The organism is Thermogymnomonas acidicola JCM 13583, from assembly GCF_001316105.1.
In the GTDB taxonomy this organism is placed as follows: domain Archaea; phylum Thermoplasmatota; class Thermoplasmata; order Thermoplasmatales; family Thermoplasmataceae; genus Thermogymnomonas; species Thermogymnomonas acidicola.
The window spans coordinates 1-54657 of the sequence record NZ_BBCP01000011.1; the positions used below are offsets into that span (position 1 = coordinate 1).

Genomic DNA, 54657 nt, shown 5'->3' on the forward strand with positions numbered 1-54657 from the left:
TCTCAAGGCTCAAGGAGGGTGTCAGGGGAGACGGAAGGAAGCCCAAGGAATACAGGAAGATCAACATAATCACGAACTACGTGCCCAGGGCTGCAGGCTCCGCCCTTGTTGAGCTAGGCAACACAAAGGTGCTCGTCGGGGGTTAAGATAGAGACGGGGGGGAGCCGTTCCCCCCCGACACGCCGAACATGGGTGTCCTCACAACCAACCTGGAGCTCCTGCCCATGGCCTTCCCCTCATTCGAGGCCGGGCCCCCAAACGAGCAGTCAATAGAGATAGCAAGGGTCGTGGACAGGGGGGGGATAAGGGAGAGCAGGATGGTTGACCTGGAAAAGCTGGTCATAGAGCCAGGCAAGAAGGTCTGGATCATATTCATCGACATAAATGTCCTCGACTATGACGGCAACCTCATAGACGCCAGTTCCCTCGGTGCTGTTGCGGCGCTGAGGACCGCTGTGGTGCCAGCCTCAAAGGAGGGTGGCGAGGACTTTGCACTGCCTGTGAACAGCATACCAATATCCGTGACCATGGCGAAGATAGGGGGGGACAACCTCCTCTGCGACCCAGACCTGGAGGAAGAGCAGCTCTCCAGCACGAGGATAACTGTGACCACCACGGAGGACGGACACATCAGGGCAATGCAGAAGGGCGACGCGGGAACCCTTGACCTGGAGGAGATCAGAAAAGCTATAAAACTATCAAGCGATATAGGTCGCCAGCTCAGGGAGAAATACTTCAGGTGATGTCCAGTGTCAAGGAGGACAGTTAAGGTAGGTGCCGCGGGCAGGTTCGGGCCCAGGTACGGGGGGGTAACCGTCAGGAAGGCCTGGAACGAGATATACAAGCTTAAGAAGGCCACATATGCCTGTCCGTCCTGCGGCAAGAGGAGGGTCAGGCGCGTGGCAAACGGCATCTGGGAATGCTCCTACTGCAGCTATAAGTTTGCCGGTGGCTCCTACACGCCAGAGGTAACGGCGCAGATCACACAGGAGGCCCAGAATGTATAAGTGCATAAGGTGTGGCAGGCCCCCCCTGCGCGAGAGCTACGGTACCGCAGAGATAGAGTGTGAGTGCGGCTCAAGGGTCTTTGTCAAGTCCAGGCCACCCATAGAGAAGGAAGTAATTGCAAGATAGGTGCATGGTACGCATAGAGGCCGAGATACCTCACGACATCTGCGTGAGGTGTGCCGGCAGGATCTTTGCCCTTGTGGACAGCGGCCTCACGAATACGGGCAGGGGGGGGAGATGCTGCAGTTCGCCATCCGGTCGCTGACAGGCAACAGGGACTTCTCATTTGTTCCGGAGCGAAGTTGCAGGGTCTGCAGGGGGGGTACCTTCCTCCAGATGGAGAAGTACCTCTCCATGTTCCTAGACGCCACCTCAGGGTACGAGTTCTCGACCTTCCTCGTGGGTTCCACGTTCCCGGAGGAGACCGTCTCAGAAGAGCAGGCTATCCAGGCCCTGTTCCCGGGTCTCGGGGGGGAGAGCATAAAGAGGGAGTTCAACAGGGAGCTTGGCAAGCTCATATCTTCAAAGACAGGGAAGCAGCACGACCGGAAGGAACCGGACATCATAGCAAACTATGACCTCAGGTACGACACACTCAGCCTGACGGTGAGGGGGGGCTTTTACGTAAAGGGCAGGTACAGGAAGCTGAGCAGGGAAATACCGCAGACAAGGTGGATACACAGGGTCGGTGACGACAGGTCTGTGGAGTACTTCATCGGAAAGCCGCTCTGTGACATGCTGGGTGGCAAGGAATACCACCTCCATGCGGCGGGCAGGGAGGATGTGGACGTAAGGATGCTCGGGAGTGGCAGGGACTTCGTTATCGAGGTGGTGAACCCGAGGATAAGGCACCTTGACCTTGAGGAGTTCAGAGAGAGGGTCAACGCATCTGGATACGTAGAGGTTGATGCACTTTCACTGGCCGGCCCCGATGATGTTGTGAAGGTAAAATCCCTGCAGCACGAGAAGACATACGAGGCTGTGGTGAGGGGGGAGAGGGAAGCATAGACTGTTCCAGGCTTAGGGAAGCGCTCTCCTCCATATCTGGAAAACTTATATATCAGCGTACTCCATTAAGGGTATCCGGCAGAAGGGCGGACAAGATACGGCCAAAGAGGATAGTGGCTGCCTCTCTCTTGTGGTGCGAGGGAGACAGGGCGGCCATAAGGGTGAGGGCAGAGGCAGGCACTTACATAAAGGAGATGGTCAGCGGAGACGGTGGAAGGACAAAACCGAGTTTGTCCTCCCTTTACGGCTCACCACTGGTGGTGAGTGAGCTGGATGTGGTGGAGATACACAGAGAGGGTGGTTGAGCATGGTAAAGATGTCCCACGGCCCAAGGGCCGGTTCCAGGATGAAGATGACCAAGCGGGTGAGCGAGAGGGGGGGTATGCCACCCGTTACCAGGTTCATGCAGGAGTTCGAAGTAGGCGATTACGCCTCAATAGATATCGAGCCGTCAGTGCACTCAGGCATGCCGTATCACGGCTTTCAGGGGGGGCTCACAGGGAGAGTTGTGGCCAGGCAGGGTGACTGCTACCTGGTCGCTGTCAGGGTCGGTGGGGGGGTAACGAAGAAGGTTCTGGCAGCTCCTGTGCACCTGAAGAAAGTGGTCCAATGAGGATCAGGTACAGGACGATAGCAGAGACGTACGAGATACTGCACTCCAAGCAGAGCCACAGTGATCCGGAAAAGGACTCGCTGGCCTACTGCGAGTCGTTCCTCAAGCTGAAGCCTGAGGAGGCGAGGAAGGCCGTTAAGTATATACAGGAAGAGTTCAGGGTGCCGGAGAAGGTTGCCGTGAAGCTTGTCGACCTGAAGCCCGTTTCCAGGGACGAACTTGTTGCGGTCCTGTCAAGTTACGGCGTGATGCTTGACGAAAACAATTTAAGCAAGATGTTGGATTATTTCCTGGGGGGGCTGTAAGAGGTATCTCACTTGGAAGAGTACGCATACATTCTAGACTACCTCCCGCAGGGCAGGGCTGACGAGAAGGGCTACAGGAAGACGCCGGTAGCACTGGCACTGGGCGAGACAGAGTTCAAGCTTCTGGAGCTCGTCCCAAAGCCCGACGCGGGGGGGATAAATGTGGGTGACAGAGTCTACATAGGCAAGGACGCTGAGAAGAGGGACAAGATAGCGGCAGTCAGGCGCAGGATATCTTACAAGGAACTCACCAGCGCCGCGGCGAACGAGCTCCCGTACATAATCGAGGACATAGTGAAGCAGAGGGAGAAGTTCTTCGTGGACTTCTTCAACAGGGCGGAGCCGATCAACACGAGGATGCACACGTTGGAGCTGCTCCCTGGCCTTGGCAACAAGACCATGTGGAACATACTCGAGGAGAGGAAGAAGAGGCCGTTCGAGTCCTTTGAGGACCTTGTGCAGAGAATAAAGACCATACACAACCCCCCAGAAGATGATCGCCAGCCGTATACTGCAGGAGCTCGAGGAGAGGAACGAGAAGTACAAGCTATTTGTGGCTAGATGAGCGGTATTAACCTTCACAGGAGGTACGGGCAGGTCCTTCTCAACAACAGGGGGGGATAGCGATCAGGGAAGCCGATACCCTCGGCCTAGGCGCGGGTTCCCACGTCCTGGAGATAGGCCCGGGCACTGGCATCCTGACTCAGGTGCTCCTTGAGAGGGGGCTCAAGGTGACCGCCGTCGAGGCCGACCATAACATGTACGATGAGATACGCTGGAAGTTCCAGAAGTTTGTGGAATCGGGGGCAGCTCGTGCCGGTGAAGCAGGACTTCCTTGAGTTCCAGGCCGGGGGGGAGTACGATGGCATAATAGGCAATATACCGTACCACATAACTTCGCAGATCGTGTTCAGGCTCCCGGAGTTCAGGTTCAGGAGGGCGGTGATAATGGTGCAGAGGGAGTTTGCTGAGAGGATGGTGGCAGCTCCAGGGAGCAGGGACTACTCAAGGCTGTCTGTCAGCGTGGCACTCAGGTTCAACGCCAGGATAGAGAAGATCGTGGCCAGGAAGTACTTCAGGCCCGTGCCTAAGGTGGACTCTGCAATCGTCTCCCTTCAGCCAAGGGAAACGCCTGTGGATATGGCTGCTGTCGAAAAGGTGATACAGAGGGCCTTTTCCATGAGGAGAAAGAAGCTGGGGGGGAATATATTCGAGGGGGGGTGCCCACAGGAGTATGCGGAACTGAGGCCCGATCAGATCAGCCCGGAGGCATTCCTCGACCTGGCCTCAAGGCTCACGGGCCTTTCTCCGCGTGGTCACCCGTAGACTCTGTCATGCCCTTTATGGTGAACGGGTTCGAAACGAGCCCTGCGGCAGGCGTGTTGATGGGCACCATCATCAGGGTGCCCTTGCCCTCAAGGCCTATCTCGTAGAGTATGTTGAGCCACCTCAGCTGGAAGGCTGTTGGGTTATCCACGTACTGGTTTGCGGCCTCAACCATCTTCTGGGCAGCCTCTACCTCCGCAAGTGCCAGTGTGACCCTGGACCTCCTCTCCCTCTCCGCCGCTGCCTGCCTGGACATGGCCTCCTGCAGGTTGGAAGGGACGACAACGTCCCTTATCTCCACGGACGATACCTTGACGCCCCCCCACGTCTCTGTCTTCTCGTCTATTATCTGCCTGGCAGCCTCTCCTATCTTCTCCCTCTCGGAAAGCACCTCGTCGAACATTGTCTTGCCCAGCACCTCCCTGAGCGTGGTCTGGGCGGAATAGTTGGTGGCCTGCAGGTAGTTCTCCACGTTTAGCGCAGCCCTCTGGGGGTCCACAACCTGGAAGTACATGACCGCGTCTACGTTTATCGGGACGTTGTCCTTGGTGAACGTGCTCTCTGTCTTGAAGGAAACGGCTTGTATTCGGGTGGATATTACCTGGTTCATCTTGCTTATGATGGGCGTCACGTAAATTATGCCTGGCCCCTTGAGGCCAGTGAACCTACCGAGCGTGAGAACAACTCCCCCCCTCTCCCACTCCTTCAGGATGTGTATGCCGGAGAGCAGTATTATCAGCACTATTATCAGCACTATGATCAGGACTATCTCCAGGGGTGTCATCTTAATTTTATAAAAGGAAACTTAATATTTTAAACTTTGCCAAGCCGAGAGGGAAAGCCCTGCGTCCGTCTCCATGAATGGTTCAGGCCATACTTTGGTCGCTGCTCCGCGATCCTGTGTAAGGGTTGATCCTGCCCAGGATGAACATGGAGAGGAACTCACCGTCCCTTAGGAAGCACTCCCTCATGTACCCCCCTCAACCTGGAACCCGTTCTTCATCAGCACGCGCAGTGACCTGAGGTTATCCTCGAGCACCCTTGTGTGAAGCCTGTGCATTCCGAGGTCCCTGAAGGCGAAGTCGCATACCAGCGAGAGGGCCCTTGTCGCATAGCCCATGCCCCCCCAGAACTTCCTGCCTATCCAGTAGCCAACGTGCGCGTCCAGGTCGTAAGAGTCGAGGTCAGAGAGGCCTATTATGCCTACGAGTTCGTGTGAGACGGCATCCCTTATGGCGAAGTCTATGGCAAAGGGCCTTCCGTTGATCTCCCTGTTCCTGTCTATGAAGTAAGATGCATGGAACACGGTGTACGGGTAGGGAAAGCTGTGGCCCCCCCCTATCGTCCTCTGTATCTCGGGGGGGTCGTTCGCAAGTGCTGCAAGTTCCCTGGGATCCACCGTGCCCAGGTCACTGTCCAGTTCAACCAAACTGTCCGTGAGCAAGTACCTCTGCACTGGCCAGTCAGGAAAACGGGTTATAAAACGGTATCCGGGAAAAGGTTTTATGAATTCGGCGTATACATTTCAGAACTTCATGCGGTTCAAGGCTACTCTGGTATCCTGGCAGGACATAGAGGACTGGTGTGATGCAATCAGGGAGAAGATCGTTGGCGACTATGAGCCGAACGTGATCATCGGCCTCTCCCGTGGGGGGGCCTTGTGCCTGCGAGGATCCTCTCGGACAAGCTCTGGGTGAAGGAGCTCATATCCGTCAAGACCGAGCACTGGGGGGGCATCACGGCAACAAAGGACGGCAAGGCTGTTCTCAAGACCTACGGTAAGCCAGACCTCACAGGGAAGAGGGTTCTCGTGGTTGATGACATAACGGACACGGGGGGGGAGAGCATGAGGCTCGCGTACGACTTCGTGAAGTCCCTGAACCCCCCCTCTCCGTCAGGACAGCGACAATGCTCCATGTGTCGAGGTCCAGTTTCGTCCCGGACTACTATGCCAGGTACGTGGACGAGAAGAACTGGGCCTGGTTCATATTCCCGTGGAACGTATACGAAGACCTTGACAACCTTATAGGGAGGTCCATGTCGGAGCCCATGGAGACAACGGAGATAAGGGAGATACTCCTGAGGGACTACGGGCTCGACGTGTCTTCCCTGGACATGGAAAAGATACTGCGCGACTTCGAGAACATGGGCAGGATAAGGAGGAACGGAGAGGTCTGGGTCAGGTGAATCATGGCACGACCACAGTTCCGGAATGCCCTGAAAGGGTCTCTGTGCACCTCTCCAGGGAGGCTATATGTGCCACCTTCCCACCCCCCCTCCTGATGAAGTCCACCGCAGCCCTTACCTTTGGCCCCATGCTCCCGTCCTGGAACTCACCGCGGCGCAGCATTTCCTCCCAGCTCCCCCCCGGCACTCGCCCTCCTGATCGGCTCCTGTGAGGGCCTGCCGTAATCCCTGTAGACGAATTCCACATCTGTGAGGATCACGAGCCTCTGCGCTTCGATCAGGTTGCCAAGCAGGGCAGAGGTGGCGTCCTTGTCGATCACCCCGTTGACCGGAGTTATTCCAGTGGAATCCCTTATGACGGGGATCCCCCCCGCCCCCCCACACGCTATTGGCAGGAACCCGTCGATAATTAGGGATATTATGGCCGAAGTCTCCATTATGTCCACAGGCCTTGGCGATGCCACCACACGCCTCCACCCCCCCTGTCGTCCTGCCTCTTCACATTCCAGCCGAGGCCGATGCCATGCTGGCAGCCTCATCCTCGCTCATGAACGGGCCAATGAACTTCCTGGGTTCCCTGAGAGTAGGGTCATCTCTGTCCACCACTACACGGGTGAGGACCACCGCCGGGGGCTTGCCTATGCCAGCTTCCCTCCTTGCAAGGTCATAGGCCATCGCCAGCACCTCGCCAATCATGCCCTGTGACAGGCCACGGCGGTATGCATATCGAACGGGCGGATCTTCGATGCTGCCGCCTGGGCCTGTATCAGGAGTGACCCGACCTGCGGGCCGTTCCCGTGCGTGATCACGACCTCGTTCTCCTCGATCACAGGGAGCAGCGACCTGAAGGCCTCAGTCGCCCTTTTCAGCTGGCTCTCGTAGCTCCCATCGTCACCCTTTTCCTGGAGTGCGTTGCCACCCAGCGCTATAACGATCCTCTCCATGTGTACACCGCAGGGTGTGGCCATTTGAACGCTCTATTTAAGGCATTCATCCTTTCCTTGAACTCGCCTGAGCACTTGGGAAAGGATATGCACAATTTTCTTGCCTTTTTTCAAAAACAATATGTGCGATGCAGTTATGCGAGTTTATGGAAATTGTTGTAGCACACACCCCCCTGACCCGGACGACTCCTTCATGTTCTACGCGATGTTCGAGGGGGGGAAGATCAGCACCAGGAACACATACAGGCAGGTGGTCAAGGACATAGAGACACTGAACAGGGAAGCTCCTTCCGGCACTTACGGTGTGACCGCAATATCTGCCAACGGCTATGCATACGCGAGTGACAAGTATGCACTCACTCCTTCCGGTGCGAGCTTTGGAATAAGTTACGGGCCCATGGTGGTCGCGAGAAGGGACATCGACCTCTCCAGCGCCGTGCTTGCCACTCCTGGGCGGTACACATCATCGCACCTCCTCTACCAGATGTTCGGCCCAAAGCCGGCAAAGATGGTGGAGATGCGCTTCGACCTCATTCCAGAGGCTGTGCAGAATGGTAAGGTTGACGCTGGCATCCTCATACACGACGAGCAGCTCACGTTCCAGAGGCGCGGCCTTGTGAAGGTCCTTGACCTGTACGAGGAGTGGAAGCAGTACGCAGGGGGGGAACTACCGATACCCCTTGCTTCAACGCCATAAGGAAGGACCTCGGAAAGGAGGCCATAGATGGCTTCAAGGCGGATTTCCAGGCATCAATAGTATATGGAAAGGAGCATGAGGACGACGCCTGAAGTATTCTCTCAGGTACGCCAGGTACAGTGATATCGAGCTTGAGAGGAAGTTCGTGAGGATGTACGTGAATGAGCTCACTGTAGACTTCGGAGAGAGGGGGGCAGGAGGGCGCTCAGAATGTACTATGACCGTGCCATATCCATGGGCCTGCTACCGGACTTTGACCTCGAGATAGTGTGAGTGGGGGGGTGGTTCCGCTGGAGGTGAGGGACAGGTTCACCGGTGAGGTGATGGGCGAGATCGAAGATGGGGGGGACCTGCTCCTGGACTGGAGGGCTTGGCAGGAAGAATCCTGCAAGGGCCTGGAGGGCCTGACAGTGGAGCAGAGGATGGAGCAGTCCACTGGATCGCCAGGTGGCTCTCTGCTCAGCCGGAGGAGATCGCTACCGAGCTCGCCAGGGAGAGTGGAAAGACAGTCTCCGAATCGAAGAATGAGTTGCTCTCCTCCTCTCTGGCCATGGCCAGGACTGCCTCCTCATTCAGCTCGCTCCTCGCCCTCACAGGCTCATGGAAGGGAGGCGAGCGCTACTTCTCCCTCAGTTCCAGGGCCCGTGGTCTGCCGTTTCGATGCTTCGCTTCCGGTCCTGGGGATATCCACACCTCTGGCCGTATCTGTGCTGACCGGATCGCCACTGGCAATGCTGTGCGAAGAAGGGCCTTCAATCACTGTGGCCAGGATCCTGAAGGAGCTGCCAAGGGCGGGCCTGCCGGTGTCCGCATTCAGGCAGTGTACTGCAGCACAGGGAGTGGCTGACAGGGCCACCCACATAGACTCCACTCTCAGGAGGGACTTCGGCTCTTTCATCGGCCCCGTCAAACCGGTTGTGGTGCTCGTTGACGGTGACAACGACAGGGTGGCATCCGATTTCGTGGACTCTGCCACGTTCTCCATGGGCCAGGCCTGGGCATCCACAGGCTACCTCTTCGCACCGCAGGCGGTGTTCGAGTACGTTAAGAACAGGGTACTGGAGGAGGTGGAGCAGAGGATGGACTTGCAGTCACCGCAGGGCAGGCTGGGCGCCTTCACTTCCGAGAGGAGGAGGGAGGCCTGGCTTGGCTCCATCCAGTCACAGGTCAGTAGGGGGGGCGGTGCCCATCGGGCCGTCCATATCTTGGAAGGTACCAGTGCTGGAGGCCTCAGGCCTGAATCCGGAAAGGGGGGGTGAACCCGGCCCATACATGTTCCTCTCATGGTACCGGGACCTGGAGAGCCTGGGCCAGCACATCCGCTCCCTCGGTTCAAGCCTTGTCTACCTCTACACCGAGGACGAGGGGGGGGTGGCGAGGGCTTTTTTCAGGAAGGGTGGTATGAGTGTCATGCTCAACTCCCCACCTGCATCTGTGGTCTCCCTGGCAGAAATGGCCCTGTTCTCCAATGGCTCTCCTGGCCCTGAGGAAACGATCCTCAATTGCGTGCGCAGGAGGGAGCTCATTTTCCTAGGATGAAGCCTACTCCACCGGCTTCATCCTCTTTACGACTTCCTCTGCAAACTCCGAGCACTTCAGTGGCTTTATATTCAGCACCCTGGCCAGGTCCTGTGTTACCTTCTGGTCCTTGTATGCCTGCACAATGGCATCTTCAAGCACCTTCGCTGCCTCGTTCCAGCCTATGTACTGGAGCATCATCACGCCGGAGAGCATGAGGGATGTCGGGTTTGCCACATCCAGGCCCGCGTACTTCGGGGCGGTGCCGTGGACTGCCTCGAATATGGCATACACATCGCCAACGTTCCCACCGGGCGCTATGCCAAGCCGCCTACCTGTGCAGCTATTGCGTCTGAGAGATAGTCTCCGTTCAGGTTCGTTGTGGCGATCACGTCGTACTCCTCCGTCCTGGTGAGGACCTGCTGGAACATGTTGTCAGTTATCCTGTCCTTCACAACGATCCTGTTCCTGTAAGCCTCAGGGTTCTTACTGTACTCCTCCTCTGTGACCGTCTGGTCCCTGAACTCAGTCGCGGCCAGTTCATAGCCCCAGTCCTTGAAGGCGCCCTCAGTGTACTTCATTATGTTGCCCTTGTGGACAAGCGTCACGCTCCTCCTCTTGTTCGCTATTGCGTACTGTATGGCCTTCCTCACGAGCCTCTGAGACCTGAACTTGCTTATCGGCTTTATGCCTATCCCAGTATCCGGCGTAAGGGATATGTTGAACTGCTCGCTCAGGAACTGCCTTACGCGGTTCGCCTCCTCAGAATCGTATTTCCACTCTATTCCAGCATAGAGGTCCTCGGTGTTCTCCCTGAACACTACCATGTTGACCTTCTCCGGGTTCTTGACAGGGGGGGACGGCACACCTGGAAAGTACCTCACTGGCCGTATGTTTGCATAGAGGTCGAAGTACTGCCTCAGGGTCACGTTTAGGCTCCTGAACCCCCCCTCTCCTACCGGTGTGGTGAGGGGGGCCCTTTATGCTCACAACACACCTGCGAAGCTGTTCCAGGGACTCCTGGGGTAGTCTCTTGCCCGTCTTCTCGTAAGCCTCGTCTCCCACCATAACCTTCTGCCACTCTATGGAGCGCTCGCCTTTGTATGCGAACTCCAGGGAGGAATTGATGGCGTAGAGAGTGGCCTTTGTTATGTCCGGCCCAATGCCGTCGCCCTCAATGTAGCCGATGGTGGGGTTGTTCGGGACAGAGAGCCTGGTGCCTTCCTTAATCTCTATGTATGTCATCCTGTATCGCACAGTGATGTCTTCCAGGCCTAAAATGCTTTTATCTCAGCGCCTGTGATAGTACGCAGGCATGGCACGAGGCATTGCGCTGCGGCACAGAGCGCAAAGTTAATAGTTGAATACACCATAGTTCAGGACTGTGGTTGCATTCCGCATTCTGACTGAAAGGAGGTACAGGTTTTGATAACAGCCGTCCTGGGTCTGCAGTTCGGTGATGAGGGTAAGGGCAAGATCACCGATTTCTTAAGCGGTGAGCACAGCACCGTTGTGAGGTTCAACGGTGGCAGCAACGCTGGCCACACCGTTGTGACGGAGAGCGGTACTTTCAAGTTCCACCTCGTCCCATCTGGCGCCCTTAGGTGCAGGAACATAATACTCGGAAACGGCATGGTCATCGATCCAATATCGCTGATAGAGGAGATAGAGAAGTTGCAGCAGGTGAAAAAGGACCTCAACATAAGGATAAGCCTCATGGCACATGTTGTGACACCCATGCACAAGTACCTGGACAGGGCAGAGGAGGAGGTGAGGTCGAAGCTCAGCATAGGCACCACAGCCCAGGGGGGGATAGGCCCCACGTACGAGGACAAGTACGCCAGGACGGGAATAAGGATGGGTGACCTCTCCAGCATCGAGATCCTGCGCTCTAAGGTCGAGACAATCTACAGCATGAAGAGGGCCCTGCTCGAGGGGGGGTCTGAGTTCGAGAGTAGGGAGAGGAGGGAGGAGATGGTGAGGCAGCTCAACTCCGCATACGAGAGGATAAGGCCTTACCTGGACTACACGGAGATCACGATAAACAGGCTCTACAGGGAAGGAGAGAGCATACTCTTCGAGGGGGGGCGCAGGGTGCCATGCTTGACATAGACTTCGGCATGTACCCGTTCGTTACATCCTCGAATACGATTGCAGGCGCCCTTTCCCTGGGGGGGCTGGCCTGTCGTTCAGGAAGGTTGACCGGGTCGTGGGCGTGGCAAAGGCCTATGTCTCCAAGGTCGGGGCCGGGCCCTTCCCAACCGAGATACTGGGTGAGGAGGCGGAGAGGCTCAGGAAGCTTGGCAACGAGTACGGCACGACAACAGGCAGGCCCAGGAGGGTGGGGTGGCTGGACATACCGATGCTGAGGTACTCCACAATGATGAACGACGTGGACGTCATAGCCATGACAAGGCTCGACACACTTGGTCAGCTTGGCAGGATAAAGGTGTGTTACCAGTACGCATCAGACAGCGGCCCGGTAGACGTGATACCGAGGAACCTGGAGGATGTGCAGGGGGGGATAAGGCCTCTCTACAAGGAGTTCACAGGATGGGGGGGCCCTCTGGATGCCCAGACGCTGAATGCGGTGGTAGAAAAGGGCTACTATGCTCTCCCGCAGGGCATGAGGGAGTATGTGGAGTATGTGGAAAAGGTACTTGGCATCCCAGTGGAGATAATATCACTGGGGGGGGAGAGGAGGGAGTACACGATAAGGAAGGGGGGGAGCATGAAGGTCAGCAGGGTAACCGGCTGATCCCACCTTCACAAATATGGCTTGGGCACTCTATCGGAGGTCGCAGACCAGCAGCAGGTGCCATTTTATGCAGCAAAGGCCCGTGGCCAGGTCAACACACCTGGCACAGCCGAGCATTCGAGGGCAGATAACCTATCCATCTAGTTCCCTCAGGACTGCCCTGCAGGGCGCACCGTCCTCGTACATGCTGAGTGGAAGGCATATGAGCTCGTAGTCGCCCGGCTCCACGTCCTTGAGGTACAGGCCCTCCAGTATCACTATGTCCCTGGAGAGGAGCTCCCTGTGGGCGAGCGGTTCCGGGGGGGAGCCGAACCTCTCGATGGAGAGGTAGTCTATGCCCACAAGCCTCACTCTCCGGGACGCGAGCTTCCTGGCACCTTCAGGCGTAAGGTAGGTAAAGGAGGTATCGAACCTTCCGTACTTCTCCGAATTGGGCGTTTTGAATATTATCCTCTCTCTGTGCACATCGGGTATGTCCTCCGGGCCTATCCTGTCCTTGTCCACCTGTACAACGGTAACTGGGCCGATGAACTTATCGAGAGGTATCTCGTTCGCCCTCTTGCCATCCCTTATCATGTGGTAAGGGGCATCGAAGTGTGTGCCCGAGTGCGTCTCCATCAGCACTCTCATTATGTGCACGTGATCCTTTTCGTGTGTCTTGTACTGGTACTCCTCGTAGGCAGCATCTCCAGGATACGTTATAAGGCCATTCCTCAGTGGCAGGCTTATGTCGATCATCCAGCAACCATCTCCAGAGCAGGCTATGCAGTCCGGCCCATCTGGCAGCCTCAATATGCGACAGCCCAGCCGGATGCAGTGCAGCATCCGGAGCGAATAGAAATAGTTCATGGGGGGCAGCGCGCCCTATCTTATCCTCTTCCTGGACCTGGAGACCCTCCTTAGGGCGTGCCCGCAGACGTCACACGCCTCCACAGGCCTCCTGTAGATCCTGCCGCAGCCGGTGCACATGTATGCCCACCTGATGCTGTGGGTGATCGGGCCTATTGAAACGCCGCTGAATGGCACTCCCACCTCCCTGCAGAGGTTCTGGATTGCATAGTCGTCAGTGAGCACCTCCCCCCCACCTGTCTCGATGGCAGCAGCGACGACTGAAATGTCTGCCTCGCTCACCTCGCCTATGTCGCCAGTCCTCTCCGCAGCCTCCCTCACAATGCCGACTGTACGCTCGCTGGGCCTGTAGAGTGCACCTTCAAGGAGGAGCTGGGCCCTGAGCCTGTCCACCCTGTTCCTGACCTCAGAGGCTACCATCTCTGTGACCACGAACTCCCCCCCGTCCGCGATGTCCAGGTTGCCGGAGAGGATGGCGCTCGTATCAAGGACGAAGGGCCTCATGCTCTATCTCCTCCTGAACAGTGCCATTGCCCCCCCAACGGCTGCTATCACCACAGCGAGGGCTATTATGCCATAGGCTGTGACGTTGCTCTGCGATTCAACGGGCCTGAAGTCCACCGTGACGGATATACCGTTCCTGTCCACAGACACGCTGATGGGCTGGAGAGTGGTTCGTACCCGGCCGGCGAGAGAACGATTACGGTGTAGTTTCCGAATGTCAGGTTACCGGAGATCTCTGCTGTGTCGCCCGAAATGGTCATGTTATCCACGACCACCCCCCCCAGAACTGGCCCGCCGGGAGGCCCTGCTCTCTGAATGTAACTTTGTAGTGGTAGGGCTCGAAGGTCAGGTTCACAACCGGTGACGGGGTATCGGTCACAACCTGGCCTGACTGGTTCGTTACCTGGTATCCTGGTGGAGGCGTCACTGTGTAGTTGTAAGTGCCGTAGTACTCCCTGAAGAAGAGGTCAGTGCCGTTTCCAGACTCGACCGTGCCGTTGAGGTCAACTGACCATGTCAGGTCCCTGAGGCCTGTCTGGTGGAAGTCTATTAAGTAAACCCTCTTGCTGAATGCAACCTCCACCGTCACGTTTGACCCGCTGACTTTGAAAGTTCCTGTCACGGCGTTGAAGGTGGCGTTGTTGGAATATGCCGTGTACGTGTATGTACCGTTGGGGGGGAGGAACAGGTCAATTGAGCTGCCGGTGCCGGACTTCACTATCCCGAATGAGCTCACGTTCCACTCCTCCCCCCCTGCTGGCAGGCCGACCTCGGTGAACTGCACGACGTATGCCCTGGTCGTGAAGCTTGCGAACTGGAAGGTGTTTCCCGTGACGGAGAGTGGAATACTGCTTGAGTCAGGGGTAGAAAACGGTGGGGGGGCGATAAGGGACACGGTATAGTTGCCTGCAGGCACGGGGATCACCATGTACGGAGAAGAGGTGACGCTGGTAGCCACGTTATCGATCTCTATTCCCCCCCACTCCTGGCCTGCATAGAGTCCGCCCTGCTTCACCGTCAGGTTGTACAGTTTGCGCGGAACAGAGAAGTATGCAGAGGATGTGGATGTTGATGGTGCTGCCACAAGGTACCCGTTATCCGTTGAGAACGAGAACGGCTCCTTCTCGGCCACGGATGGCCCATACTGCTCCCCAGGAACTGCTATGGTCTCTATGCCGGGAGAGCCGGTGCTGAACGATGCTGATACCTGGATATCGGTGTTGCCTCCCTCGTTGAGCGAGATGGAGGGGGGGTCGAGCTCACCTGGCCCGGCATACCCTCCAGGGCCGGGTCCGGAGACAGCCAGTGTCCCGTTCTGCGCTGTGTAAGCCTGTTCCGGAGCATCGATTATGAAGGATGCACCCGGGGTATTGATGGTGAGGCTGTCGCCGTTAACATTCAGCACCGTCTGGGCCTCCCAGGGCCTGCTTCCGTTCACAACCTCCAGGGATATGTTGATATCCCCCCCATCCTGCTCGGCGGATACCGTCTCCTCTTTCACGAAGTGCTGCCTGTAGGTGTAGGGATATGGCGCTGAGGCCTGCACGTATCCCGAAACGGCGTTCCCTGTGGCGTTGAGCGTTATGTTGATGACGTAGAGTGGCTCCCCCCCAAGGGTGCCAGCCAGGATGGGCGAGAGGTGCAGCGAGTACCCTCCAGAGCTCACGTTTAATGGGTGCACGAATACTCCCATCTCATAGGGCCTATGTGTCCCCCGGGGGGGGCACAGAAAGTGACTGGGCAGAAATGTTGTACGCCACAGGCTGACCCCAGCCACCCACAAGGTTGTAGCCGTAGTGGGCAGAGTAGAGCGTGTTCTCTCCCGAGGTGACGTAGGAGAGTGCCGTGAGGGGGGGTAGGGATGAGTTGTACTGTGAATCACCGCTGTACCTGAGCTGGTCTGCCCCCAGGTAGAACAGCATCGGGTTGATGTAGCCCAGCCGCGGGGGGGCACCCATGTGCTGTGCCACCGCATCGATCTCCGCTACCATCCCGGCAACCAGGGGGGGCTGGCTACGCTCGTTCCCGCAACGACCAGAGTGGATGGTGGCGATTCATCTGTGCCGTTAATTATCGTGTTGTTTGCCAGTGCCGATATGTCAGGGAACATCAGGTACCTTCCAGGGTCCTGGGAGGCTGGCACTGTTTCCACCTGGTAATAGGGCTCAGGTATCTGCTCCGCGTAACCCCCCCTCTGAGCCGAGTATGCCGGAAGAGAACGTGTCCTCGAACCATGCGGAGGCAGAGGATATATGCAGGTTCGGGCCGAGCACATCTGTGACTCCGCCAACCGATGTTATGCCGGTGTAGTTGAAGGCCAGCGCTGCAGGGAAGTTCGCTATAGAGCCTGAATACTTTGAGGAGAAGGGGCTGTCCGCAGCATCCCCCCCGCTCGCGGCCAGCACGGTGATGCCCCCCCTGGCCTCTGCAAGGTCGAGCAGGTACTGCCAGGCCTGCACTGTGCTGTTGGAAACTGTGGAGAGCCCTGTCCCCCAGGAGTTGGATATCACAGAGAGGTTCTGGAACAGCGCGGACTGGTTGCTTAGGACGCTGGTGAGGACTGCGGTTATGAGTGCGAGGTTGTTGCTGGCGCTACTGCCCGTACGCGTTCACTATGGTGGCCCCCCCGGGCGCCATGCTGCCTGCCATTTCCAGGTCGAGCTCGTTCTCGATAACAGCTCCTGTGGTATCGTACTGGGCCTTCGGGCCAGGTAGCGGGGCGCCATCGACTGGGTATGGCACGATCCTTGGCCTCGGCTCCCAGCTGGGAAGAGTCAGGTTCAGGTAGCTCTCCACGCTGGCCGGGTCGTAAGGGGGGGGAACCTGGATACCTTCGTCGCTGCCGGCCCACAGTATCGTGACTATGGTCTCGTTGAAGGGATATGTTATGTTGAACAGTGGCCTCTCACCGTAGGCCACCTGCATGTCAGGACCCCCCCACAGGTACTGTACTCCACTCTGGGTCACTGGTGCAGGATAGCCGGACGGTGTGGTATCCGGGGATGACATGTTGTGTCCCGGGAGGTCTGAGAGAACCTGCAGGGGGGGGAGCCTCATAGGCGGCGAGGAGGAGAGCCCTATGACTGAGTTGACCATAACGGAGACGTTCCCCCCCGGGAGCACTGGGTTCGAAGAAGGCCCGAATGACTTTGAGTCTCCGACTATATCTGTTCCGAGGCCCTGCCTATCTGCCCGGCACTGCCCTGCAGCTGTATTGCAAGCCTGCTGCTGTAAGTCGTGGCTTGAAGGCCAAAGGAACGGAAGTAGGAAACAATATCCCTGTACTTGCCCGGAGGCGGTGCATACCTCTCTATGAACTGGGCAAGGGTGATGTAGTGCCCGTAATCCGGGCTATAAGGGTCTGATATGCTGGCCAGGAAGGATTCTAGGGATGTCAGGTTCGAGGGCTTCAACATGACCATCACGGTTAGGTTTCCGGTCATGTTAGGCCCTGAACCAGGGCTCCCCCCCACATACGGAACATCCTGCATACCAGCACGATCGCTGCCGGCGGCAGTTAAAGTGATTGCAGATAGCGTGATCATCAATACCGCGAGCATGGCGATCGCTTGCTTCATATTCATTAAATATTAATCGATGGGTAAAACCTTACCGATCTCCCACCCCCCCTGCGTGGGCGGCGAAACGGTAATATGGCCATGCCCAATACTTTGCTCCGTCGAGAAATATTATGATAAAAATAATTGACCTTGAAAAGAGGTACAGGGACGGGCCCCCCCACGCCCTGAAGGGCATAAACCTGGAACTGGAAGACGGTGTTACATCGATAATAGGGCGGAACGGTGCAGGAAAGACAACTCTCATAAGGATACTGTCCACGCAGCTCGAGCCAACCTCCGGGACAGCCCTGATAAACGGCCTGGACATACTCAAGGATACCCAGGAGGTAAGGAGGAACGTTGTGAGCATACCACAGGAATCGGGCCCCATAGGCATACTCACTCCAGTGGAGCTCGTCAAGCTCTTCCTTGTGGGCAGGGGGGGCATGTCCTTCCACGACGCGCATGTGCTTGCACTCAAGACTCTTGACCAGCTGGGGGGGCTGAGGGAGTTCAGGAACGCACCCTCGGACACCCTGTCCGGCGGCATGAAGAGGAAGATATTTGTTGCTATGGCACTGGCAGCAAACGTGGACACGGTCTTCCTGGACGAGCCGACAACAGGCCTTGATCCCCCCCTCTCCAGGATAGAGGTCTGGTCCGCCGTGAGGGAGCTTGACGGGAACGTGATCCTCACCACGCACTACATGGAGGAGGCCCAGGAACTGTCCAGAAAGGTGGTCCTCATAGACAACGGGACCGTGCTGGAGAAGGGAACAGTGCAGGACCTGCTCTCAAAGTTCAGGGGGGGGAAGATAAGGGTGGAGTGTTCCTTCGACCCTGGTGGCCCCCTCAATGAGGATAGGAAACATGTTCATAGGGTACGCCCCCCCAGGTCAGAGGCGGAGAGCTACATTGACAGGGGGTGCACTGTGAAGGCCATAACGCTTGATGACCTCTTCCTCGCTCACGGTGTTCTCGTTGAACCTTAAGTTCTCATTCCTACTCGCCTGGTACTACGGGTTCCGGACGGTCACCAGGGGCCCTTCCTACGTGGTGGCATCGCTGAGCTCTCCACTGACACTGCTCTTCCTGGTCTTCGTTATATCCAGGGGCCGCCTGCTGCCCTTTGCCATAGCGGGCGGCTTCATAACGCTGGTGGCAAGCGTTGCGCTGTCAAGCGCAGGAGACGCTGCTTTCCTGAGGCTCCAGCTGAGGATCCAAGACCTCTTTGTGGCTAGCAGCGTATCGCCCGTGGACTACATGCTTGGCCTCACCCTGAGCTACCTTGTATTCTCCCTGCCGGGCATGGCTCTCTACGTAGCCCTTGGGGGGCTGGCGTTCCACATATTCACACCCCCCCTCGGCTCGGCGGGCCTCTTCGGTGTCCTTGTCCTCCTAGTTGTAGCGACATCTGCCATAGCATTCATCATAGCGGAGAGCATCAAGCACGTCAGGAACGTATGGGGCATCGCAGGCATCCTCTCTGTGGTCATGACGGTGCTACCGCCCACATTCTACCCGTACACATACATACCGAAGTATGCACTGTGGGCACTCTCGATCTCGCCGGCAACGCCAGCCGCCGTACTCACACAGGGTTTCTTCGGCCTGGCAAGGCCGCTCCCGTACATGGCATACGTGCTCGTTGCGGAGACACTGGTGTATTTCCTGGCCGCAAGGTACCTGACCAGGTGGAGGGAGAAGTGAATCACTCTTCCTCGACCAGGAGCCTCCTCACCACCTCGCCATTCATGTTCCTTGGGATGCTCTCCACCCTCCTGAACCTCGAGGGCCTCATGTAGTAGGGGATGTTCCTCTGCGAGTAGTTGCCAAGCTGCCCCCCCTCCCACCCATCCGAGGCCGGTACTGCAAAGACCTCTATTCCCTCATCTGTGGACAGCGCTGCACACTCCTTCACTGCACCAGACCTGCAGATGAGGTCCTCAAGTTCAACGGGGTCTATGTAGAAGCCACCGTTCATCAGGACATCGCCGGGCGGTCGCCTTATGTGGAGCAGACCGGATCTGGTGAATGCCCTGATGCCCGTCTCAACATTCCCGTACTGGTGCCTGATGTTGAGGTATCCCTCCTGGCCCTCAGGAAGCACGGAACCATCATCTCCAACGATCTCTAGGGAAACGCCCTCGAGAGGCGTGCCGTATGAATCGCCTGCCTGATCCTTCGTGGCATTCTCTGCTGAGAATATCCCTGGGGCCGCGGGGTGCGATGCAGCGATCAGGGCCGTGACTGGGACGCTGTGCAGTGCTCCATGGCATGGCTGCCCGGGTGGCCAACGGAAACCGTCACAGAAACGCCGCGGAGTGAGGCATGGAGACCCTCACGTACGATGAGGTCAAGGAGCAGGCCTGGGGGGGCCAGAAGTACCGGCCGACCCGCATCTCTGCAGGCCGATATGGCCTCCACTGTGTCGTATGTATCCATGACAAGGGCACTGGACCCTCCGGTGCTCAGGGGGGGTGCAATGATGCCGTCAACAATGGCCGCCTCATGGAAGGCTGGCACGGTATTGACGAGGTTCAGGCGGCCATCGCTGTTCATGAACCTCCTGGCGAAGGCACGGGCGAGGGCCATGCACTGCCCCCCCTGTGACACCTCGAAGACCGCCTGTGAGCCGGAGGCATCAAAGCCGTACAGCCTGAGCACGGTGTCTCAACGTCCAGGCTCTCTGGGACACCACCGGAGCCATCGAATATTAGATCCGTCAGCTTGATCACAGCATCTCCGTACCTCGGCCTCCTCTCAGACCTCAGCGAAGTCCTTATGGAGTAGGACACGGACGCCTCGAAAGACATGAAGTCCTGTGGTCTGCAGACCACCGTGGTCCTCTCTGCATCCTTCACCCTGTGGAAGTCCTCCTCATTAACAAGCACAATTGAGGCCCCCCGGTCAAGTCCAGCCGTTTCCTGATTATGTCCGCGGGCAGCGTGGGGTCGATGAACTCAACCTGCGTGCCCGACCTTGAGGCGGCCAGCAGCGCCATTACGCTTGGCGGCGTATTTCCGGTCAGCACAGCGAGCCTCCTCTCCCCCCCGGTGACGGGCACACGCGTGGTGAGGTTCATGCAGAGGGAATCGGAAAAGCGCAGGAGCGTCTGGTATGTTATCCTCTTGCCCCCTGAAGATAAGCGCAGGGTAAGACCTCCTGGAGTCGGCGACGTTCCTGAAGTAGGAGTAGAACGTCTCCTGTTGCCAGGTCTCCTCATCCTGGCCGGGCCCATCCATGGTTTTCAATGCGCCCTGAAACTATTAATCTTTGCACCGTCAGAGTACCTGAGGAACACCTCCGGCACTGCCCCGATCATGTCGGATACGCTGTACCATAGGCCCTTCCTCTCCATGCACATGTCGGCTGCTGACTTGTTGATGAAGGTACCGAGGAGCGATGCCCTCAGTGCTGGCATTCCCTTTGACATGAGGGCAGAGATCAGCCCGGCGAGCATGTCGCCCGTGCCTCCCATAGTCATCCTCGGGTTGCCCCCCCCAGTGCACCTGTACAAAGAGTTGCCGTCAGTTATTATGTCCTCCTCTCCCTTTAAGACCACGACGACACCATGCGACTTCGCGAACTCCATGGCGTTCTCCGGCACGGGGGGGTCCATGCCACTCATATCCCTGAATTCCGATGCATGGGGCGTGACCACGACCTCCTTGCCGGACAGGTCGCCCAGATGGGGCAGGAGCCTCAGGGGGATCTGCATCCAGGACAATTCTCTGGGCCCTCATTATGATCTGTGAAACTATGCGCCTGTCAAAGTCCCTTCCAAGGCCTGGTCCCAGGAGTATGCACCTGGACCTGAAGGCTTCTTCTGGCACCGAATCACCTATGCTCGACACCATGTATTCGAAGGAATGCGAAGCTATGAGCGGTGCGTTCTCCCTCGTGGTGTAGACCTTGACCAGGTCGCAGCCCGCTGCAAGAGCTGCCCTGGCGGCTATCACGGCGGAGCCGTAGTATGACCAGCCTCCAAATACCGAGAGTGTGCCGTTCATGCCCTTGTGCGACCGGCTCCGGATAGGGTAGAAGAGCATGTCACCAGGGCCTGCCCTGTACACTGCGTCCCTGGGTATCCCTATGTCCCTGACGACGATCTTACCACTGTTCTCTCCTGTCATGCCCTCCTTGACATCCGTGAAGGTTACAGTTATGTGGGGGGGTCTCACTGCTATCTCGGAGCCCAGGCCCGAGGGTACATCGATTGACACAACGGCCTTTCCACTGGTATTGATCTTCCTGATTGCAGAGGCATATGGTTCCCTCGGTGTGCCGTGCGCACCTACCCCCCCAGGATCGCATCTATTACTATGGTGCAGTTCGCTATGCACTGGTCAAGCATTTCCGGGCCCTCTATCGGCCCGTTGTATGTCTCAACTGCCCTCTTCAGCATGTCCGTAGACAGAGACTCCCTGCCCCTCAGAGCTATCACGGATACCGAGTTTGACTTTATGAGCTCGGAGGCCGCAACTATGCCGTCCCCCCCACCGTTGTTCCCGGACCCGCACACGACGCATATCCTCTGCCCCCCCTTCCCGAACTCCTCCTCTACGACTTCGCTGACAGCCCGGCCTGCATTCAGCATGAGCCTGAAGAGGTCACCGTAAAAGTACCTGTAATTTGCGTCTATCCTTGCAGATTCCAGGTAGGAAAGCATGTTTGAGTATCAGGGCTTTCCTAATAAACATGGACAGCCTACTTGAGCACCCTTCCGGTGGCTATCTTCCAGAGGTAGAGGTCGAATATGCCTGGCTCCAGGCCAATCTGTGACGCCATCCCAGCCAGTTCTCTCTCTACGGCAAGGTAGCTCTTCGCGGAGCCTGCCCTGAAAGCCGAGACATCGATTTCCCTGGACACAAGGCGCAGGACATGCTTGTCGAGTATGGCGAAGTCGAACACACCAACGTTCCTCAGGAAGTGTGACGCCTCTTTGTACCCAAGGCCATCGACGTTCGCCACCATGAACTCCCTGGCGTAGAAGCGGTCCCTCTCATTGACGATTGCCGGAAGCAGTGGCAGTACCCACCTGGCCCTGTATATGTACTGTGACCTCGTCCTGTAGAACCTGCAGTGGTGGGAGTGCATCCTGGACACGAGTGCATCGTAGCTGGAAAAGGCGAAGAACTCTTTGGGTACTAGGCGCTGCATTCTGAGACCGAGTTCCGCAGAGGTGTTCGCGGTGATGATGCAGAAGCAGAGTTCGCCAAAGAGGGTGAGGGGGGGATCGGAAGACCTCAGCACCCTGAACTCCTCCGCCCTTGATTCGACTTCAGAGCGCACTGGCGTATCCATCAGGCAGAAACGGCGTCGATAACGCTGGTCGAGCCCGAAAGTACCTGTTCCCTGAGGCGTTCCACTGCACTCCCTTGCGCCAGCACGCAATGAAAACGCACATGCGGATTTAACGGTGTCGAATGCACCTGAAAAAATTGGTTTTGTTTAGGACTTGAAGGCCTCGTAGGCTTTTATGGCCTGCCTCAGCCTCTTCTCAACAACGTCCCACTTCACGTTCCTCATGAAGCGTCGAGGTACGGGGGGGCCCTCTTTGCACCGTAGTCTGTATAGTAGGCATGCTCATACACGTCGAGGGCCAGTATGACTATGGCATTCCATATGCCGTTCATGTTGTGCGCATCCGCGCCTATATTCCTGAGCTTGCCAGTGTTCAGGTCGAAGACGAGAAGCGACCATCCCCCCCTGAAGGCTATGCCAGTGGCCTTAAAATCCTCGACCCACTTCTCGTAGCTGCCGAAGTCCTTCTCAATCTGCTTCTTGACGAATTCCGGTACCTGTGCCTTCACGTTAGCAAGGCTCTCGAAGTACAGCTCGTGCAGGAGGGCACCGTCGTAGTTGAACGTCTCCTCAAGCTTGAGTTCCCTCAGCTCGCTGTAGTTCTGGTTCGCCTTGCTCCTGTCGGCGTTTGGGAGCCTCTCCCATATCTCGTTTAGCTTGTTCACGTAGCCCTTGTAGTGGGTCTCGAAGTGGTACTCTATCTGCTGGTCCGATATCCCGTCAAGTCCCTTGGGTTTCAGCTTGTCCTTTGTCTCCCATTTCTCTGCCATGTTTTCACCGCTCGTTTATAATTTCAACAGGTAAAAAAGTTTCGAGATTTGCAAGACGCAGTGGCCGGAATGAAGATACTATGGTTGTTCAAGTTTACAAATTGTCCCGGCAGGGGGGGGAGATGATGACGTACCCTTGACTCGGGAGTGTACTGCCGGGACAGGTGACCAGTGATATGATATATAAATTATTTATGCCAATGGAAGAGTCAGGCGGGCCCTTCTATTCCGATATGGTCACCTGAAATGGACTGCCCTTCACCCATTTCATAGTAAGTCCATGGCCTGCGGAAAACACGTCCAGCCACGCAGGGCCATGTGAACACGGACTTCCAGCGTCCAAGCCAACAGGCAATCAGGGCCTGGCGAATTCCACTCTTCAGGGGGGGATGGCAGTTCTCTTATGCATTAGGGCACTCAGGCGAAGTCCTCGAGAGGTATCTCCCCCCCCTCAGATCCGTGCCTGCTGACCCTTAACCTCTCGTCTCTCTTCCTGGAAATCCATTCCTCCAGGCTCTCTTCATCCAGGGTTCTGGACCTGGTGACCTCGGCGTTGCAGGTTGAACAGTAGAGGCCTGAATATATGAGTGTGCCGCATATTATGCAGTGGTGCTTGGCCGACATCATGACCGCATACGGTCACACCTAAATTAGTTTACCATCAGGCTGAGCAACTGCGCCACCGAATTTTTCAGTCGTCCCTGTATAGCGTGTCCGTGTCCGCTCCGCCCTCGAAGAAGAGGGACATCTTGCTGTATATGTCCTCGAGTCCCGTGAAGTCCCTGGAGGAGACGGGTATGATCTCGGAAAACATCCCGCTGTCCTGCAGGGCCGTTATCACACCTGAAAGGTAGTCCTTCAGCATCTCCTGCCTCTCCTCGAACAGCGCGTTGCGCAGCTCCTCTGAGTCGTTGAACCACGTCTTGATCTCGTCAAGGTCGTCCTCACCGATGAGGTCGGTCTTGTTCACTATATACAGCATTGGTTTGTAGAACCTCGAAAACACGGAACCGTAGAGCATCATCTGTGAGACAAGGCCGGAGGGCGATGTTGAGAGGACCGCATCGGTGACGAATGCTAGCATGGCCCTGCCACCGGACAGCTTGTCCACAAGCATCGGGCTGCCCTGCCTAAACGCGAAGAGCTCTATCTGGCCCGGCGTATCGAATATAACGTAGTAGTCGTTGAACTCAGAGAGGTATTCCTGCATCTTGTCCACGTTCTCCAGCATAAGGTCAGAAGCCACTATCTGGGCCCCCCCGTTTGGGCCAAGGTTGAATTCAGACATCACGTCCGGTAGCGATATGATCTCCCTCACATCCACATCCGGTTCATACGGCACGAACTCTGACCCGGGGGGGTCCAGGTTAACGACCGCAACGTCGTACTCCTGCTTTATGAACCACTCCTTCAGGGCTCCGCAGAGCGTCGATTTTCCAGTACCAGCTGGGCCTGTAACGAAGAGTGAACCTATCATCGCTACCTTCCTGGTATGCCTCCAGCCCAATAACCTCTTTCCTCTCCTCCTCTCCGAATGTCCCCCCCTCTATGGTCTTCACAAGATTGTCGATCCTCATCTTCAGGTACCAGGCAGGTTATATTTCTCCGCCATCTTTATGGTCTCGTCCATGTACTTTACTATGCTGCCCCCCCTGTGAATCGTCAGCGTGAGCTGCGGGTTACCGCAGCGCAGGCACTTTCCCGACAGTGCACTCTCCTGTACTTGGTGTTGCACTTTGTGCACCTGAACTCCTGGGAGAAGAAGCGGCGGAAGTTCCCGAATATGTCGGGGGGGAGGAAGTGGGACTCCAGGACCCTTGCCGCGACATCATCAACGTCAACCGCCCTGAGCTTCGAAGCTAGACCCAGCTGCATTGATATCTTTTCCTCCATGCTCTCTATTGTCTTGTAAGAGGAGACCTTTACCCCCTCAGATATGTCCCTGGTGTCGTGCGTGTAACCTATGCCGTAGTAGGTTCCATTTTCAGCAATGAACTTCTTGTATGGCTTCATTATGCCTCTATTTCAGAAGGCATTGCGTGCCTCTCCGCGGCAAGGTAGAACTCCTCAGGGTACTCCCACATGGTATCGAGGTTCATGGCCTCCTTGTCCACCTCATCAGGCCTCAGGTTCACTGTCAGCACTAGGGGGGGCGCATCCATGAGGCCCCCCCGGTGGTGGAAGGCAGGAACTCCCTGGAGAAGTTAAGGAGGCCATCCATGAGCAGCATGACGCTGTCCTCATCACCGTCGCAGTTCCTCCTCTTGGCCGCGTGGAAGAGGGGGGGTGTGCATAGCATGCACTTACATCCGAGAACCCTATGATCCTACCAACTATTCCACCTGACGTGTGCGGCGCCAGTCCTATGACCAGGTGCCCAATGAGGTCATCGGCGCTCTCGCACATGTAGTAAGGCTCCATTCCATAGTACTTCACAAGCAGGTCATCTACGAACCTTGCAACCCTGAGCAGGTATTCCGCGGCCTGCCTCGGTATTATTATGTCCTGCGGGTACAGTTCGAGGATTCCGTCACCCCCCCTGTAGCCCAGCTCCTGGAGCCTCTCCCTGCTGACCCCCCCTATCTCCTCTGGCCTGAAGTGTGTTATGGGTATGTCTGTCATGTCGAACCTGGCAGTCCCGTCCTTGTTGGTGGATATGCCGTGGTAGGCCCTCAGGATGCCCTTTTCAATGGGCTCGCACACCCTGTTCCTGGACATGAGCTTCTTGACACCCTTCAGCTCACCTATCTGCTCCAGGTCTATGGAGAGGCGCTCCTCGGCCCTCCTCAGTATCAGGTCTAGGTCCACATCCATCTCCGTGGTCCTCACCGGCGATGTGGTGGAACCGCACTCGGGGGCACAGTGGCTGCGGGCCCTGGTAGCCGCATGACCTGCATGACCTTGCCTGTACCTCCACCTTTATTGTCCCGGTCTTGCCTGCGTTCTTGATGGACCTCCTGGTGTCGCCGTAGTTCTCCACAGGGAACAGCACGTGCACCATGGGTTTCATCTTCCTGTCCCCCCCAGCCTTCTCCGGCCTGCCCATCCTCGCCCCCCCCACCCTGGTGGGTGCACGTGGCTTTATCGCTATTCCGGATGCCCTGTTCACGCACTCAACAGCGTCCTTTCCCTCGATCTCCCCCCCGAACTTCTCCACCGAACCTCCAGAGATCCTGAGGCCCATGGAGTAGAAGAGTGCGAACGCGTCCCTGACAAGGATGCCCCCCCTTCCACCTTCCTGAATTCAACACCGAGCTTCACCAGGGTATCTTCAGCCCTGGCATCCATCAGGGCATCCTCTCCAGATACCCTGGAGGCCATCGCCAGGTCCCTGAGTTCCCTGAGCTCATCTACGCTGATATCGTGCCAGAAGTAGTCCCATGCGGGGGTGCAGTGGGACCCCCCCATACCTTACAGAGATCTCCACAGCCTCCCTTGAGCCTGGCCTGGATGACACATACTTTGAGAGCTCGGGGAACCTTGAGGCGTATATCCTCCACCACTCAGCTGTGAAAGATGGTGTCTCGAGGACGTGGTTGTTCTCAAGGAAGTCACCGTAGGATATGAGGATCTCCCCGGCATCCGTTATTTCAGTGATCTCATTCTCAAGCATCTTTGCGTCCTCAAGCCTGTCTATGCGCACGTGGTCACCGTTGGAGAGCCTGACCATCGGGCCGTCTATCTCGTCGCAGGGAGTTATTGCCCCGGCTTTGCCAGGCATCTCTAGCTTGAGCTGGGAGCCTATGGCAATGAACTTGTCCATCACGTACATGGTGGCCGGGTTAAGGGAGACGGCTGCAAGGCCAGAGACCCTGGAGCGCCCGTACCTGAGCCTGAACCCACCTGGCCTGCCGGGGGGGTGCGTGAACACCGGCCTGCCCGCTATAAGATCCTTCAGGAACTTCTCTGACTTCTTCTCGCTTGAACCGTCTTCCTTCTTGCCCGTCAGCTGGGAGAGGAAGTTCCACTCCTCCAGCCTCAGGGCATTAGTGTACTTGAGAACTTTCTTTGCCTTCTGGATCAGGCCCTCGCAGAGCACAAGGCACATCCCTCCTCTTATCCTGTTCGTCCTGATCCTCTTCATGTCCCTGTGGCCGGAGACCTCTTCCTCCTCACTGCCCTCGCCATCGATGCATATGGGGGGAATTCTGTATGACCAGCTTGATCTCCTCAGCGGTTGGCATGTACTGGAGGTGCTTCACGCGGTTGTAGGCCTGTACCTCCTCTATGTAGCGCTCAATCTCGTCCTCGGTGGGCAAGAACCTCCCGATGCCGAGCTCCCTCCTCACCACATCACCTATCAGGACACTCAAAGCCTGCGCGGTGCCACCGGCTCCCCCCCTTATGGCCCAGCATAAACGATCCCCCCCGCGTAAGTGCTGCCGTCATCGTTCTTTGATATGTACACGCCGCCGATGCCTTCAAGAGGAGCGACAAGGATGCCCTCTGTGAGTATGGCAAGGCCTACCCTGACGGCCTTGTCCAGTGCAGCCTCTGTCCCCCCCTGTCCTGACAGCCTGGATGCCACACGCCTCGCCATCTCTATGGCTACCTCTTCCCTGCTCATCTTCTCCCCCCCGAGCTCCCTTATCTCCGCCGCTATGCCAGGGATCGAGATGAGCTCCTCCACTCTGTCCGCCATATCTGAGGCCAGGGGGGATCTCAACCCTGTCGGTAACGTCCCTACCCTGTGAACGGGCCCTCTGGGCAAGGTCATAGCACTCCCTGACCTTCCTCTCTATGTTCTCCCTGTAAGCCGAAATGGGATCCTCATGGTGGGACAGAAGCATGGTGGCAAATAGCGGTAGTGTGGATAATAATGTTGTGCATGCTGAGAATATCACACTGCTGTGGGTTGCTTGGGGAGTAAGGCCAGGCTGGCAGACAACTCTTTTTGCATGCAGGTGGCGGCCTGGAGGCTGGACTTCATGCTGTGGGAACCCACGATCCGTAGAGGCAAGGGGGCCGTCCTAGCCATGAAAGTGGGGGTCCGGGCTTGCCCTCCCTTCCTGTGCAGTGCTGGGTGCCCGAATCAGCCAGGCACCTCTGAGGCACATGTCCACGCCCTCACTGGGGGGATGTGCGTCAGGAATATCCTGTGATAGGGCTTGCCGTTAAGGATCTCGGCCCCCCCGGAGTGGGTCACGCTCTTGAAAGCCTCGCTTTCAACGAATTCCCTGAAGGCATCAACGCTCTCCCAAGTGCTCAGTATCAGGTACTGGAGGAGTCGACCTCCCTGTAGAGCTTTGCGTCCTTGATACCTTTGCCGTTTTCCTTAAGGTACCTGAGCACATCAGAGAACTGCCTTTCAAATTCACTCTCATGGCCTCTCTTCACGTCGTAGAAAAAGCCTATGTTGACGATTTCTTCGCTCATCGCCTGCCCCCCCATTTAAGTAATGGATATAATGGATAAAAGTGTAACGAATATCTGTACGGCAAGGCAGCTTCAGGCATGGTGAGCGCAGACGAATCCTGTTCATATATGTGAATGCAATGGAGGTTATATGACAACAATCAAGAGCGCTGTCATGTCTGTAATATCAAGCGACCCCCCCACTTACTCCATGATAGTGAGCAGCGGGCTCTGCAATTACACAAGCATGGCGAAGAGGATACAGAGGACTGTGGAGGTGATGCTGGGCCGCCAGGTGAACCTCAATTCCATAACTAAGGCCCTGACCCAGATACGCATTGAGCCCAGGTATGTCAACATTTTCGGAATAGTTTCTCAGGCAACGCTCTGGGCGGAGTACGGCCTGAACGAGTTGCAGTGCGGCCTGAACGACAGGCTGCCGGAGGGTTCGCTGCTCGTTGTCAGGAGGGACGGTTACTATACCTGCCTCTGCAAGACAGGTGAGCCCGGTAAGATCGCGCTCATAAGGATCAGGACGCCGAAGGAGGCCTCCAACACTCCTGGCCTCTCGCTCTTCATAACTGAATACCTCTATCTCAACGGTGTGGAGTTCAGCAACATTTACAGGCTTGGCAACGAGATCTGGATAACATCAGATTCCGAGAACGCGGGCAGAATACTTTCCATACTGAGCGACATGATATATAGGTCACAGCACTGATTTGAATTCACAAATATGATTTATTTTTCATGAATGGGAAACATTAATCTATCTGAGAAAGATTAGCGGGTATGTTTCCAATTGAATACGCCTTCGCCGTGGTTTCAGGCGTACTTGTGGGTTTCAGCCTGGGGCTAATAGGTGGTGGCGGATCAATACTCGCCATTCCTCTCTTCATATACTTCGTTGGGATAGACAACGTTCATGCGGCCATAGGAACAACCGCACTGGCTGTGAGCCTGAACAGCTTCTTCAACTTCACCCAGCACCTGCGCCTCGGCAACGCTGATCTGAGGATCGGCTCCATATTCGCCGGCATCGGCGTGGCGGGCGTCCTGGCGGGGACCACCCTGGGCCTGATCACACCGGGCAGTTCCCTTCTCTTTTACTTCAGCATTGTGATGGTCGGCATAGGCATTTACATGTTATTCGAGAGGAGGAGGGAGAGGCAGGGTGCCGGAGGCAACAGGTATGGCAGGATATCCCTGTCTTCCCTGGTTGCTGGGTTCGCCTCTGGGTACTTCGGAATAGGTGGAGGTTTCCTCATCGTGCCCTCCCTCCTGTACTCTTCCAGCATTGGCATGAACAGGACTGTGGGGACCTCCCTTCTGGCAGTGGGGGACTTTCGGCCTTGTAACAGCAATAAGGTACGGAATAGCAGGCTACCTCTACCCAGTGATCGCTATCCTATATGTGGCCGGCGGCATAATCGGGGGTCTTGCTGGAGCCAGGCTTTCGAAGAAGACGGACTCCAGGAACCTCAAGAGGGCCTTCGCGGCTGTGATAATCGCAGTTGGCATATACCTTGCAGTAAGCAACTTCCACCCCCCTAGTGGAAGTAGCCCAGGTAATTAAGAACAAGCATGCTATCGCCGAGGCAAAGATAAGGAGTCCGGCGACGGCCTCCTTTTCAGGCAGGCCTATGTTGAGTGCCCTCTTCAGGCCTCCAGCACCCCCCCCGATTTCCCTGAGACGGGCAGCATGGGTGTAAATGAACTTTAAGTAGCCCTCCGCCAGGTAGGAAAGGGTCGAGACCTTCTGTCCTATATAGAAGAAAGCCGCCAGGGCCAGCACATATGAAACCACTATGAACGTGTTACCTAGCTTCTGTCTCTGCGGGGGGCATTTTGAGATGGCATGCTAAACATGTCTAATTAATCTTTCTAGCAGTATAATTTATGAAAGAGCATTCATGCATGTGAAATTCTAATAGAGTGAAAGCATACACCGGCATGCGCATAGTCGGTGGGTGGGGGGCGGGGCTGCGGGATGGCCGCAGCCTCGAAGGCCAAGAGGGTATCCCCCCCACATGCAAGCGTAACTGTGCTGGAGGCGGGACGCTTTGTGTCCTATGCAGAGTGCGGCATGCCCTACTACCTCCAGGGCATTGTCAAGGATCTGGAGGATCTCCTCCACTACCCCCCCGTCACCGAGTTCACGCAGAGAAGGGGGATAGATGTCAGGACAGGTTGTCGCGTAACTGAAATAGACACAGGGAAACAGGTGGTGAAGTCCCAGTGCGGGGACTTCCCGTACGATAGGCTGATCATAGCCTCAGGGGGGGCCTCCCCTGTGCTGCCGCCCGAACTCTCCTCGCCGGACGTGCACACCCTTAGGAGCATGGAAGAGGCCTCATCAATAAAGGCATCGATGAGGCCCGGATCTGAGGTAGCAATAGTTGGAGGCGGCGTCCTCGGGACCGAGCTTGCGTCAGCCCTCTCGGAAGGCGGGTTCCGTGTGACGCTCGTGGTGAGGAAGCACAGGCTCATATCCGCCCTCTCTGAGGAAGTATCGGCACTGGTAGCTGCCGAAATGGAAGGCCGGGTGAAGATACTCTGGGACACAACCGTGGCCTCTGTGGAGGGCAAGGGCGGCCAGAAGCTGCTCGAGACCAGCTCAGGGCAGGTCAGGGCCGATGTGGTGATTGCAGCCACGGGAGTGAGGCCCAACTCCAGGATCGCCTCAGATGCAGGCATCCAGACAACGGGCAGCGGTGCGATCAGGGTTGACGAGAGGTGCCTGACATCCGAACCGGGTGTATATGCTGCGGGTGACGTGGCAGCCTGCAGGGACCTCGTCACCGGTGACTACGGGTGGTTCCCACTCGCACAGGTGTCCAACAAGATGGGGGGGAGAGTGGCCGGGGGGGCAAACGCTGCCGGCGGTGAAATGAGTTTCCCAGGGGGGCCTGGGGGGGACAACCCTGATCAGGATATTCGGGAAGGAGCTTGGCTTCACGGGGGGGCTTACTGGCCAGAGGGCAAGGGATGCTGGCTGCAAGTCCGTGCACATAACTGCGGGTTCCAGGGCGAACTATTATCCCGGAAGGGAGAACGTGGATTTCGTCCTCCACTACTTTCCCGATGGCAGGGTGGCAGGTGCTGAGGTGTTCGGAGGTCCTGGGTCGGCCTGGAGGCTCAATGCTGTTGCAGGTCTCATCTCGAGGGGGGGCTCCAGGCTTGAAGACCTCTTCTTCGCAGACTTCGGCTACTCCCCCCCGCCCTTCGGCCCCCCCGTGTGGGACCCGATAGTGATAGCGGCCAGCGTGGCCATGAGGGAATAGGATGAGGAGACATCTTCCTTACTACCTGATACTCATACTATCAGCGGTAGCCTTCAGGTCCACAAACAACATGGTGTTCACCACAGTGCCACTCCTGGGGCGCTACGACCTTTCCTTCACAAGCTTCCAGGTGGGCCTCATAACTGCCCTGATCTATCTCTTCACTGCCCTGTCCTCAACGTTCCTGAACGCCAGGCTCACTGGCGGTGCCAGGCGTCGGGCGCTTATCGCCTCATCGTCAATCATACCTGTCAACCTGGCTCTACTTTACTTCTCTTCCTTTGCCACAGTCTGGGCTTTCTCCGCTCTCTTCGGCTTCCTGTCAGGCATGGTCTTCCCGAACCTGAACGCCAGTGCTACCGCGCAGGGGGGATGCCAGGCAGGTGGAGAGGCAGCTGGCCATATTCAGCGTCGGCCTCAGTGTTAGCCTTGTGCTTGGACCATCCCTCGAGACGTACCTGCTCTCCCTCCTCACATACAGGGAGATATTTGTCTCCTTCATACCTCTGGCCGTCCTGACAGCCATAGTTTCGACGAGGGTGTCGTTCCCGAAGGGAGGTGTGGAGAGCACAAGGATGCAGGGAGGCTCTCGCCTGGGTTGATAGCCGCCATACTCACTGTTACCTCGTACTCCGTGCCATTCGTTGTCCTAGTTGCCTTCCTCCCGATATACGCGATATCCGTGGTGCATGTGCAGAGGACACTGGCATACTCCCTCTTCGTGTTCTTTTTCCTCACCTCCTTTGGCATGCGCCTCTACCTCTCCTTCAGGCCGGTGAAAGTGCTCACCGTACCGGTGGTGCTGTCCACATCCCTCACTGTGGCAGGCCTGTTGATGCTATACCTGGCACGGGATCTGGCCGGGATAATCGCCAGCGCTCTGGTGCTGGGCATACCCCATGGGCTGAACTTCCCCATGTCTACCATAATGCTCTCAAGGGGGGGAACTGGCCTAAGCGAGAGGAACGTAGCTTTTTCATACTTCTCAGCCTACAACAACATAGTCCAGGTCGTGACAGGCCTGGCCTTCGGCTACATCGTCTCAGCGCTCGGCTACAGGTTATCGTTCCTCATCCTGACCGCTGCGGTGGGGGGGGCCCCGTTCCTTGCCTTCCTCATACTCTACGTGAGGCCGGGGGGGCATACTTCCTCTCGGGGGCAAGGGCCAGGTGATACAGGACTGTAATACACTTATATATACATGCAGCAGCTACACTCATCCATGTTCTCCAAGGACCCATCAGAGCTGGTAAGGAAGGAGCCATTCGACAGGGAGGAGACTGTTAGGTCGATAAGGCTTGCAATGGCGGCGGAGATAGACGCCATAAACTTCTACCTGCAGCAAGCAAGGCACATACCGGAAGGGCCGTTCAAGCAGTGCACGAAGACATAGCCAGGGAGGAAATAGCGCACTTCGGTGAGTTCATGAGGCTCCTCCTGGAGTATTCGCCAGAGGATTTCAAGAGGATGGCGAGTGGCTGGGAGGAGGCATCACGCCTCATAGGTAAGGCAGAGAACTTTCCGTTTCAGGAGAAGGGCAGCGGCGGTTCAGGGGGGGAGGCACAGGGTGGTGTGGGTGGCAGGCTCTTCCCGATGTTCCGGGAGGTCGAGTGGAAGGAGGAATCTGTCCAGGACCTGAGGACGCGGGCAAGGTGCACCAGCTCAGCTTCCTGACACACCAGGTCGAGATAAGGAGGGACCTGAGGGAAGAGGTCGCCTCTGCGGTTCTGGGCAGGGAGGAGAGGAAGTTCAGTATGGGGCTAAAGAAAGAGATACTGGTGTCGCACCCACTCTCGCCCTGGAACAGGTCGACACATGTCAGGACGGGCCAGATAGGGCAGGCAGGCCAGATCTCAAGCGACATAATAACGGGCATAGATAGGTTATCGTCAGAGGGCTACGATGGAGACCTCGGACTCATAGTGAGCCCGGAGGCCATGAAGTCCATGAACAGGGAGATCGGTGGCACAGGTGTCCTGGAGATTGATGTGGTCAGGCCATACTTCAGGAGCATCGTCTTCACCCCCCCCGTGCTGGAGGGCCTCTCCGCAATGGTGGTCCACATCCCATCCGTAAGGGTGCTCGTCAGGATGCCGCCGGAGACGGAAAAGAGGGTTCTAGACGCCTCGAAGTGCCTTTACATGATGCACTCCAAGCTGGCCCCGATGACAGACTACAGCGGGGGGGCAGTCGCAAGGCTCCAGTGGAAGGACTGAACCCAGGATGCGGGTGAGCTGGCCATGTCGGCACGCCTCAGGAGGCAATCCAACTGTAATGCCAGAGGGACAACCATGATGATGTGCATCCATCCCCCCCTGCAGTGGTGGCAGGGATCGGAGATACATGCCATCCAGTTCCACGGGAATGGGCGAGCGAATATGGAGCCACATCCATCAGAAAGGCTTCAACGCACCGCGTTGAGGTAAGAACATCCCCTTCGGTGAGGGTGATAGGTTGCCGCCTCCTGTGGGCACTTTCATGGTTACTGGAGATCGGGCATAGCCACGCCGTGCAGGCTGTAGAGAGGGCTCCAGGCTGTGAAATATAGCCTGATGGCCTCATGAACGGTATACCGTGCCCTGGCCTGTCCTGCCGAAACCTGATCCCTGTGGCGGGAAAGATGTTCAGTAACGCCACTGCCGCCAGTAGCCCGAGGAAAAGCCCCTCCGGAACAACCGCGGTGGAAGGTGAACACAGTGTTCGTAGTGCCCGGTAACGCGCGATGGTGCGGCAGGATGGTAGCACAAGGCATCCAGCGCCGGTAAAACATCTGCAGCCAGCAACTCAGAGGCACCCCCCCCATTGCCTGGAAGGCGATCTCGCCTAGGGCGTTCCTGACGACCAGGGCGGATATCCTGCAGGTCTGCACGGTCGCCACGAGCTCAAGGCCTGTCAGCCCGATGACCACAGTTACGTAAATATGATAGCTTCCAATACCAGAAATTCGGGGGGGAAACACTGCTGTGACCAATATAAGTAGGGCCATTTCCACTGGGGGGGATTCCTCCCTTGCATCCATTCCATCTCTCTCTGGCTCCAGTCCGGCAAACCCTGGAGAAGGAGCCTGTGTTTGTGCAAGTCCTTCAGATCCAGCAGGGTGTACCGTGTTATGACAGGCGGTGGCTTTTATCACCTCCCCGGGCTGAATATAAATCTGATGATCGATAATAGTGTCCCATGTTTTAACTGTGGTTTTACTCAGTTTCCTCCTGTACGAAAGGATCGTAACATTCCTACCTGATAATCTTAAGCATTGGCCCAGCAATTTCGGAAGCCCCAGTGAAGCCGGTGAATTTCTCTTTACGGGCCTTACCGGATCTCCCCCCCCAACGTTATCCGTGACACTGAAAACATGTTGCAGGTGAAGTATCTCTAAGATTGCACCCAGAGTTCGGTACGCCTAATGGAGCGAGATGGACGTATTTTACCTGATCGTTTCATAATCATGAGTATCTGCATCTCCCAGAGGCCACGTACCTGGAAACACGAAAAATTTTAATCATGCTTGTTAATAACAGGCATATGGCATTCCCGCCCTGCTCCATGATTCTCACTACAGGCACAGCGGGAGCCATTATTATCCACTGAACCCCCCCATGGAAGGTGTTTAAATGGTGTTCTCCTCTCTGAGGTGTATAGACTGTGGCCATATGTATGGCATCGACAGGAGCAGGTACAGGTGTGACAGGTGTGGTGGCCTCCTTGAAGTCACGCATGAGTTCGGGGGGGACCAGTTGTATGATTTCAGGAAGAGGGGGGGCGTGTGGAAGTACAGGTACCTCATCCACCCGGCCCTACCGGAGAGCCTCACCGTGAGCAGGAACGAGGGCGCCACCACCATGTACAGGAGCGACAGGGTGAGCCAGTATGCCGGAATCAGCCTGCACCTGAAGCATGACGGCGAGAATCCCACGGGCAGTTTCAAGGATCGCGGTATGACAGTTGCGGTCTCAGAGGCCCTGAGGCTGGGAATGAAGAGAACTGTATGCGCATCCACAGGTAACACCGCTGCCTCCGCGGCATCTTACAGCGCAGTGGCTGGAATGGAGTGCACGGTCTATGTCCCTGCTGGCAAGGTCTCCCAAAGCAAGATGGCACAGACGCTGGCCTACGGTGCCAGGGTTGTGGAGGTGGACGGCACGTTCGACAATGCGCTCGAGGAATCACTGGATCTTGTCGAGGACGGAAGCTACACCCTCAACTCCATAAACCCGTGGCGTGTGGAGGGCCAGAAGACAGTGCTCTACGAGATCCTCGAGTGCATGAGCGACGTGGACATAATATCAGTCCCGGCGGGAAACCTAGGGAACACATCAGCCATAGGCAAGGCAATAATGGAGCTCGACACCCTTGGCCTCCTGAAGAAGGTTCCCAGGCTTGTCGCTGTACAGGCAGAGGGAGCAGCCCCCTTTCTACAGGATGTGGGTGGAGCACTCGGAGTCCATATCGAGGGTCGAGCCAGTGACAGTGGCCTCAGCAATAAGGATAGGTAACCCGGTGAGCTGGAAGAAGGCCAGGAGGGCCATAGAGTACACATCTGGAACGGTCGTATCTGTCTCCGATGAAGAGATACTCGAGGCCAAGCGGTGCATAGACAGGGCAGGCATCGGTTGTGAGCCCGCCTCTGCAGCCTCTGTTGCGGGGGGGATACGGAAAATGGTGCAGGAAGGGGGGGAGATATCGAGGGATGAGCGTGTTGTGGCCATACTCACGGGAAACCTGTTGAAGGATCCCATGTCACCCGTCGGAAACAAAGTTTAAGTATTTTAGTAAAATGCTAAACTATGGATTATTTAACTAAAAAAGAGCGTGACTGTTTAATCACGATCAAGGAATCATCAAACGGTCCTTTCCCAGTCAAGCTCAGTGAGATTGCGGAGAGGATGCAGGTGAAGCCCCCCCACTGTGTCGGATCTGCTCAAGAGGCTCCTCGATAAGGGCCTGATCACAAAGAAGGGCGGGATGGTCATACTGAGCAGGGACGGTGAGGAGGCATACAGGGACATAACCCTAGTTCACAGGGCAATGGAAACGCTGCTCTTCAGGGCTGGCCTCTCGAAGGAGGAGGCATGCAGGGAGGTCAAGGAGTTCGACTACCTCATGAGCAGGGAGACTGCGGAGAGGATACTTCACCTCATGGGCGACCCTGACACTTGCCCACATGGGCAGCCTGTTGTTGTGAAGGAATGAAGACCACTAAATCCAACATTTATGCCGTGTTCCTTATAATTTAAGTCAGGTCTAGCTGATATTTATATTACTGCCCATATTGGTATTTCGTGAAAGGGGGGGCCGGCCGCAGATGCACACTCCTATTCGGGATGTTGGCCATCTTAGTGGTGGCGTCAGCGGCGGCTATCCCATCACAGGCGGAGGTTGAGGCTTCAGCCGCTGTCATGGCTGAGGGGGTTCATGTAGCCAGCCCGCTGGCACTGGACTTCAATACCCAGTACGGGTGCTGCGGCATTTCATGGAAGCCGTTTGGGGGGGGAGCCATTTACGGCAACACCGAACTGCTCGGTGGCGCACTGACAGTGAACCTTACTTGCCTCGGCGGAGACCTCTGCTCCCAGGCATTCTCTTTCTTGACAATGTGAATGGCCTCCCGGGGGCAGTTCTACATCCTATACGGGGTAGCAAACAGCACACAGTCAAACTGGGTATACGTGAACGCCACTTCTTCCAGCCTGCCCTTCAACGGTTGGAGTGAACAGAACATGAGTGAATCGGGGGGGCCATACCCACTTTACGCTTCTGCCGGCTCCACCAATTACATTGACCTCTGCATATCAACACCTGCAGGCTGTGGCCAGGCACCATCCATCACGGTGTACGTTTATGTGAATGCAACGCTGGGCAGCAGCTGAGGTTCTCACATCCAGTGCTGTCATCAGGCCCATAGTTGGGAGAATCCTGCTCGGTCACTGATCTTAAAAGCTGGGTGAAACCCCCCCTGCGCCTGCAGGTCATCTCTTGCGGCCTGAGGCTGTTCAGATGGAAACGTGTCACAGGCCATTACCGTGGAATTAAGCGGGGAGCGCTCCCTGGTCCTAAAACCAGCACGGAAATGCATGTTTCACGGGCATGTGTCCACAGATGATATGTATTTTTATTTCACAAAACTTAACAATGCAGTGCCGCTGGTCTCGTTGATACGGTTTGTTCCACATCACCTCTCTCCTGCATGCTGCCCCCCCGGAAATGCTGATCTCGCTCTTCCTGGTCTACCTTATGGCGGAAACCTGATGGCCTCAGGGCTCCACAAGCATTCCAGGGTAAGTGAGAAATTCATAGTGAAGGGCCGGCTCAAGAGGGATTCAGGTTCTGTGGCCACATGCCCACTCATCACGGGCCAGGGGGGGTCAGACCTGGCACTGCTTGGGATAGTAATGCTATCCGTCTCCACATTCATCCTGGTATTCCTGGGGGGGCTGTCGGGTGACAGCACCCTCTACGATGTTGTGCCCCTCATCTCGGGCAAAGCTGGTTTCATAGTCTACGGCCTTGTGGTGATATCATACGCACTGGCAGTGGTAGCCACCTTCTTCATTGTGGTGGTTGGAAGCAGAGTGAAGAAGGTGGTGGGCCTCTTCTGTTCGGGCCTCTGCACCTACATCGCTTTCCGCACCCCATCGCTTGGCTGGATCCTACACATCCACGCACCCTCGACCTTGATTTTCGCCATCATTTACTTCTCAATCCTTATGTCGTTGTTGATGTCCTATTACGTCTGGTGGGTCGTCAAGCCGGAACGCGTTGTGAGGCTATCAGTTGCTTCTTCCGGTATCTCTTACGCTTTGCTTGCCGCGCTGTCAATCTACAGGTTCATCTGAAAGGCCAATATCTGTAACGGGAAACACCATTCAGCCTGGTTATCCATTCACCGGTCAGCGCTGGGCAAACGGCCGCGCTCATACTGTTAAAATTATAAAAGAGGATCATCCACTATTATATAAATACTGTTAAATCGTGAGTTGCAGCTAACTAAATAATATCCACTCGAATAGCTTATCGAGTTGATCATATCTGTCGTCTGACTGCGGTTATTTCTTCAGGGAAAACGGTGAACTGGTCTTCAGAGGTGATCTCTGGAGGGTCTCGAGGGAGAGGACGGCAAGTGTGGGAAATGTGAGGATAAGGTTCAGGCTGGTCCTTGAGTCCGGTGGGCAGTGCAAGATGCTGTTCCAGGAGCTCACAGGAAACAAGCAGGACAGGCTGGCGCAGATCACAACGGCCATAATGCTGAACTCAATGGGTGGAGGCGCCAGGTTCTGCCTGGTGGCCAGAAAGCACATATCCCATGAGGAGAGGAGCATAATAAAGAGCAACGGCATAGTGCTGGCTTCCAAGATCGGTATCATCCCGAACGACGGGGGACGTTGTGTGGCTTTTCGGCTCGGAGAATAGGTCCAAGTTAAAAAGGCGGCAGAGGGCAGAGATAGTGCAGGAAATACTCAGCCTCCTGTGTGACCACCCATGCCGGATCACGGAGATCGTCAGGAAATGCAACCTGAACTATGAGAGCGCTCTCTCTATGCTGGAAAGGCTCAAACAGAGGGATATGGTCAGGATAACTGAGGACGGCGGAGTGAAGAGGGTCAACATCACAGAGAAGGGCATAACAACGCTGAACCAGATGCTATCGGGGGGGCGTTTTGACTTCTTTGGTTAGAAAGATGCACGGACTTCAGTTCTGGGCCCTCCTGTTCATACCCCCTGGCAATACTAGTCTCAACACAGGTGGCCGGCCACATCCTCAGGGCCGGAATCAGCGATGTCTCCCGCACTCTTGAAGCTGCCATGGAGGATGTTGGTAGGTATACGAGGGTTGTATTTGCTGAAACCCTGGTCAGGTTCTTCTCTGACAGCAATGCCAGCACTGTGGTGGGGCGCCTGCTTGATAAGGTCCAGAGGGGCCAACAGATATCCGAGGATGATCTGGAGATGACAATGCAGGCCGTTGAAGACGTATCCGGCCTCTACGAGGCAATGAGGGGGAGCATAAAGCCACTGTTAAGCTACAACAGGATGCTGTACGTCTCCTCACTGATCCCACTCATCGTAACTGTCTACGGAATAGTCCTGTCTGCCGCAACCTCGCTCCTATTCTTCTCATACCTAGGCCAGCTGCCCAGGGTTTATACAACCTCTCCATAGGGGTCTCCGTGGGCTCAAGCATAGTGTTCAGCGTGCTGCTCGGTTTCCTGCTGGCTGAGGTGCACTTCCTGTACAGGGATGCTGGTGGCCCATCCTGAAACGGAGTCCACCTTCGTGGATACCCTCTTTAACGAACTAATCAGGAAAACTCCACTGTGATCTGGATACGTCGGGTCCGTAAGGGCGGGGGAAGTTAGACATCGCCATCTTAAATCTTAAAGGCCTCTTGCAACAAAATATTTATACTGATGACGCGACTACGTAAGGGTTGAGGATAAGCAGGATCGTTGAGCTGTCAGCCCTGGCCGCCGTGGTGATCTTTGTAGTCGGCGTAACGGTGTATTCAGGTACAATACCGCCAGTGAGCACGATAGCGTCGGAGAGCATGACACACAGCGACTACTGGCAGTACGGGACAATGAACGTCGGAGACATTGTGTTCGTCAAGAAAGTAGACAATGTGCCAGGCTCCGTGATAACGTACGTGGTCGGCAGGGAGAGGAACTATTCGACCTATGGGGGGGAGTACGGGAACGTAGTATTGTACAGGAGTTCAGATGGCCAGACCATCATACACAGGGCTATGTTCTACCTTTCCTGGTCTTCAGGCAGGCCCGTTGTGCAGGGATACCACAACCAGTCGTGGATGACGGTCACTGATAAGTACGTCCTCATAAAGGAAGTGGGCTTTTCACACAGGAACCTTGTTGTCTACATATCCTCCATGGTCAACGAGAGTGGCTTCATAACCGTGGGGGGGGACTTCAACCTGGCCTTCCGCGGGGGGGTCTACAACTCATCGCTTAATGCATATGAAGCGGCAGACCAGAACGTCGGTATAACGAACGCCCCCCCTGTGAACAAGAGCAGTATCATCGGTGTGGCCTTCTGGGACATACCGTGGTTCGGACTCATAAAGCTGAACGTGCTGAAGCTCTACGGCCAGTGGCCGCAATCCAACGAGGTGGCCAAGGATACCTATGACCTCTTCTTCGCTGCAATCCTTGTCATAGTGGTGCTCGCTGCCTTCCCGTACGGGCGGGTCATAAGGAGGAAGAAGTAACTACAGGACGTGGGCAGCATTGCCAGGGGGGGCTCCATGGAGCATCCACCTTTGTATCTGTGTGTTCCTGTGCCCCCCCTCACGGTACCTGCAGGGCACCATTCCCATGATATGTAACAATAATCCCTAAATTCATTCAAAACAATATTCCATATCTTTGCTTCCACCCCCCCCTTTTGTATCGTGCAGCAGTAACAGACATGCCCATGAGGGGGGGCGAAGGAGAAAGAGAGAATGAATAGAAAGACCATGATAGCCATTGTCGCTCTGGTGGCAACACTGCTTCCGGCTGTGGCTGTGGCTGACGTGATGGTGCAGGGCTTTGTGAACGGAAACTCCCAGGCTGTGCCAGATGCATTTTACGTGCAGCCAGGATCGAACTACATGCAGGCGCACAGTGCAGCGGGGGGGTTCACATGGATGAGCAAGTCGGTCAGCGAGAGCGAGATACTGGGAAACATAACCCTCGGCTTCATGACAAATGAGACCATATATGAGGTCAACGTCTTGGACGTCAACTTCTCGAGCGGTGCATCCGGCGACTTCAACATTACCGTAACGGTGCCTTCTGGGGGGGTCTCTGGCACAGTGGCATTCCCAGAAGATACAGCCATGTGGGTATCTAACGAGCCGTTCACCCTGAGCTACAGCGGGATCCACTTTGCATCAGGATCTACGACCTATGAGTTTAACCTGGCATCACCCGGTACGACATCGGAAGTCTTCGACAACGTTAACCACAGCACGCACCTGTACATAGCATTCGTAGTGGGTGCCGGCCCGGCGGATGAAAGCTACTCGTTCCTTGTGACGATGAGCCTGCTCTCCTCGTGAGGGCATGGCCCGCCAAATTTTTACCTTTTTAGTTACATTTTTAAATTTAATTTTTCAAACATCTGACAGTAGGGACACCAAGCATCTCTTTTAAGGTTTATGAAAGGCCTTTGTACTTATTTTAATACACGAAATTATGGAATACAGATATTTCAGGGAAATATGGTAGCAGTGAAACTATGATTATGACATTACATTAGTGCAAGGATGCCATGGTTTTCCAGGCCAGGTCACCGCAAACTTGACGTGGGTCTATACCCTCTGCAGAAGTTCCCGGTTCTGAGCGGATGTTTCCTTGGATGATGAATGACTGCATTTAATAGCCACTCACAGTCAAACTCTTCCTGACATCTGCTGCCTCTCTGCTTGCTCGTCATATGGGTACGTCACGTAGAGGCTACTTGCCCTATCGAGCTCATCCATCTCTTCTCTGGTCAGTTTCACGTCCACAGAGCCGATGTTCTCCCTGACCTGCTCGACACTCCTGGCACCTATGATCGGGGGAAGTCACTCCCTTCCTGTTCAGGAGCCAGGCGAGGGATACCTGTGCGTCTGTCACCCCCCCCTTCGACTGTGCGATCCGATGCACCGCTTTCAGTACCCTGCTGTAGTAGTCTTCGGCCCCCCCTTCCAGGCACGTCTATGCCCCCCCTGGATACCATGCTGCGAAGCCTCGTGCCGTCTGGCACCTCTCCCCCCCCACCGTGTACTTTCCGCTCAGCACGCCTCCCTTCAGGGGGGCTCCACGGCAGGACGGCGATGTTCTCGTGCACGCACAGGGGGGGTATGAGTTCGAACTCTGTGGCCCTGCAGAGCAGGCTGTACTGCGGTTGCAGGCTCACGAACTCACTGAGCCCGTTCTCCCTGCTTATGGAGAGGGCGAGCATGAGCTGCCAGGCCCTGAAGTTGCTCGCACCTATGTGTAGCACCTTCCCCCCCTCGTCCACGAGAGCCTGTAGTGCGGATAGCGTCTCCGAGAGGTCGGTGATGGGGGGGTCCCATGCGTGGACCTGCAGTATGTCTATGTAATCGGTCTTCAGCCTCCTCAGGCTCCCCTCAACGGAGTGCCTTATGTGCTTTCTCGTAAGTCCAACAGAGTTGGGCTTGTCGGAGGTGGCGAACCTCACCTTGGTGGCAACTATGTAGTCCTCCCTGTTCCTGTTGGAGAGCCATTTACCCAGTATCTCCTCAGACCTCCCCCCCTGGTTGTATACATCCGCTGTATCGAAGAAGTTACCGCCGCTTGCCTCGAACTCGTCCATGATCCTGAAGGCAGTCTCCTCCCCGGCATCCCTGCCGAAGGTCATTGTGCCGAGGCAAAGCTCGCTCACCCTTAGGCCTGTCTTTCCCAGCAGCCTGAGCTCCATTCGCATGTATTGAGAGGGGGGGAGGATAACTACTTTTCTTGGGCCCTGGATCCAGAGGCAACACTTTATTGCCACCTGAAAAATCATCACAGGTGGCAGCACGCGTACTGCAGGTCACAGGCACATCGTCAGGGAGCGGAAAGAGCACTGTAGCCATGGCAATGGCGTACCACTTCAGGAAGCTCGGGTACAGGGTATGCCCTTTCAAGGCTGTAAACATGTCACTGAACTCGGTGGTGGTGCACAACGGTGAGATGTCCAGGGCACAGTGGCTGCAGGCCTTGGCCGCAGGCGCAAGGCCAGATGTCAGGATGAACCCCGTTCTCCTGAAGCCTGAGGGCCAGGGCTCGCAGGTCATAGTGAACGGCAGGGCCATGGGAAGGATGGCAGTGAGGGAATACTACTCGTACATCTCATCTGACGGCCTCATGAAGATCCTGGAATCCATCCAGTGGGCCATGGGGGGGACAGCGACATAGTCGTATCGGAGGGTGCGGGCTCCCCGGCCGAGATAAACCTCCTGAGGTTCGACCTGTCCAACGGCCTGCTGCCGGAGATATCGGGGGGGTGCCCCATAGTCATGGTGGGAGACATAGAGAGGGGGGGCGGCGTCTTCGCGTCCCTCTACGGCACACTGGAGCTCATGCCCCACAGGTCCCAGGTGAAGGCGCTGGTCATAAACAGGATGCGTGGGGGGGACACCTCCATCCTGGAACCCGGCATAAGGCTCCTCGAAGGCCTATCAGGAACAAGGGTTGCAGGCGTCGTGCCATTCTTCGAGTTCAACCTGCCCGGGGGAAGACTCCATGGACTACCAGGGGGACACTGGATCGGAAGAGGTGTGCGTGCTGCGTTACCCCCCACATGGAGAACTACAGCGAGGTTGACCCGCTCAGGTACTACGGTGTGGGATACTCATACGTGGACCACAGGAATGCAGGCAAGATACTTAACGCAAGGCTGGTGGTGCTACCCGGGTCGAAGCTCGTCTTTGAAGACCTCGCTTACATAAGGAGGCATGGCATCGACAGGCTGATTATGAAGGCCAGGGAGAGGGGGGGCGCCAGCGTCCTTGGCGTATGCGGCGGTTACCAGATCCTGGGGGGGAAGAGCATAAGCGACCCGTCTGCCGTGCAGTCAAGCGGTTCCTTCACCGAGGGCCTGGGACTCCTGGACGTTGAAACGGAATACGCGAAGGAAAAGACAATAAGGGAGGTGGAATATAATATAAGGAACAGCCACCTGACGAGCCAGAGGTACAGGGGGGGATACGAGATACACTACGGGATGGTGAGGAACTTGTCTGAGGAACCATTCCTTGAGACCGATCTGGGGGGGCCAGAGGGAGCGGTGTCCAGGGACGGGGGGGCAGTGATGGGCACGAATGTGCACGGCGTGCTGGAGTCAAGGGAACTCATCGAACACATTCTCGGGAGGAAGGTACCTGTATCCAGTTACATGGAAGGCCTTGAGGCTGAGGTCAGGAGGGTTAGCGAGAGGATACTCTCCTGCCTCGATCTGGACTACATCGAGAGGCTAGTGCTGTGAGCTACCCTTACATAGTCCTGGGTATAACGATACTCATAGGCGCCATCCTCCTGGACATTATCTTCGGGGAGCCGCGGGAGTGGATACACCCTGATAGGATACTTGGCAGGCTCATATCTTATATGGAGCCACCATTCAGGTCTCTCAATGGTGGAGTCGCAGGCGGGTTCCTCCTCGCCGTAGTGTTTATAGCTGCCATCACCTCGGTGGCCTACTTTGTGCTTGCAGTCTCCTCACCCGTGGCCTTCGTCTTCGTGATAGTGGGTATCGCCTACCTGAAGGCTGGTGTATCGGTGAGCAGGAACGCATCCACGGCCAGGCGTGTTGTCAGGCTCCTGGAGAACGGCGAGCTGGAGGCTGCCAGGGATGCCCTGATCGCGTCTGTGAGGAGGGACACCAGCGAGCTGGACACTGGCCATGTGGTCTCGGCGGTGATAGAGATGCTTGGCCAGAGCCTCCTCTACGACGTTTTCTCCCCCCCACTCTTCTTCTTCGCCATCTTCGGCCCAGTGGGGGCACTCTTCGTGAAACTCGTCGTGACACTCGACAGGAGGATGGGCAAGAGGAACAAGAGGTACTTCGAGTTCGGCAGGTGGGCCGCGATAATATCGACTGTCGTGAACTACATCCCGGCCAGGATCGCCGGCTACATGACGCTGCTCGGCGCCGAGTTGCTGAACTACAGGATACCGAGGCTGTCACTGAGGTCAGTGAGCAGGCTCGTCGAGAGCGTCAACTCTGGCTGGACCATGGGTGCAATGGCAGTTGCAATGAACATCAGGCTGGAAAAGATGGGCTCGTACATACTCAACGACGACGGCTTCGAGCCCGGCATAGGTGACATAAAGAAGGCCATAAACATATATTACATGACGGTCTACTCCTCTATAATACTCATAGTTATACCCATAATGATCATCGTATTCCTCGGTACATCAGCTCTGTGACCACATCTTCCACCAGGTCCTGTAGGTATTCCCTTACCTGGACGGAACCGAGAAGCCTGGAGATAAGGGGGGGAACCCTGGCTCGAACCGCCTGACCTTCATCCCTGAACCCGTGGCGGCCCTGAGTTCCTCCAGGACCTTTTCCTTGCCCGCTATGCCGTCTATGAGCCGAGCTCAAGGGCCTCCCTTGGGCTGAACACCCTGCCGTTTATGGTTTCGTCGATCCTCTCAGGCGGTATTTTCCTCCTCGATATGACATCATCCCTGAACCTCGAGAATATGTCGGAGAGGACCTTCCTGTATATCTCCCTGGCCTCATCGTCCGCGGGGGGGCTGAATGGAGATAGCATGTCTTTGTATTTGCCGACCTTCGTCACGTTCACATCTATGCCTATGCGTTCCAGGAACCTCCTCACGCTGGGGGGGTTCACGCTTATGACGCCTATGGAGCCCACAAGCGAGGTCTCCATCGCGTATATCTTTGTGCAGGCACAGGCGAGCCAGTAGCTCCCGGATACGCCCAGGCCCTGTATGAATGCATACACGGTCTTTTTAGAGGAGAGCGAGGAGAGGGCATCGTAGAGTATCTGGCTTGCTGTGGCATCCCCTCCCTCCGAGTTTATCGTGACCAGGACGCCACCAACCCTCCTCCTTGACCTGAGGTAGCGGAATATCGGCACGTAGTTCCTAACAGACCTGTCAGTGATCCTGCCGTAGAAGCTCACCTCAGCAACGTACACGATTAGAAAGTGGGAATTGGTATGAAAACCTTGAGATCAGAGCATCATGGAGAGCCTCTGGTCGATCTCCATGGCTACCTTCACCGGATCGCTTGCCTGGTAGATCTTCCTGCCAACGATGACGTAGTCCGCACCGGCCGCCACCGCAGAGACCTCATCGCCTCCCTGGGCGCCTATGCCGGGCGATATTATCTTCATGCCCCCCCCGGCGCGTGCCCTTATCTGGCGCAGGACGGCCTCGTTGTTGCCCGGGGGGGCCACGAAGCCGTACACCCCCGGCCTTCATGGAAATGTCGATAAGCATGTCATGGAACCTGTTGAGCAAATCCGAGGCCCCGGGGGGGTGGGACATGGCAACCACAGAGAAGACCTTCATGTCTCCTGCTGCTTCAACCACGGCCCTCAGCGAATCTTGGCCAACGAAGCTGTGTGCTATCACACCCCATGCGCCCAGTTCCCTGACCCTCTCCACTATGAGCCTGTTGGTGTTGGGTATGTCTGCAAGCTTCAGGTCGCATATCACCCTCGAAAACCTGGATATCTCTCTTATTATCTGCGGCCCTGCGTGGAGAATGATGGGCCAGTTGACCTTTATGGCAAAACAGTGGGGAGAGATGTCCTGAGCCATACGTAGGGCCCTCCCCCCCACATCTACCAGATCCAGCGCGAGTATAAGCCTGCTCCCATCGCTCATTTCCCTGGCATTGCTCTGCCTTAATTATTTATTTCACTATGTCCACCGGTGTCTCATCCTCTCCGCTGACGAGCATCTTCCTCAGGTTCTTGGCGTCCTCAAGCGTCTTTATCATGTACGGGGACTTGACGCCTGTTAGGAGCAGCAGGACCCTGAGCCTGCTGCCCATGGACGGGTCGACAGCAGTGCCAAGGATTATGTTCGCGTCCTTGTTTATCCTCCTCTGTATCTCTCTCGTGGCGGTCTCCGCCTCTGCGAGGGTTATCGAGCCCCCGACTATCCTTATTATGCACCCCCTGGCATCTGATATGTCTGTGTCTATTAGGGGGGGTGAGGAAATGGCCATCTCCAGGGCCCTCAGAGCCCGGTTGTCGCCCCCGTCGACCTCCCCTATCCCGATGAGGCAACTCCGCCGTCCTTCATTACAGTCTTCACATCCGCATAGTCTATGTTTATCTCCCCCCCGGTCTGTGTGATCATCTCCGTCAGGCCCTTCATGGCCTCGCCGAGGAAGCGGTCGGAGAACGCAAAGGCCTCGTCCAGTGGCTTCTTGGGGACATGTTTCAGGAGGAGGTCGTTTGGAATCGCTATCAGGGTGTCGGAGTACTGCGAGAGCTTTTCCAGGCCCTGGAGCGCGTTTTCCATCCTAATCCTCCCCCCCTCTGAGGTGAAAGGAAGCGTAACGGTGGAGATGACCAGCGCGTTGGCGTCCTTTGCAGCCTTCGCCACAACCGGTGCTGCACCCGTGCCCGTGCCACCGCCCAGTCCACAGGTTACGAACACTATGTCACACCTCTGCACTATCTTCTGTATGTTCGGCAAATCCTCTATAGCCGCCTCCTCACCTATGGATGGTATTGCACCTGTGCCAAGGCCCCCCCTGGTCTTGTTCTTGCCTATCAGCATCTTCTTCGGTGCGTTTATCTCAAGCAGGTGGGACGCGTCTGTGTTAATTGCTATCAGGTCGGCACCCGTGACACCCTCCTCAGCCAGCCTGCTTATGGTGTTCGAACCTGCGCCGCCGCACCCTATGATCTTTATCCTGACCCGAAGCCTGTTCGCGATCTCCTCTATCTCCCTCTCCTCCGGGGACACGTAGTTTTCCGAAGCCTGCACCTCGCCAGGACTCCCATCCTCTGCGGATCTTACAAGTAGGCCAACGCTGTCAACCATATGTCAGACATAATACTGCTCAATATATATAATAATTTTGTTACATTCCCCCATCAAATGCGAGCCCCCTCAAAGAACCTTTTAGATACAGTTTTAACCGCCCCGGTGATTATGCCGCATGGCCGGGCAGGAAAACATCAGGAAGAACCGCCTCATCATGTGGTACTCCGCCTTCAGGGGGGGATTCTACGACAGGAGGAGGCCGGAGGACTACGACTTCATCTCAAGGTTCCTATTTTCGGCGAGGAGCGTGATCCTGGTCATATCAGCGCAGGCAGCGATCATATCTGGCATCCTCTCCTACATCTACGGCGCGTTCAGTGTCCAGAGGTTTATCCTGGTCTTCTTCGGTTTCCTGATAGCGCATGCCCTGAGTAACCTGTCCAACGATTACTTCGGGTATGTCCGCGGGGGACGACACCCCCCCGGACTCACCGCGCCGCATGTACACGATACACCCTATAGCTGACAACATCCTCTCCAGGGAGGAGGCGAGGCTCTCCATAGTCCTCTTACTCCTGGCAGGGCTGGCAATAGCCGGTGCCCTGACATACATGTCGGGGGATATACACACTGGCATTCCTCGCAGCTGGCCTGGCACTCCTCTTCCTGTACGATGCCGCACCGAAGCCCCCCCTGAAGTATTACGGCCTCGGTGAGGTAGCGAGCTTCCTCGCCTGGGGGCCCGGTGATGGTCTCCGGTGGCGTCTATGCAATAACTGGCCACTTCTTCTATCAGTCGGTGCTTGTGGGCACCCCCCCGTACGGCCTCGGTGTCATGAGCATACTCTGGGGGGAAGCATGTAGACCAGGAGGAATACGACAGGTCCAGGAAAATAAGGACTATGCCAGTTCTCCTTGGCGGGAGGAGGGCCCTGTACGCAGGGGGGGCAGCCATAATAGTTGCCATGTACATCGTTCCTGTGGTCGAGATCCTCCTCGGTACCCTACCCATAACGTCAATAATCATATTCGCAAACCTCCCACTCCTGATCTATGCAGTGAGGGTCTTCAGGAGTCCCAGGCCGGAGAGGCCTCCTGAGGGTTTCGTCGGCTGGCCCCCCCTCTGGTACCACAGGGCTGCCCTCAGGCACAACAGAAGGTACGGCTGGCTCTACATCCTGGCCCTCCTGGTACCGGCCTTGCTGGCAGCGGCCACGGGAAATCACGCGATGGCTGCTCACCTTTTCCTCTGAGGGTGTGCATACAGTGTAATAAGACATAAGAAATACTGACAATTTCCTAATAAATCTTATAAATAAAGATACGATGTCTTTTTAAATGGTCTCAGGAAAGTACGTGGATCTACTGAGGAGGTCAGGGTACAAGATAACACCCCCCCAGAGGTTAACGGTCATAAAGTACATTGAGGACCACTCACCGGGACACTTCAAGGCCGAGGACATCTACCAGGCACAAAGGAGGAGGAGCCCACCATCACGCTTGCCACAGTGTATAATATACTCAGGGCCCTTAGGGAAGCCGGCGCCGTCAGGTCATTTGAGGCCAACGGCTCCATGTGGTTCGAGACAAACACCGAACTGCACGGCAACATGGTATGCAGGGTGTGCGGGAGGATCTTTGACGTGCCCCCCCTGGGCGAGGAGGTGCAGAACGCTCTCATTACCTCTGAGCACAGCATAGAGAGCGTCAGCATAATCATGAACGGCGTCTGCAGGGAGTGCAGGTCTAGGATGCCTCCTCCCTGAAATGCTTCATTGCTAGGTACATCCTTAGTGCGTCCCTGTTCTCCCTGACGTCGTGGACACGCAGTATGTCTACGCCCTTCTCCATGAGGAATATGGAAGATGCTATCGTCCCGGGAAGTCTGTCATTAACATCCCTGCCGGTTATTCTGCCTATGAAGGTCTTCCTGGACGCCCCCCCAACGAGGAGCGGGAAGCCGAACCTGAAGCACTCCATGTTGGATATCAGTACCATGTTCTGCACAGAGTCCTTGGCGAAGCCAGGCCAGGGTCAACCACTATGCTCTCTGGTTCCGCGCCAACCTCAATGATCTTCCTTGCCTGTGCCTGGAGGAAGGAGGCAACCTCATATACAACGTCCCTGTAATCGGTCATGCTCTGCATGGTCTTCGGGTCTCCGCGCATGTGCATGACTATGCACTTCAGGTCAGCGGACGTCGTCAGGGACAGCATGGCCTCATTCGTGAAGCCCGTTATGTCGTTCACGTAATCAATGTCGTAGCGCAGCATGTCCTCAAGCGTCTCAGGGTTCCTGGTATCTATTGACACAGGTATATCGGAGACCTCTGTCAGGTACTCGACCACAGGCCTTAGCCTCTTTATCTCCTCCTTCGGCGGCACAGGGTCAGAGCCTGGCCTCGTGCTCTCGCCGCCAACATCTATTATGTCTGGCTTCTGGTCCAGCATTTCCTCGATCTTCTTCACCGGTTCGCTACCTACCCTGGAACCCTCGTAGAACGAATCGGGTGTGGCGTTGATTATCCCCCCCATTACCATGGCACCTCAAGAGGCTTCGAGAGGTCTTTGAGCATGCGGTCAACCACGGCCCTGGTGGCCTCACCGTACTGCGAGAGCTCTATGAGCAGGGACCTGACATCCTGTGCAGGGCCCCCCCTGGTCACATAGTGCCACACATCTCTCCCCCCCTTCTCCTGGAACCTCTCCAGCAGTTCAACGCCGTCTATCCTCATCTCTCTGTCTGAATAAACTTCCACGGACGCATCCCTGCTCCCATCACCTCTGAACCTGCTCCTGGCCGGGAAAGCAGCCAGAACTGCCATGATTCTTAAAACATAACTTTCTGTATATAAATGTAGTGTGTATGCCCAGGTGTAGGGCCGTGGTGCTATCAACCTTTATATCTCATGGATCGCATGTGATCATATATGCACTCCTGCGTTCAGCCGGCTAAAATGTATTCAGATATGTATTTAACGGGTGTGTATGGGATAACATTATTAGGCTGGGTGAAATGAGTGGCAATTGTAAAATTTACACTCAGAGAGGTTATGTATGGTTCCCGGTGAGCTTGCAAGGCCCAACACGGAGCGCAATTACACGACAATAGATGAGCTGGCGATGGCAATCAGGAAGGGCTTAAGCCTGCAGAACAAAAGGATGGGCGAAGAGGAATCCATGGAGGCCGCGGAACACATAATCAACTTTTTCGGCTACAGCGACAGGGTCATAGACAACATGCTCGAGCCGGAGGACAGGGATGCCTTCTACACCATGGAGGACATAGGGGGGGTGCTGCAGACGGAGAGGGAGGAGACCACCCTTTACGACGGAAGGGAGTGGAGGATCCACTACTGGCTCCTGAACATCCCGAGGATAATGGAGCTGGCCAGGATGAAGGTGAACGACGTCAAGGAGGTAAAGAGCGAGGAATCGCAGCTCTATGAAGAGATCCCGGATGAGTACTGGAAGGCCAGCTAGGTGGTGCTATTGCACATTGCAGTCCTCAGGAGGGATAGGTGCCACCCCCCCAAGAAGTGCAACCACGAGTGCCAGTATTACTGCCCCCCCCAGTGAGGAGCGGGACGCCAACAATAGAGTTCCCGGATGCAGAGGGGCAGCCACTCATCACCGAAAAACTGTGCATAGGCTGTGGCATATGCGTGAGGCGTTGCCCATTCGGCGCAATAACCATAGTCGGTATACCTGACGAGCTGGAGAAGGAGAAGGTACACCAGTTTTCGGAGAACTCGTTCAGGCTCTACTCACTGCCGGTGGTCCAGCAGGGGGGGAAGGTGACAGCCATACTGGGTCAGAACGGTATGGGGGGGAAGTCAACAACGCTCAGCATACTGGCAGGTAACACGATCCCGAACTTCGGCAACTTCAGGGAACCACCCTCAAAGGACGATGTGGTAAAGAGGCTTTCCGGCACGGTTATGGGCCAGTACTTCAGGGACCTCTACTCTGGCAGGAAGAAGGTGGTGCTCAAGAGCCAGTATGTGGACCTGATCCCAAGGGTTGTCAAGGGCAGGATAAGGGACGCACTTTCAAATGCAGATCAATCGGGGGGCGCATGGATGAGGTCGTCTCCCTCATGTCCATGGAGGGTGTGCTAGACAAGGATATCGATAAGTGCTCTGGCGGCGAGCTCCAGAAGCTGGCAATATCCGTGGCCCTGCTGAAGGACGCGGATGTCTACCTAATGGACGAGATGTCCTCATACCTCGACATAACCGAGAGGCTGCGCGTGGCCAGGGTGGTGCAGGAGCTCGCGAGGGACAGGACAGTGCTTGTGGTCGAGCACGACCTTGCCATAATGGACTGGATGGCCGACGCAGTCCACATAGTGTATGGAAAGCCGGGCGCCTACGGCGTTATAACGGAGCAGAAGTCAACAAACAAGGCTGTCAACGAGTTCCTGTCCGGATACCTTAGGGAGGAAAACGTCAGGATCAGGGAGAGCTCCATAGACTTCCAGGAGCGCACGCTCAGGAGGGATGTCAATGCGCCTGTGCTGGTGAGCTGGGAGAACGTATCGAAAACGCTTGGAGACTTCACACTCAGGGCCAGGAGCGGCTCCATAAGGCTCACGCAGGTGGTCGGCGTGCTGGGGAGGAACGGCCTCGGCAAGACGAGCTTCGTGAAGATACTGGCAGGCATAATGCAGCCTGACACGGGGGCGGTATCATCAACAGTCAGGGTCGCCTACAAGCCGCAGTACATAAGCGTGGACTATGCAGGCACAGTTGCAGACCTCATAGGGGAAGCCCTGAAGGAAAGGTCTGCGGACACCTTTGTGAACAACGAGATAATGCACCCCCTCCAGATAAACGAGCTCATGGACCTTGAGGTCGAGGATCTCTCCGGCGGCGAGCTACAGAGGCTCTCCATAGCGATCACCCTTGCCAGGGACGCGGACCTCTTTCTCCTAGACGAGCCGTCAGCCCACCTTGACAGTGCCATGAGGATGGAGGCCGCCAAGGTCATAAGGAGGGTCATGGAGAACAACAGGAAGAGCGCTCTCGTGGTGGACCATGATGTGTACTTCATAGACCTGATCTCCGACTCACTCATGGTCTTCAGGGGGGGGAGGGCGGAAGGCACGGCGAGGCTTTCGGCCCGATGGACATGCGTTCGGGAATGAACATGTTCCTCTCAGACGCTGGTGTTACTTTCAGGCGTGACCAGCAGACGAAGAGGCCAAGGATAAACAAGCCAGGCAGCAGCCTGGACAGGTCGCAGAGGGAAAGCGGGGGGGAGTACTACTTCAGCTGACCGGGGGGGGAGCTGATGCCTGGAGCACAAAGGGCATTTAGTTAAGGGACAGTTCCATAAGGCATCGCAACACAACAAGGGTGGGTACAGGGATGTCTCGCAGTGATGAGGCATGGAGGTCCTTTTCAGGGACGGGCTGGCCAGGATAGGCAGGTTCTCAACACCACACGGTGAACTGGAGACGCCAACGGTCATGCCGGTGATCAACCCAAACATCATAGTCGTGAGCCCCTCGGAGATGAAGAGGATAGGGGGGGTCAGGGCCATAATAACGAACAGTTACATAATAAGGAGGAACGCCGAACTGAGAGAGAAGGCGCTATCTTCAGGCCTGCACTCGATGCTGTCCTTTGACGGGCCTATAATGACCGACAGCGGCACCTTCCAGAGCTACGTCTACGGTGGTGTGGAGTACGACAACGCCGGCATGGTGGAGTTCCAGAAGTCCATAGGGAGTGATATCGTAACGATACTGGACGTCTTCACGAAGCCGGAAGACCCCCCTACGAGCAGGTCAGGAGGGCCATAGAGGTCACGAGGGCAAGGGTCGACGAGGTGGACCCGGGCGACTCGCTCCTGGCCGGCCCCCCCATACAGGGCTCCATATACGATGACCTCAGGGCCTATTCCGCAAAACTCATGTCCGGCAGCAAGGCCACTTACCTGCCCATAGGGGGTGTCGTGCCCCCCCTGCTGGAGAGTTACCGCTATGCGGACCTGGTCAGGATCATAGTGAACTCAAAGGTGAATGCTCCCTTCAGCAGGCCAATACACCTCTTCGGCGGGGGACACCCGATGTTCATACCCATGGCAGTTCTGCTTGGCGTGGACATCTTCGATTCCGCCTCCTATGTGAAGTACGCAAGGGACGGCCGCCTCCTCTTTCCCGATGGCACCCGGGATGCGTCAGAGGTGCTTG

64 protein-coding genes and 17 pseudogenes (1 of these 81 only partly in view) are annotated in these 54657 nt (G+C 56.2%); 45 read left to right on the forward strand and 36 right to left on the reverse strand.

Annotated elements, in window-relative coordinates; all coding sequences use genetic code 11:
* The 10 genes and pseudogenes from JCM13583_RS09440 to JCM13583_RS09480 all read left to right on the forward strand — a co-directional run.
* A pseudogene (locus JCM13583_RS09440) lies at window positions 1–743 on the forward strand (exosome complex protein Rrp42); the annotation flags it as partial.
* A gap of 6 nt (window positions 744–749) precedes the next feature.
* Window positions 750–1007 carry a 50S ribosomal protein L37ae gene (locus JCM13583_RS09445; RefSeq protein ID WP_075057502.1) on the forward strand — a complete coding sequence of 86 codons (258 nt, stop codon included), beginning with the start codon at window positions 750–752 and terminating at the stop codon, window positions 1005–1007.
* Window positions 1000–1134, forward strand: coding sequence for a DNA-directed RNA polymerase subunit P (locus JCM13583_RS09450; RefSeq protein ID WP_075057503.1), 135 nt, complete (start codon window positions 1000–1002; stop codon window positions 1132–1134). Before JCM13583_RS09445 ends, JCM13583_RS09450 begins: the two co-directional genes overlap by 8 nt.
* Window positions 1135–1245: 111 nt before the next feature.
* The gene (locus JCM13583_RS09455; RefSeq protein ID WP_162509739.1) at window positions 1246–2016 is read left to right on the forward strand and encodes a tRNA pseudouridine(54/55) synthase Pus10; all 771 of its coding nucleotides are present in this window, start codon (window positions 1246–1248) and stop codon (window positions 2014–2016) included.
* 113 nt (window positions 2017–2129) lie between these two features.
* Window positions 2130–2321: a hypothetical protein gene (locus JCM13583_RS13070; protein ID WP_162509740.1), complete on the forward strand. Its 192-nt coding sequence runs from the start codon at window positions 2130–2132 to the stop codon at window positions 2319–2321.
* A gap of 2 nt (window positions 2322–2323) precedes the next feature.
* Window positions 2324–2629: a 50S ribosomal protein L21e gene (locus JCM13583_RS09460; protein ID WP_075057504.1), complete on the forward strand. Its 306-nt coding sequence runs from the start codon at window positions 2324–2326 to the stop codon at window positions 2627–2629.
* The gene (locus JCM13583_RS09465; protein ID WP_075057505.1) at window positions 2626–2934 is read left to right on the forward strand and encodes a hypothetical protein; all 309 of its coding nucleotides are present in this window, start codon (window positions 2626–2628) and stop codon (window positions 2932–2934) included. The genes JCM13583_RS09460 and JCM13583_RS09465 overlap by 4 nt, the downstream gene beginning before the upstream one ends.
* Before the next feature lie 12 nt (window positions 2935–2946).
* Window positions 2947–3499 (forward strand): annotated as a pseudogene (locus JCM13583_RS09470) (DUF655 domain-containing protein).
* Window positions 3500–3554: 55 nt separating this feature from the next.
* Window positions 3555–3773, forward strand: coding sequence for a methyltransferase domain-containing protein (locus JCM13583_RS13075; RefSeq protein ID WP_162509767.1), 219 nt, complete (start codon window positions 3555–3557; stop codon window positions 3771–3773).
* The gene (locus JCM13583_RS09480; protein ID WP_075057506.1) at window positions 3754–4260 is read left to right on the forward strand and encodes a hypothetical protein; all 507 of its coding nucleotides are present in this window, start codon (window positions 3754–3756) and stop codon (window positions 4258–4260) included. Before JCM13583_RS13075 ends, JCM13583_RS09480 begins: the two co-directional genes overlap by 20 nt.
* Here the strand turns inward: JCM13583_RS09480 and JCM13583_RS09485 are convergent.
* Both JCM13583_RS09485 and JCM13583_RS09490 read right to left on the reverse strand, forming a co-directional pair.
* Window positions 4229–5044: a peptidase gene (locus JCM13583_RS09485; protein WP_075057507.1), complete on the reverse strand. Its 816-nt coding sequence runs from the start codon at window positions 5042–5044 to the stop codon at window positions 4229–4231. The genes JCM13583_RS09480 and JCM13583_RS09485 overlap by 32 nt on opposite strands.
* 183 nt (window positions 5045–5227) lie before the next feature.
* Entirely contained in the window at window positions 5228–5716 is a 489-nt protein-coding gene (locus JCM13583_RS09490) for a GNAT family N-acetyltransferase (protein ID WP_171823565.1), read from the reverse strand.
* Between the two features lie 79 nt (window positions 5717–5795).
* On the opposite strand from JCM13583_RS09490, the pseudogene JCM13583_RS09495 reads away from it, so the two are divergent.
* A pseudogene (locus JCM13583_RS09495) lies at window positions 5796–6447 on the forward strand (phosphoribosyltransferase).
* 1 nt (window position 6448) lies between these two features.
* On the opposite strand, the gene JCM13583_RS14190 reads toward JCM13583_RS09495, so the two are convergent.
* Genes JCM13583_RS14190 through JCM13583_RS13090 form a run of 4 tightly spaced genes read right to left on the reverse strand, consistent with a single transcriptional unit; the run spans window position 6449 to window position 7391 of the window.
* Window positions 6449–6610 (reverse strand): hypothetical protein, encoded by a 162-nt coding sequence (locus JCM13583_RS14190; RefSeq protein WP_171823566.1) that lies wholly within the window; start codon window positions 6608–6610, stop codon window positions 6449–6451.
* A complete protein-coding gene (locus tag JCM13583_RS13080; protein WP_171823567.1) occupies window positions 6594–6911 on the reverse strand; it encodes a hypothetical protein in 318 nt (105 codons plus the stop codon). The genes JCM13583_RS14190 and JCM13583_RS13080 overlap by 17 nt, the downstream gene beginning before the upstream one ends.
* 34 nt (window positions 6912–6945) lie before the next feature.
* Entirely contained in the window at window positions 6946–7143 is a 198-nt protein-coding gene (locus tag JCM13583_RS13085) for a hypothetical protein (RefSeq protein WP_162509744.1), read from the reverse strand.
* Entirely contained in the window at window positions 7140–7391 is a 252-nt protein-coding gene (locus tag JCM13583_RS13090) for a hypothetical protein (RefSeq protein WP_171823568.1), read from the reverse strand. Before JCM13583_RS13090 ends, JCM13583_RS13085 begins: the two co-directional genes overlap by 4 nt.
* Window positions 7392–7527: 136 nt before the next feature.
* Here JCM13583_RS13090 and JCM13583_RS09505 point away from each other — a divergent pair.
* From JCM13583_RS09505 to JCM13583_RS09515, 3 genes and pseudogenes are all read left to right on the forward strand, one after another.
* Window positions 7528–8361 (forward strand): annotated as a pseudogene (locus JCM13583_RS09505) (ABC transporter substrate-binding protein).
* Window positions 8362–8369: 8 nt separating this feature from the next.
* Complete coding sequence (locus tag JCM13583_RS13095) at window positions 8370–9347, forward strand: hypothetical protein (protein WP_162509746.1); 978 nt, start codon at window positions 8370–8372, stop codon at window positions 9345–9347.
* A complete protein-coding gene (locus tag JCM13583_RS09515) occupies window positions 9307–9627 on the forward strand; it encodes a hypothetical protein (protein ID WP_075057510.1) in 321 nt (106 codons plus the stop codon). The genes JCM13583_RS13095 and JCM13583_RS09515 overlap by 41 nt, the downstream gene beginning before the upstream one ends.
* 3 nt (window positions 9628–9630) lie before the next feature.
* On the opposite strand, the pseudogene icd reads toward JCM13583_RS09515, so the two are convergent.
* Window positions 9631–10851, reverse strand: a pseudogene (gene icd, locus JCM13583_RS09520) (isocitrate dehydrogenase (NADP(+))).
* 180 nt (window positions 10852–11031) lie between these two features.
* On the opposite strand from icd, the pseudogene JCM13583_RS09525 reads away from it, so the two are divergent.
* Window positions 11032–12364: pseudogene (locus JCM13583_RS09525) on the forward strand (adenylosuccinate synthase).
* A gap of 132 nt (window positions 12365–12496) precedes the next feature.
* On the opposite strand, the gene JCM13583_RS09530 reads toward JCM13583_RS09525, so the two are convergent.
* The 9 genes from JCM13583_RS09530 to JCM13583_RS09560 all read right to left on the reverse strand — a co-directional run bounded on the left by JCM13583_RS09530 (window position 12497) and on the right by JCM13583_RS09560 (window position 17208).
* Window positions 12497–13102, reverse strand: a complete 606-nt coding sequence (locus JCM13583_RS09530; protein WP_075057511.1) for a cyclase family protein — start codon at window positions 13100–13102, stop codon at window positions 12497–12499.
* 126 nt (window positions 13103–13228) lie between these two features.
* Window positions 13229–13717, reverse strand: a complete 489-nt coding sequence (locus JCM13583_RS09535) for an NOB1 family endonuclease (protein ID WP_075057512.1) — start codon at window positions 13715–13717, stop codon at window positions 13229–13231.
* A 3-nt stretch (window positions 13718–13720) separates the two neighbouring features.
* On the reverse strand, window positions 13721–13861 hold the full coding sequence (locus JCM13583_RS14195) for a hypothetical protein (RefSeq protein ID WP_171823569.1): 141 nt from the start codon (window positions 13859–13861) through the stop codon (window positions 13721–13723).
* Window positions 13862–13973: 112 nt separating this feature from the next.
* Window positions 13974–15383: a hypothetical protein gene (locus tag JCM13583_RS09540; RefSeq protein WP_162509748.1), complete on the reverse strand. Its 1410-nt coding sequence runs from the start codon at window positions 15381–15383 to the stop codon at window positions 13974–13976.
* Between the two features lie 37 nt (window positions 15384–15420).
* On the reverse strand, window positions 15421–15708 hold the full coding sequence (locus JCM13583_RS09545; RefSeq protein WP_075057514.1) for a hypothetical protein: 288 nt from the start codon (window positions 15706–15708) through the stop codon (window positions 15421–15423).
* Window positions 15702–15860 (reverse strand): hypothetical protein, encoded by a 159-nt coding sequence (locus tag JCM13583_RS14200; RefSeq protein ID WP_171823570.1) that lies wholly within the window; start codon window positions 15858–15860, stop codon window positions 15702–15704. Before JCM13583_RS14200 ends, JCM13583_RS09545 begins: the two co-directional genes overlap by 7 nt.
* A 22-nt stretch (window positions 15861–15882) precedes the next feature.
* On the reverse strand, window positions 15883–16227 hold the full coding sequence (locus tag JCM13583_RS09550; protein WP_075057515.1) for a hypothetical protein: 345 nt from the start codon (window positions 16225–16227) through the stop codon (window positions 15883–15885).
* 82 nt (window positions 16228–16309) lie between these two features.
* Window positions 16310–16813 (reverse strand): hypothetical protein, encoded by a 504-nt coding sequence (locus JCM13583_RS09555; RefSeq protein WP_162509749.1) that lies wholly within the window; start codon window positions 16811–16813, stop codon window positions 16310–16312.
* Window positions 16814–16878: 65 nt separating this feature from the next.
* A complete protein-coding gene (locus tag JCM13583_RS09560) occupies window positions 16879–17208 on the reverse strand; it encodes a hypothetical protein (RefSeq protein ID WP_171823571.1) in 330 nt (109 codons plus the stop codon).
* A 200-nt stretch (window positions 17209–17408) separates the two neighbouring features.
* On the opposite strand from JCM13583_RS09560, the gene JCM13583_RS09565 reads away from it, so the two are divergent.
* Window positions 17409–18269 (forward strand): ABC transporter ATP-binding protein, encoded by an 861-nt coding sequence (locus JCM13583_RS09565; protein ID WP_075057518.1) that lies wholly within the window; start codon window positions 17409–17411, stop codon window positions 18267–18269.
* Window positions 18259–18987: an ABC transporter permease gene (locus JCM13583_RS09570; RefSeq protein WP_162509768.1), complete on the forward strand. Its 729-nt coding sequence runs from the start codon at window positions 18259–18261 to the stop codon at window positions 18985–18987. Before JCM13583_RS09565 ends, JCM13583_RS09570 begins: the two co-directional genes overlap by 11 nt.
* 1 nt (window position 18988) lies before the next feature.
* On the opposite strand, the gene JCM13583_RS09575 is transcribed toward JCM13583_RS09570, so the two are convergent.
* From JCM13583_RS09575 to JCM13583_RS09660, 13 genes and pseudogenes are all read right to left on the reverse strand, one after another.
* Window positions 18989–19387 (reverse strand): hypothetical protein, encoded by a 399-nt coding sequence (locus tag JCM13583_RS09575; RefSeq protein ID WP_075057520.1) that lies wholly within the window; start codon window positions 19385–19387, stop codon window positions 18989–18991.
* Window positions 19388–19515: 128 nt separating this feature from the next.
* Complete coding sequence (locus JCM13583_RS09580; RefSeq protein ID WP_075057521.1) at window positions 19516–19872, reverse strand: hypothetical protein; 357 nt, start codon at window positions 19870–19872, stop codon at window positions 19516–19518.
* The gene (locus JCM13583_RS09585) at window positions 19836–20171 is read right to left on the reverse strand and encodes a hypothetical protein (protein ID WP_075057522.1); all 336 of its coding nucleotides are present in this window, start codon (window positions 20169–20171) and stop codon (window positions 19836–19838) included. Before JCM13583_RS09585 ends, JCM13583_RS09580 begins: the two co-directional genes overlap by 37 nt.
* Window positions 20138–20518: a hypothetical protein gene (locus JCM13583_RS09590; RefSeq protein ID WP_162509751.1), complete on the reverse strand. Its 381-nt coding sequence runs from the start codon at window positions 20516–20518 to the stop codon at window positions 20138–20140. Before JCM13583_RS09590 ends, JCM13583_RS09585 begins: the two co-directional genes overlap by 34 nt.
* Before the next feature lie 9 nt (window positions 20519–20527).
* Window positions 20528–20872, reverse strand: a complete 345-nt coding sequence (locus tag JCM13583_RS09595; protein ID WP_171823564.1) for a hydroxyethylthiazole kinase — start codon at window positions 20870–20872, stop codon at window positions 20528–20530.
* On the reverse strand, window positions 20808–21623 hold the full coding sequence (locus JCM13583_RS09600; protein WP_075057525.1) for a hypothetical protein: 816 nt from the start codon (window positions 21621–21623) through the stop codon (window positions 20808–20810). The genes JCM13583_RS09595 and JCM13583_RS09600 overlap by 65 nt, the downstream gene beginning before the upstream one ends.
* A complete protein-coding gene (locus JCM13583_RS09605) occupies window positions 21575–21949 on the reverse strand; it encodes a hypothetical protein (protein ID WP_075057526.1) in 375 nt (124 codons plus the stop codon). The genes JCM13583_RS09600 and JCM13583_RS09605 overlap by 49 nt, the downstream gene beginning before the upstream one ends.
* A 38-nt stretch (window positions 21950–21987) precedes the next feature.
* Window positions 21988–22572, reverse strand: a complete 585-nt coding sequence (locus JCM13583_RS09610; RefSeq protein WP_171823572.1) for an N-glycosylase/DNA lyase — start codon at window positions 22570–22572, stop codon at window positions 21988–21990.
* A gap of 159 nt (window positions 22573–22731) precedes the next feature.
* A pseudogene (locus JCM13583_RS09615) lies at window positions 22732–23354 on the reverse strand (superoxide dismutase).
* A gap of 417 nt (window positions 23355–23771) precedes the next feature.
* Window positions 23772–23978, reverse strand: a complete 207-nt coding sequence (locus JCM13583_RS09620; protein ID WP_075057528.1) for a nucleotide-binding protein — start codon at window positions 23976–23978, stop codon at window positions 23772–23774.
* A 67-nt stretch (window positions 23979–24045) separates the two neighbouring features.
* Complete coding sequence (locus JCM13583_RS09625; RefSeq protein WP_075057529.1) at window positions 24046–24831, reverse strand: ATP/GTP-binding protein; 786 nt, start codon at window positions 24829–24831, stop codon at window positions 24046–24048.
* Window positions 24722–28144, reverse strand: a pseudogene (locus tag JCM13583_RS13100) (DNA polymerase II large subunit). Before JCM13583_RS13100 ends, JCM13583_RS09625 begins: the two are co-directional and overlap by 110 nt.
* Window positions 28145–28386: 242 nt before the next feature.
* Window positions 28387–28718 (reverse strand): annotated as a pseudogene (locus tag JCM13583_RS09660) (antibiotic biosynthesis monooxygenase).
* A gap of 142 nt (window positions 28719–28860) precedes the next feature.
* Here JCM13583_RS09660 and JCM13583_RS09665 point away from each other — a divergent pair.
* From JCM13583_RS09665 to JCM13583_RS09760, 20 genes and pseudogenes are all read left to right on the forward strand, one after another.
* Window positions 28861–29430 carry a hypothetical protein gene (locus JCM13583_RS09665; RefSeq protein WP_075057536.1) on the forward strand — a complete coding sequence of 190 codons (570 nt, stop codon included), beginning with the start codon at window positions 28861–28863 and terminating at the stop codon, window positions 29428–29430.
* A 71-nt stretch (window positions 29431–29501) separates the two neighbouring features.
* Window positions 29502–30285, forward strand: a pseudogene (locus tag JCM13583_RS09670) (sulfite exporter TauE/SafE family protein).
* 414 nt (window positions 30286–30699) lie between these two features.
* Complete coding sequence (locus JCM13583_RS09675) at window positions 30700–31815, forward strand: NAD(P)/FAD-dependent oxidoreductase (RefSeq protein WP_162509753.1); 1116 nt, start codon at window positions 30700–30702, stop codon at window positions 31813–31815.
* Window positions 31802–31993, forward strand: coding sequence for a hypothetical protein (locus JCM13583_RS13105; RefSeq protein ID WP_162509754.1), 192 nt, complete (start codon window positions 31802–31804; stop codon window positions 31991–31993). Before JCM13583_RS09675 ends, JCM13583_RS13105 begins: the two co-directional genes overlap by 14 nt.
* A gap of 1 nt (window position 31994) precedes the next feature.
* Entirely contained in the window at window positions 31995–32420 is a 426-nt protein-coding gene (locus JCM13583_RS09680) for a hypothetical protein (RefSeq protein WP_075057537.1), read from the forward strand.
* Complete coding sequence (locus tag JCM13583_RS09685; RefSeq protein WP_075057538.1) at window positions 32377–32595, forward strand: hypothetical protein; 219 nt, start codon at window positions 32377–32379, stop codon at window positions 32593–32595. Before JCM13583_RS09680 ends, JCM13583_RS09685 begins: the two co-directional genes overlap by 44 nt.
* Window positions 32592–33179, forward strand: coding sequence for a hypothetical protein (locus JCM13583_RS09690; RefSeq protein WP_075057539.1), 588 nt, complete (start codon window positions 32592–32594; stop codon window positions 33177–33179). Before JCM13583_RS09685 ends, JCM13583_RS09690 begins: the two co-directional genes overlap by 4 nt.
* 15 nt (window positions 33180–33194) lie before the next feature.
* Window positions 33195–33386, forward strand: a complete 192-nt coding sequence (locus JCM13583_RS09695; protein ID WP_075057540.1) for a hypothetical protein — start codon at window positions 33195–33197, stop codon at window positions 33384–33386.
* Window positions 33371–33667 (forward strand): hypothetical protein, encoded by a 297-nt coding sequence (locus JCM13583_RS09700; RefSeq protein ID WP_075057541.1) that lies wholly within the window; start codon window positions 33371–33373, stop codon window positions 33665–33667. The genes JCM13583_RS09695 and JCM13583_RS09700 overlap by 16 nt, the downstream gene beginning before the upstream one ends.
* Window positions 33604–34209 (forward strand): encapsulin, encoded by a 606-nt coding sequence (locus tag JCM13583_RS09705; RefSeq protein WP_171823573.1) that lies wholly within the window; start codon window positions 33604–33606, stop codon window positions 34207–34209. Before JCM13583_RS09700 ends, JCM13583_RS09705 begins: the two co-directional genes overlap by 64 nt.
* A gap of 1395 nt (window positions 34210–35604) precedes the next feature.
* Window positions 35605–36754: pseudogene (thrC, locus tag JCM13583_RS09715) on the forward strand (threonine synthase).
* A gap of 144 nt (window positions 36755–36898) precedes the next feature.
* Window positions 36899–37183 (forward strand): metal-dependent transcriptional regulator, encoded by a 285-nt coding sequence (locus tag JCM13583_RS09720; protein WP_162509755.1) that lies wholly within the window; start codon window positions 36899–36901, stop codon window positions 37181–37183.
* 146 nt (window positions 37184–37329) lie between these two features.
* On the forward strand, window positions 37330–37590 hold the full coding sequence (locus JCM13583_RS09725; protein WP_162509756.1) for a hypothetical protein: 261 nt from the start codon (window positions 37330–37332) through the stop codon (window positions 37588–37590).
* Complete coding sequence (locus JCM13583_RS09730; protein ID WP_075057545.1) at window positions 37591–37860, forward strand: hypothetical protein; 270 nt, start codon at window positions 37591–37593, stop codon at window positions 37858–37860.
* Between the two features lie 378 nt (window positions 37861–38238).
* Window positions 38239–38826: a hypothetical protein gene (locus tag JCM13583_RS09735; protein WP_075057546.1), complete on the forward strand. Its 588-nt coding sequence runs from the start codon at window positions 38239–38241 to the stop codon at window positions 38824–38826.
* A gap of 286 nt (window positions 38827–39112) precedes the next feature.
* Window positions 39113–39400: a hypothetical protein gene (locus JCM13583_RS09740; protein WP_075057547.1), complete on the forward strand. Its 288-nt coding sequence runs from the start codon at window positions 39113–39115 to the stop codon at window positions 39398–39400.
* A gap of 34 nt (window positions 39401–39434) precedes the next feature.
* Window positions 39435–39665 (forward strand): winged helix DNA-binding protein, encoded by a 231-nt coding sequence (locus JCM13583_RS09745; RefSeq protein ID WP_171823574.1) that lies wholly within the window; start codon window positions 39435–39437, stop codon window positions 39663–39665.
* A gap of 68 nt (window positions 39666–39733) precedes the next feature.
* Window positions 39734–40150, forward strand: coding sequence for a hypothetical protein (locus tag JCM13583_RS09750; protein ID WP_075057549.1), 417 nt, complete (start codon window positions 39734–39736; stop codon window positions 40148–40150).
* Between the two features lie 283 nt (window positions 40151–40433).
* Window positions 40434–41213, forward strand: coding sequence for a S26 family signal peptidase (locus JCM13583_RS09755; protein ID WP_162509769.1), 780 nt, complete (start codon window positions 40434–40436; stop codon window positions 41211–41213).
* A 234-nt stretch (window positions 41214–41447) separates the two neighbouring features.
* A complete protein-coding gene (locus JCM13583_RS09760) occupies window positions 41448–42047 on the forward strand; it encodes a hypothetical protein (RefSeq protein ID WP_171823575.1) in 600 nt (199 codons plus the stop codon).
* A 333-nt stretch (window positions 42048–42380) separates the two neighbouring features.
* Here the strand turns inward: JCM13583_RS09760 and JCM13583_RS09765 are convergent.
* Window positions 42381–43414: pseudogene (locus JCM13583_RS09765) on the reverse strand (aldo/keto reductase).
* Between the two features lie 155 nt (window positions 43415–43569).
* Here JCM13583_RS09765 and JCM13583_RS09770 point away from each other — a divergent pair.
* Window positions 43570–44962, forward strand: a pseudogene (locus JCM13583_RS09770) (cobyric acid synthase).
* Window positions 44959–45909, forward strand: coding sequence for an adenosylcobinamide-phosphate synthase CbiB (cobD, locus tag JCM13583_RS09775; RefSeq protein WP_171823576.1), 951 nt, complete (start codon window positions 44959–44961; stop codon window positions 45907–45909). The pseudogene JCM13583_RS09770 and the gene cobD overlap by 4 nt, the downstream one beginning before the upstream one ends.
* Window positions 45910–46070: 161 nt before the next feature.
* Here the strand turns inward: cobD and JCM13583_RS09780 are convergent, their stop codons facing one another.
* From JCM13583_RS09780 to ftsZ, 3 genes and pseudogenes are all read right to left on the reverse strand, one after another.
* Complete coding sequence (locus JCM13583_RS09780; RefSeq protein WP_075057552.1) at window positions 46071–46649, reverse strand: S49 family peptidase; 579 nt, start codon at window positions 46647–46649, stop codon at window positions 46071–46073.
* Window positions 46650–46685: 36 nt separating this feature from the next.
* Window positions 46686–47343, reverse strand: a pseudogene (gene pyrF, locus JCM13583_RS09785) (orotidine-5'-phosphate decarboxylase).
* A gap of 28 nt (window positions 47344–47371) precedes the next feature.
* A pseudogene (ftsZ, locus tag JCM13583_RS09790) lies at window positions 47372–48516 on the reverse strand (cell division protein FtsZ).
* Between the two features lie 118 nt (window positions 48517–48634).
* On the opposite strand from ftsZ, the gene JCM13583_RS09795 reads away from it, so the two are divergent.
* The 3 genes from JCM13583_RS09795 (at window position 48635) to JCM13583_RS13110 (ending at window position 50225) form a co-directional block, all read left to right on the forward strand.
* The gene (locus JCM13583_RS09795; protein ID WP_075057553.1) at window positions 48635–48985 is read left to right on the forward strand and encodes a hypothetical protein; all 351 of its coding nucleotides are present in this window, start codon (window positions 48635–48637) and stop codon (window positions 48983–48985) included.
* 376 nt (window positions 48986–49361) lie between these two features.
* Window positions 49362–49712 carry a hypothetical protein gene (locus tag JCM13583_RS09800; protein ID WP_075057554.1) on the forward strand — a complete coding sequence of 117 codons (351 nt, stop codon included), beginning with the start codon at window positions 49362–49364 and terminating at the stop codon, window positions 49710–49712.
* Between the two features lie 255 nt (window positions 49713–49967).
* Window positions 49968–50225 carry a transcriptional repressor gene (locus JCM13583_RS13110; protein WP_171823577.1) on the forward strand — a complete coding sequence of 86 codons (258 nt, stop codon included), beginning with the start codon at window positions 49968–49970 and terminating at the stop codon, window positions 50223–50225.
* On the opposite strand, the gene JCM13583_RS13115 is transcribed toward JCM13583_RS13110, so the two are convergent.
* The 3 genes from JCM13583_RS13115 to JCM13583_RS09815 are packed head-to-tail and all read right to left on the reverse strand — an operon-like array spanning window position 50206 to window position 51283.
* Window positions 50206–50466 carry a dihydropteroate synthase gene (locus JCM13583_RS13115; RefSeq protein WP_162509760.1) on the reverse strand — a complete coding sequence of 87 codons (261 nt, stop codon included), beginning with the start codon at window positions 50464–50466 and terminating at the stop codon, window positions 50206–50208. The genes JCM13583_RS13110 and JCM13583_RS13115 overlap by 20 nt on opposite strands.
* Window positions 50448–50999, reverse strand: a complete 552-nt coding sequence (gene folP, locus JCM13583_RS09810) for a dihydropteroate synthase (protein ID WP_162509761.1) — start codon at window positions 50997–50999, stop codon at window positions 50448–50450. Before folP ends, JCM13583_RS13115 begins: the two co-directional genes overlap by 19 nt.
* Window positions 50993–51283 carry a hypothetical protein gene (locus JCM13583_RS09815; protein ID WP_075057555.1) on the reverse strand — a complete coding sequence of 97 codons (291 nt, stop codon included), beginning with the start codon at window positions 51281–51283 and terminating at the stop codon, window positions 50993–50995. The genes folP and JCM13583_RS09815 overlap by 7 nt, the downstream gene beginning before the upstream one ends.
* Before the next feature lie 232 nt (window positions 51284–51515).
* On the opposite strand from JCM13583_RS09815, the gene JCM13583_RS09820 reads away from it, so the two are divergent.
* The 3 genes and pseudogenes from JCM13583_RS09820 to tgtA all read left to right on the forward strand — a co-directional run.
* Window positions 51516–51941 (forward strand): hypothetical protein, encoded by a 426-nt coding sequence (locus JCM13583_RS09820; protein ID WP_075057556.1) that lies wholly within the window; start codon window positions 51516–51518, stop codon window positions 51939–51941.
* A gap of 9 nt (window positions 51942–51950) precedes the next feature.
* Window positions 51951–53738, forward strand: a pseudogene (locus tag JCM13583_RS09825) (ribosome biogenesis/translation initiation ATPase RLI).
* A gap of 112 nt (window positions 53739–53850) precedes the next feature.
* Window positions 53851–54657 (forward strand): annotated as a pseudogene (tgtA, locus tag JCM13583_RS13120) (tRNA guanosine(15) transglycosylase TgtA); it runs 1068 nt beyond the window's last position.

Coding starts and splice junctions, on each gene's coding strand:
- folP (WP_162509761.1), bottom strand. CDS start 50,999: ATGGTAATGGGGGGGATAATCAACGCCACACCCGATTCGTTCTACGAG.
- JCM13583_RS09545 (WP_075057514.1), bottom strand. CDS start 15,708: ATGGTAGCGGAGATCGATGCGGTGGCACAGCACATGGGTGCCCCCCCG.
- JCM13583_RS09485 (WP_075057507.1), bottom strand. CDS start 5,044: ATGACACCCCTGGAGATAGTCCTGATCATAGTGCTGATAATAGTGCTG.
- JCM13583_RS09590 (WP_162509751.1), bottom strand. CDS start 20,518: ATGGGCCCGGCCAGGATGAGGAGACCTGGCAACAGGAGACGTTCTACT.
- JCM13583_RS09680 (WP_075057537.1), top strand. CDS start 31,995: ATGAGGAGACATCTTCCTTACTACCTGATACTCATACTATCAGCGGTA.
- JCM13583_RS13090 (WP_171823568.1), bottom strand. CDS start 7,391: ATGGAGAGGATCGTTATAGCGCTGGGTGGCAACGCACTCCAGGAAAAG.
- JCM13583_RS09795 (WP_075057553.1), top strand. CDS start 48,635: ATGGCCGGGCAGGAAAACATCAGGAAGAACCGCCTCATCATGTGGTAC.
- JCM13583_RS09800 (WP_075057554.1), top strand. CDS start 49,362: ATGCCAGTTCTCCTTGGCGGGAGGAGGGCCCTGTACGCAGGGGGGGCA.
- JCM13583_RS14190 (WP_171823566.1), bottom strand. CDS start 6,610: ATGCTGCGCCGCGGTGAGTTCCAGGACGGGAGCATGGGGCCAAAGGTA.
- JCM13583_RS09455 (WP_162509739.1), top strand. CDS start 1,246: ATGCTGCAGTTCGCCATCCGGTCGCTGACAGGCAACAGGGACTTCTCA.
- JCM13583_RS09530 (WP_075057511.1), bottom strand. CDS start 13,102: ATGATCGACATAAGCCTGCCACTGAGGAATGGCCTTATAACGTATCCT.
- JCM13583_RS09695 (WP_075057540.1), top strand. CDS start 33,195: ATGCAGCAGCTACACTCATCCATGTTCTCCAAGGACCCATCAGAGCTG.
- JCM13583_RS09675 (WP_162509753.1), top strand. CDS start 30,700: ATGGCCGCAGCCTCGAAGGCCAAGAGGGTATCCCCCCCACATGCAAGC.
- JCM13583_RS09815 (WP_075057555.1), bottom strand. CDS start 51,283: ATGGCAGTTCTGGCTGCTTTCCCGGCCAGGAGCAGGTTCAGAGGTGAT.
- JCM13583_RS09465 (WP_075057505.1), top strand. CDS start 2,626: ATGAGGATCAGGTACAGGACGATAGCAGAGACGTACGAGATACTGCAC.
- JCM13583_RS09460 (WP_075057504.1), top strand. CDS start 2,324: ATGGTAAAGATGTCCCACGGCCCAAGGGCCGGTTCCAGGATGAAGATG.
- JCM13583_RS09820 (WP_075057556.1), top strand. CDS start 51,516: ATGGTTCCCGGTGAGCTTGCAAGGCCCAACACGGAGCGCAATTACACG.
- JCM13583_RS09580 (WP_075057521.1), bottom strand. CDS start 19,872: ATGGCCCTCGCCCGTGCCTTCGCCAGGAGGTTCATGAACAGCGATGGC.
- JCM13583_RS09595 (WP_171823564.1), bottom strand. CDS start 20,872: ATGGAGTTCGCGAAGTCGCATGGTGTCGTCGTGGTCTTAAAGGGAGAG.
- JCM13583_RS09620 (WP_075057528.1), bottom strand. CDS start 23,978: ATGTCGGCCAAGCACCACTGCATAATATGCGGCACACTCATATATTCA.
- JCM13583_RS09565 (WP_075057518.1), top strand. CDS start 17,409: ATGATAAAAATAATTGACCTTGAAAAGAGGTACAGGGACGGGCCCCCC.
- JCM13583_RS09760 (WP_171823575.1), top strand. CDS start 41,448: ATGAATAGAAAGACCATGATAGCCATTGTCGCTCTGGTGGCAACACTG.
- JCM13583_RS13085 (WP_162509744.1), bottom strand. CDS start 7,143: ATGATTGGCGAGGTGCTGGCGATGGCCTATGACCTTGCAAGGAGGGAA.
- JCM13583_RS09605 (WP_075057526.1), bottom strand. CDS start 21,949: ATGCTTTCCTACCTGGAATCTGCAAGGATAGACGCAAATTACAGGTAC.
- JCM13583_RS09535 (WP_075057512.1), bottom strand. CDS start 13,717: ATGAGGCCCTTCGTCCTTGATACGAGCGCCATCCTCTCCGGCAACCTG.
- JCM13583_RS09730 (WP_075057545.1), top strand. CDS start 37,591: ATGGCCTCCCGGGGGCAGTTCTACATCCTATACGGGGTAGCAAACAGC.
- JCM13583_RS09625 (WP_075057529.1), bottom strand. CDS start 24,831: ATGATAGGTTCACTCTTCGTTACAGGCCCAGCTGGTACTGGAAAATCG.
- JCM13583_RS09665 (WP_075057536.1), top strand. CDS start 28,861: ATGACAACAATCAAGAGCGCTGTCATGTCTGTAATATCAAGCGACCCC.
- JCM13583_RS09450 (WP_075057503.1), top strand. CDS start 1,000: ATGTATAAGTGCATAAGGTGTGGCAGGCCCCCCCTGCGCGAGAGCTAC.
- JCM13583_RS09735 (WP_075057546.1), top strand. CDS start 38,239: ATGGCCTCAGGGCTCCACAAGCATTCCAGGGTAAGTGAGAAATTCATA.
- JCM13583_RS09555 (WP_162509749.1), bottom strand. CDS start 16,813: ATGGTCAACTCAGTCATAGGGCTCTCCTCCTCGCCGCCTATGAGGCTC.
- JCM13583_RS09560 (WP_171823571.1), bottom strand. CDS start 17,208: ATGCAGGATGTTCCGTATGTGGGGGGGAGCCCTGGTTCAGGGCCTAAC.